We start from the raw sequence: 56,496 nt of genomic DNA, 5'->3' as shown, positions 1-56,496 counted from the left end.
CACGCCGGTCGAGAGCTTCTGGGAAGTGGTCAGGATGGTGGGGATGGTCTTTTCGTTGTCCTGGAAGTCCCGCAGGTACTGCTCGCCCAGGGCCCCATCGTTGGCCGTGACGCGGACGCAATAGAGAGGGTTGGTGCTGCGGCTCACCTGGTTGATGAGGTCGCGCACGGCCAGCGCGTGGGGCTGGCTGGCGCAGAAGGTCAGGGTCTTTTCATCCTGGTGGATCAGGTCCATGAAGAGCCGCACCCGGTAGTCTTCCCGCTCCTTGATCTCGATGATCCGGTTGAAGTCCGACTCGGTGTAGCGCTTCCCTTCTTCGGCCACCCCTTCCAGCAGAATGTCGTCCGGGGTGTAGACGTATTCATCCAGCGTGGTGGCGATCTGCTTGACCTTGAAGGGCGTCAGGAAGCCATCGTTGATGCCCTCTTTCAGGGAATACACGAACACCGGATCGCCGAAATAGGCGTAGGTGTCCACGTTGTCCGTGCGCTTGGGCGTGGCCGTGAGGCCCAGTTTCACCGCAGGTTCGAAGTAGTCGAGGATGCTCCGCCAGGTGCTCTCATCCTTGGCCCCGCCCCGGTGGCATTCGTCGATCACGATGAAATCGAAAAAGTCGGGCGGATACTCGCCGAAATAGGGCGTGTCGCCGGGGCCGCTCATGAAGGTCTGGAAGATGGTGAAGAAGATGCTGCCGTTCTTCGGGACCTTGCCCTTCTTGCGGATCTCATCGGTGGCGATGCGGATCAGCGCGTCCTCCGGGAAGGCGGAAAAGGCGTTGTAGGCCTGGTTCGCCAGGATGTTCCGGTCGGCCAGGAAAAGGATGCGGGGCCGCCGTGTGGGTTCGCCACTGAGGCTCCACCGGCTGTGGAACAGCTTCCAAGCGATCTGGAAGGCGATGAAGGTCTTGCCGGTGCCGGTGGCCAGGGTGAGCAGGATGCGATTCTGCCCCATGGCCATGGCCTCCAGCACCCGCTGGACGGCGATGTCCTGGTAGTAGCGGCCCGGATGAGAGCCGCCCTTGTCCTCGAAGGGCACGGCGGCGAAGCGGTCCCGCCAGGCATTCGCTTCGGCATAGGTCCGGTTCCAGAGTTCATCGGGGCTGGGGAACGCTGAAACATCGCCTTCCTGGCCCAGGGCCATGTCCATGCCGTAGATGGCCTGGCCGTTGGTGGCATAGGTGAACCGGACGGCCAGCTTGGCGGCGTAGCTCTTGGCCTGGCCCACGCCCTCGGTGTAGGGCTTGTCCCAGGCCTTGGCTTCCACCACGGCCAGCTTGGTGTTGCGGTAGACCAGCACATAATCCGCGATCTCAGCCTTGGCTCGCTGGCCGCCACCCTGAAGCCGCCCCTGGGTGATGCCGCATTCCCGCAGGATGCGGCTGCCCTCGACCACACCCCACCCCGCCGCCTTCAGGGCAGGGTCGATGTGTTCGGCGCGGGTTTCAGCTTCGTTCATGGCTTCTTCCGGCGGAGAGTCTTCGCGGGTGGAAGGGCGTTTTCGGCTGTGACCACCTTCTGGCCCGTGCGGCTCTCCAGTTCCAGCCGCGCCTTGCGGGCGATGCCGCCGCCGATCTTGGCGGCCACCTCGTTCGGCTTCATCCCCCGCGCGTCCGCCTGCTCGGCGATCTGCCGGGTGGAGAGTTCCGCCAGGGCCGTGAAGATGAGTTCGGCCTCGCTCATGTGATCGCGCAGGTTCTGCGTCTTCAGGCCCTTCAGATCCTTGTGGGCCTTGATGCTGACTTCGGCCCATTCCTGGTGGATCAGGTTGGTCAGGATGGCGAATTCCTGCCCTTCCTTGATGTCGTGGGTGGCCCAGTAATCCGTCAGCTTGGCGCGGGTTTCCTGGCCCATCATCCGTTGCTGGATCCACTTCTCACTTCGCCCATGCTGCTGCCATAGCTCACGGGCGCGTTCCAGCGAAAGGGCCGGATCCGCCAGCTCCTGCATGCGCTCGTAGCCCACCTTGGCCAGCCAGAGCTTGAAGGGCTCCGCCTTGGGGCTGGGAATGGATTGGATCAGACGCAGCAGGGTCTCCGCCGTGGCCACATCCGTCAGTCGCAGCTTCCCGTCCGCCGCGAGCAGTTTCAACCGGTGACATGTTGTCACCGATTCACTGCCTTCAGCATTTAGACGCGTCTTGAGCTTGTTCCAGTACTTCCGGGCCGTCTGAAAATCCGGTTGCTGGGTGAGTACCTGCACGATGTCCACCACCGAGAACCACCAGGTCTCCGAGGCCTCGTCATAGACCCGCCGGATGGCCTGGTCCTCGAATTGGGCTGGGACCTGCTGCACGGGCATCTCCCTTACAGGTCGCCGTTGAAGGCACGGTGAAGGAGGGACTGGTTCAGTTCATCAAGCGCGGTGAGCTTTTGCTGGTAGATCGATTCTAGGTTCTGAACTTCTTTGGAAAGGGCATCGAGTTGGTTCGTGATAAATGATTGGATAGTGAGGTCAGGAAATGGGAATAGGTGGTTTTCGAAGGTGCCGAGGTTGATGTTGTCTTGAGCGCTACCTTTACCCTTAGCCTTCAGGTCCGATTTGACGCTTTGAAGTAAGTATTCAAGGAATTTGGTACTGGTCTGCCGTTCGTCAACAACTACACCGATAACACTATCGGGAAAGCAAGAGTCAAAGTTCAGAATGCCTGTTTCTGCAATATTCGCAGCAATCGTGATACAGAGCGTTCCCTTTGGCCACAGTTTGCTTTGGGATAATCCAAGTTCACTGTATGTCTGGGTGTATTCCGTAATCAGATGGTCAGCATTTCGGATGTCACCAGTTTGGATAAATGGGTATGGACCTCCATACAACCCAGGTTCATTCCGAGGGCGATGCCGAGATCTGCCGCGTCCAAAATCCATGGCAATCTGCTTCAGGGTCTTACCCACCCAGCCTTCTCCAGGATTTGAAAATATGGAGAGCAATTGGTTCTCAAACACCTCACGGGCGTTCTGAAGGTTTTTCTCGGCGTTGGCCTTGGCGGTGGCGATGCCATCGAAAGCTTCATCGAGGATGGTGACGATGCGCTTCTGCTCTTGTAGGGGGGGAAGGACAATCTCTATGCTGTTGAATTTTGATTTGTTGACTATCGATACCGTTGTTCCTGATGACAGGGATTTCAGTTGGTCTCGGAATGCATCGGAGAGGGCCTGATAGAACATGAAGTAGGGGTATACCTGAGCCTCGTTTGTAATGATGGCGTTGATTTGCTGGTTAAAGGCAACAGGAATGGTATTGAATCCGACCTTCCCTAGATTCCCGATGCAGGAGACCAGGATTGAGTTTGGAGGTGCGATACGCGCAACCTCGGCGCCAGATCTCGAAAGACCGTCTTCAGCAGAATCAATTGGACAGTCGCGTAACTCTGGTGGCTTAACAAGTGGAATGTCATGCCCGTAATAATGGGCACTTCCCTTTGGCGGAGTGTTCCCAGTTACAGTCGTGAAAGCATCGCCCAAGGCTACTTTTCGCCACCCAGTCTTCACAACAACTCCCGGATGGTCGCCAGCACTTCGGCGCTCTCCGCATCCAAGGCCGCGATCTCGTCCAAAATCACTTCGGGACTTCGTAGAACCACTTCCTCCCCACCGTTGGGATTCTTCACGGACAAGTCAAAGGTGGCCTGGTCGATTGCCTTCATGTCCACGGACCAGGACTTGGGCGAGTCGACGTGGGTCTTCTGCAAGGCCAGGAACTCGGTTAGATCCTCATCATTCAGGGGATTGGTCTTCCCCAAGTTCCGGCCTGGCTGGAGCTGGTAGTACCAGACCTTCTGGGTGGGCGCGCCCTTCTCGAAGAACAGCACCACGGTCTTCACGCCCGCACCCTGGAAGGTGCCGCCGGGGCAGTCCAGCACGGTGTGGAGGTTGCACTCCTCCAGCAGCTTCTTCCGCAGGGACACGGAGGCCTGATCCGTGTTGCTGAGGAAGGTGTTCTTGATGACGATGCCCGCCCGGCCCCCGGCCTTCAGGCTCTTGATGAAGTGCTGGAGGAACAGGTAGGCCGTCTCGCCAGTGCGGATGGGGAAGTTCTGCTGAACCTCGACCCGTTCCTTGCCACCGAAGGGCGGATTGGCCATCACGATGTCGTAGCGGTCCTTCTCCTGGATGTCCGACAGGTTCTCGGCCAGGGTGTTCGTATGGACGAGGTTGGGGGCCTCGATGCCGTGCAGGATCATGTTCATGATCCCGATGACATAGGCCAGGCTCTTCTTCTCTTTGCCGTAGAAGGTGCGCTTCTGGAGGGTGGTCAGATCCGCCGTGGTCAGGCCGTGCTTCTTCTTCAGGAACTCGAAGGATTCGCACAGGAATCCTGCTGATCCGACTGCCGGATCGTAGATGCGCTCGCCGATTCTGGGCTGGACCACATGGATGATGGCCCGGATGAGGGGCCGGGGCGTGTAGTACTCGCCGCCGTTGCGACCGGCGTTGCCCATGTTCTTGATCTTGGCTTCGTACAAGTGGGAGAGTTCGTGCTTCTCCTTCTGCGAGTGGAACCGCAGCTCGTCCACCAGGTCGATGACCTCGCGCAGGTTGTAGCCGCTCTGGATGCGGTTCTTGAGCTCCCCGAAGATCTCTCCGATCTTGTACTCCGTGGTATCCGGCCCACTGGCCTTCTGCTTGAAGCCGTGCAGGTAGGGGAAGAGTTTCTGGTTCACGAAGTCGCGGAGATCGTCACCCGTCAACGCGGCATTGTGGTCCAGCTTCCCGTCCTTGCCCTTCGGCGCCGCCCAGGTCCCCCAGCGGTAAGGCTGGTCGAGGATGAAGGCATAGGTCTTCCCCTTCAGGGCCTCCTCGGTGGTCCTATCCTGCTCCAGGGCATCCAGGTATTTCAGGAACAGCAGCCAGGAGGACTGCTCGGTGTAGTCCAATTCACTGGTGCATCCCGCGTCCTTGCGCAGGATGTCGTCGATGTTCTTGAAAGTCTGCTCGAACATGGATCGGTTCACTCCAGGGGCGGAAGCGAGATGTAGCAATGCGCTGTGCGCATCCGGCGGTAAGAAGAAGCTACCAGGGGCGGATTGGATTAGGCGCTTGGTCAGGGTATCGATTGTGGCTGATCCCCTTGGTCACATCGTGTCCATTGAGCCGCCCGGCCTTAGCCGGATCGGGCTGGCATGCGATCATGCCGGAATGGACACCCCTCTCTCCGTCAAGCGCCTGCTGGAACAGGTCAAGGCCCGGCTGGAGCCGCCGTTTGCGGCGGTGTGCGTGGTGGGCGAGGTGTCGAACTTCCGGGGTTCGGGGAAGCACTGGTACTTCACGCTGAAGGAGGAGGGCGCGGCGCTCTCCTGCGCGGTGTGGGCCAGCCAGCAGCGCTTTCTCCAGCACAAGCCGGCGGACGGTCAGCGGGTGGTGCTGAAGGGCAGCCTCAACCTCTACGTGGCGGGCGGAACGATCACGCTGGCGGTCACGCACTGCGAGCCCGCGGGCGTGGGCGATCTGCAGGCGCGGCTGCGGGCGTTGGAGGCGGACCTGCGCGCCCAGGGCCTCTTCGACCGGCCCAAGCGCCCCCTGCCCCGCTTCCCCGAGAAGCTCGGCATCGTGGCGGCCCTGGGCGGCGCGGCCCTGCGCGATGTGCTGGAGGTGACGAGCCGCCGCGCCCCGGGCATCCACCTGCTCATCGCCCCGGCGGCGGCCCAGGGTGAGCGCTGCGTGCCGGAGACGCTCCTCGCCATCCAGGAGCTCCAGGATCCCTACTGGGGCTGCGAGGCCCTGCTGCTGGTGCGGGGCGGCGGCAGCCTGGAGGATCTCTGGGCCTTCAACGATCCGGAGCTGGTGCGGGCCGTGGCCGAGTGCCGCATCCCTGTGATCACCGGCGTGGGCCACGAGATCGACACCACGCTGGTGGACCTGGCAGCGGATCGCCGTGCCGCCACGCCCAGCCAGGCCGCCGAGCTGGCCACGCCGGACCGGGCGGCCCTGGGCGCGGAACTGCGCCGGCGCGTGGAGGCCCTGGCCGCCAGGACCGCCTGGCGCCTCCGGGGCCTGGAGACCACGCTGAACCTGCTGGTGGACCACGGCCTGCAGCGGGCGGAACCGCTGGCCCCGGGCGGGACGCGCCTGGCCGCCCTGGGCCAGCGGCTGGCCCTGGCCCACCCCAGCCGCGGGCTGGACGCCGCCGGCGCAAGGCTGGCCCTCCTGCGGCACCGCCTGGGCCAGGCGGCAGGCCGCGCCGCCGGCGACCTGGACCTGCCCCGGGTGCACGAGGCCCGGCGCCGCCTGGTGCCGGCCGTCCTGGGCGCCTGCCAGCGCCGCGACCAGCGCCTGGCCGTGCTGGCGGAGCGGCTGCGGGGCCTGGATCCCGCCGGGCCCCTCCAGCGGGGCTTCGTCCTGGCCCTGGACGCCGAGGGGCGCCCCGTGACCGCGGCCCAGACCCTGCCCGCGGGCGCGGCCCTCCGCCTGCGCTGGCAGGACGGCGAGCGGAAGGCGCGGCTGGAGTAGGCCGACTTCGGCGGAGTTCAGACCGATAAAGGTCTCCACGAAGGCCACGAAGGCAGCCACCAGCCCTGCGGCACAGGGCATCCGGGCCTTCGGCCCGAGGTCGGTCGAGGTCCATCCGTGCGATTCCCGCGCTCAAGGAGCGTCCTTCGTGTCCTTCGTGGAGGCTTTTGAAGCCGTTCGTCAGGCTGAGGCGCCGATAGGCCGGTAAATGGAGGCCACGTTTATGCGCCCTGGACCGCGTCGCGTGATAACGTAAAAAAAATTAGCCGGTGCTCAAATGTCCAATGAAATCGATGCCGAGTCCGCACCCTCTTCCAAGAGGCGGATCCTCGACGCCGGGACTCAGGTGGGCCGCTTCCGGGTGGAGGCCCTGCTGGGCACGGGTGGCATGGGCGAGGTCTACCAGGCCTGGGACCCCACCCTGGAGCGCAGCGTGGCGCTCAAGGCCCTCCGCTCGGGGCAGGAACGCGAAGCCACGGCGCCGGAGCGCTTCCGTCGCGAAGCCCTGGCGCTGGCGCAGCTCAACCACCCCAACGTCTGCCAGGTGCATGACTGGGTGGAGAACCCCAGCGGCACGTACATCGCCATGGAGCTCATCGAAGGGCGGACGCTGGACCAGGCCGGGCCGGAGCTGACCACCCGCGAGAAGCTGCAGGTGATCAGCGCCGTGGCCCACGCCCTGGAGGCCGCCCACGCGAAGGGGCTGATCCACCGGGACCTGACGCCCAGGAACATCATGGTGGCCCAGGCCCCCGGCAGCCGGAAGCTCCAGGTGAAGGTGCTCGACTTCGGCCTGGCCAGGTTGGCCGACCCCGCCGGTTCGGGAGAGGCTCGCACCACGCCCCAGGGCGTGCCCTCGCTGGTGACGCTCAAAGCCGCAGAAAGGGCCGCAGAAAGGGCCGCGGAGGACGCGCGCCGGGCGAAGGACGGGCCGGGCGGCGACGAGGCCGGGAGCCCCTCCTGGGACCGGCTCACTCAGGCGGGCGCGTTCATGGGCAGCCCGAGCTATGCCTCCCCGGAGCAGATCCAGGGCCAGGCGGCGGGCTCTTCCAGCGATTTGTTCTCCCTCGGCATCCTCGCCTGGGAGCTGCTGGCCGGCGAGCATCCCTTCCCCGGCGAAGGCCGGGCGCGGATGGTGGCCATCGTGCGGGGCAACCACAAGGAGTTGAAGGTCCGGGGCCTGCCCTCGGGAACCTCGGTGCTGCTGCTGTCCATGCTCGACGCGCACCCCTTCAAGCGCCCCACCGCGGCCCAGGTCGGCCGGCGCCTCGACGACCTGCTCCGCCCCCGCAGCGCTCTGCGTTGGGCCGGCGCCTCGGCCCTCGGCGCTCTGGCGCTGGCGGCGGGCGCCAACTGGTTCACCTCCCGCGGGATCATCGCGGACCTGACCCGGGAACGCCCGGCCCGCCTCGCGGTCCTGCCCTTCGCCAACGCCACCGGAGATCCCCGGCTGGATTCCATGACCCAGCTCGTGCTGCCCCAGATGATCGAGACCTCCCTGGGGGTCCGCACCAAGCTGGCCCCCGTGGACGCGGACACGCTGGCCCGGGGCCGGGCCGCTCTGCGCTTGCCGGCGCACGGGCCCCTCGCGCCGGAGGCCCAGGCCTCCCTGATCTCCGCGCTGGGCGCCCAGCTGGTGCTCCAGGGCACCCTCTCGCCGGGCGGCGGAGGCTCGGTGGTGCTGGCCTATGAACTCCGGGACGCCGCCGGCCAAGTCCGCCACGCCGGGGAAATCCGCGAGGCCAGCGATCGCTCGGCCGTGTCCCAGCCCCTGGCCCGCAAGGTGGCGGCGGCGCTGGTCAAGGCCGTGGATCCCCTGGCCTCCGAACCGAAGGCGATGCTGACCGTGGCGCCGGAAGCCATGGATGCCTACGTTCGCGGCGCAGAGCTCATGGACCGCGGCGACTTCAAGGAAGCCGCCCCCGCCTTCCAAATCGCCGCGCTGAAGGCCCCCGACTTCGCCCCGGCCATCCTCGGCTACGCCCGCTGCCTCAGCCGCCTGGCGGACGCGCCCCCCGAGCCTGTCTTCCACTGGGCGCGGTGGTCCGCCCATGCGCAGGGCGACCGGATCAGCGAGATGAAGGCCCTCCACTACTTGTCCGTGCGGCACGGGGACCGGGGCCAGTGGGAAGCCTCGGACCGCGTTGGCCGGGAGGCCCTGGAGCTGGCCCAGGCCCTCGGCGAGGCGGCCTTCGAGGCGGGGATCCACGCCACCCTCGGCGTGAACTTCCAGCGCCAGCACAAGGCCGCCGAGGCGGAGGCGGAATACCAGCAGGCCCTGGCCACGTACCAGCGTCTGGGCGACAAGCTGAACGCCACCCGGTCGCTCAACAACCTGGCGGTGATCGAGAAGGAGCGCGGCCACCTGAAGGAGGCGGAGGCTCGCTACCAGAGCGCCCTCCAGACCGTGCAGGCCTACGGCGACCGCTGGGGCGAGTCCTTCATCACCAACAACCTGGGCGACCTGGCCCTCGCCCAGGAGGGCGGCCTGGACCGTGCGGAGGCCTTCTTCCGCAAGGCGCAGGCGCTGCGCCAATCCATCGGCGACGACAACGGCCTGGTTTACTCCCTCATGGGCCTGGCCAGCGTGGCCCAGGCGCGGGGCGACCTGGACCATGCGGAGATCCTGGAGCGCCAGTGCCTCGAGCAGGCCCGGAAGACCCAGCTCAAGCCGATGGAGGCCACCGCCCTCTACAACCTGGGCGAGATCAACCGCGATGCCGGGCGCTACGACGCAGCGCGCACGTTCTACCGGCAGTCCCTGGCCCTCCATGAGGAGCTGGCGGACACGCTGATGGAGACGCACTGCCTGGCGGCGGAGGCGGAATGCATGGCCCGCGAGGGCCGGCGCGGCATGGCCCGGGCCCTGCTGGACCGGAGCCGCGGCCTTTCCACCGAGGAGACGCCCTACATCCTCCGGGCCCAGGCCTGGCTGGCCCGCGCCGAGGGCCGGCTGGACGAGGCGAAGCTGCTGTTCGCGAAGGCCCTCAGCGGGGCCCGCATCCAGGCCCCGGAGATCGTGCGGGAGCTGAAGGCGGCGGCCCAGGGCTGAATCGTTCTGATCCGTATTTGAGGCTGATCAGCGCTTGAGGATCAGCAGCGTCAGGTCGTCCGCCAGGGGCCGGCCCTGGGTGAAGGCCATCACGTCCGCCAGGATGGTGGCTTGCAGGTCTTCGGATGGGCCGGCCAGCAGGGCTTCCAGGCGGTCCTCGCCGTAGAAGGAGGCGTCCAGGGCCTGGGCCTCCGACAGGCCGTCCGTGTAGAAGATCAGGCTGTCGCCGGGCTCCAGGATGCCTTCGCACAGTTCCAGCGAGGCCTTGAACCGGGTGGCGCTGAGGCCCACGCCCAGGCCCCGGGGGTGGAGGCGCGCCACGCGGCCGTCCGCGCCGCGCAGGAAAGCCGGGGGATGGCCCGCCCGCACGAATCGGTACTGGCCCGTGCGGGGGTGGAAGGTGCCGTAGGCCAGGGTGAGGAAGAGGCGGCGGTCGTGGCCCTGGCACCAGATGGCGTTCAGGCGGTCGGCCACCTCCAGCGGCCCCAGGGCCTGCTTGTCCAGGGCGGACAGCACACCCTTCGTCTCGGCCGCGTAGAAGGCGGCGCTGGTGCCCTTGCCGCTCACGTCCAGGATGAGGAAGGCCAGGCTGCCGTCCGGCAGGGGAAACAGGTCGTAGTAGTCCCCGGCCACCTCGAGGGCGGGCAGGATGGCGGCCCGCACCGACGGCATCCGCAGGGCTTCCAGGTCCGGCAGCAGCCGCATCTGGACCTCGCGGGCCACGCGCAGCTCCTCCTCCATGCGCAGGCGCTCGTCCCGCTCGGTGGCGGCGGCCTGGAGACGGCCCGCCATCTCGTTGAAGGCCGAGGAGAGCTGGGCCACCTGGTCGCGGCCCCGGGGGCGGATGCGGGTGGAGAAGTCCCCGAGGCTGAGGCGCTTCACGCCGCCATGCAGGTCGTTCACCGCCCGGCCCAGGGACCAGGCCAGCACCAGCCCGAGGATCGCCGCCACCGCCTGGGCCATGAGCAGGGCCAGCAGCACCAGGGAGACCACGACGATGGCCTTCACGGTGCCCTCGGACAGCGCCTGGCGGTCGCCGGAGCGGAAGCCGGCGAACAGGGCGTAGAGGTTGGTCTCCGGCGTGGCCGTCAACACCATGGACCGGCCCGAGGTCCAGTCCACGATGGGGAAGGCCAGGGGCGGCAGGTTGAACGGGGCGAACAGCCCGGAACCCTGGAGCGCTTGGCCCTTGACCCAGCTCGCAAGGGCCTCCCGCTGGCCCACGAGGATGGGCGCCTCCGCATCCCTCCGCCGCCCGCCGGCCTTGATCTGCAGCTTCTCGTCGCGCGCCCGGCCTTCCTTCCGGGGCGTGAGCTGGAACACCACCTGGCCCCCGGCCAGGGCCTGGGCCCGGTCGCCCAGCACGCCCAGGTTGAGCGACAGGATGCGGTAGCCGCCGGCCTCCTTGCGCACCGCCCGGAGGTAGGTGTCCTTCCGGCCCGCCTCGGCACTCACGCCATCTCGCACATCATGGCTGTCCGCCCAGACCATGCCCACGAAGGACGCATCCACACCCTCGGGCAGCTGGCGTGCGTGCTCCACCCAGGCTCCGCCGTAGGTGCGGAGCGCCTGGAGAGCCGCCGCGTCGGAGGCCTCGCCGTTGGCGGTCCGCAGGGCCTCCTCCCAGGCCGCCAGGGTCTGCTGGGTGGAGCGGCTCACCTGCGCGCCGAGCCCCAGCCAGCCGAGGGCCATGAGCATCACGGCCATGGCCACCACGGGGAGCACGGACATGAGGGCGAGGATCACCCAGAGCCGCCGGGACACCCGGAACAGCAGCCGGTCCCAGATCCAGCGCAGGGCCCGGCCCAGCAGGACCAGGCCTCCGATCCAGGCCAGGAAGGCCGCGCAGCCCGAGTCCACGGGCTTCAGGGCCAGGGGCAGGCCGAGGACCACCAGCACCCAGGGCCAGTGGCGGCGGAATCGGAAGGCGGCCCAGCCGCGGCGGATCAGGTCCTTCGCGCGTTGGAGCATGGTCGGCTCAGGCCATCAGCATGCCGCCGTTGACGCTGAGCACCTGGCCCGTGATGTAGCCCGCCTCGTCGCTGGCGAGGAAGGCCACGGAAGCGGCGATGTCGTCGGCGGTGCCCATGCGTCCCAGGGGGATCTGCTTGGTGAACTCGGCCTTCACCTCGTCGGGCAGGCCCGCGGTCATGGCGGTCTCGATGTAGCCGGGCGTCACGGCGTTGGCCGTCACGTTGCGGCTGGCCAGCTCCCGCGCCACGGACTTGGTGAGGCCGATGAGGCCCGCCTTGGCGGCCACGTAGTTCGCCTGGCCGGGGTTGCCCATTTGGCCCACCACGGAGGCGATGTTGATGATGCGGCCCCAGCGCTGCTTCATCATGGGCTTGGTGGCGGCCTGGATGGCCGTCCACGCGCCCTTGAGGTTGGTGTCGATCACCGCGTCCCAGTCCTCCTCCTTCATCTGGATGAGCAGCTTGTCGCGGGTGATGCCGGCGTTGTTCACCAGGATGTGGATGGCGCCGTGGCGCTCCACCGTCGTGGCAACCGCCGCGCGCACGGAGGCGCCGTCCGAGAGGTCCGCCACCACCACATCGGCCTTGCCGCCCGCGGCGGTGATGGCATCCGCCACTTCCTGGAGCTTCCTCAGCGTGCGCGCCGCGCACACCACCGTGGCGCCCTGGGCGGCGAGGCGCTTCGCGATGGCTTCGCCGATGCCCTGGCTGGCACCGGTGACGAGGGCGACCTTGCCCTGAAGGCTGAACATGGGACCTCCGAACGGATGAAGGTCCAGTCTAGCCGCGCGGCATCCCGGACGTTCAGGCCTCCGGGCTGGCCCCAGTGTTGGCCCCGGTGTTGGCCTCGGGGCTGGCCGCCACGAGCACCACCCCCACCTCGCTCTGGCCCGTCTCCGGGAGCCTCAGCATGATCTTGGGGTTGAAGTCGGAGCCATGGAGGCGCACCTCCAGGCGGGTGGTACCGGGCTCGATCCGCGCGGTGCCCTCGAGCGTCTCGCCGGCCCGGCCCTCCATCTGGCACAGGCGGTGGCCCGGCCGGCCCCCCGCGCCCTGGAGGCTGGCGCGCATGAACCGGGGCCAGAGGGTCTTGAGGCGGACGCGCACCGTCTGGGCATCCAGCCGCTCGACCTGCACCACGGCGCCCTGGCCCTGCCGGGCGTCCACATGGGCCTGGAGGCGCGATGCGGCGGCGTCCCACGACTCGGTGGCATAGGCGGCCCGGGCTGCGGACAGGACGATCACCAGCGGAAGGAGCCGGATAGGAAACATGGTGAACCTCGAAGATCTTTTCCTATGATGAGGCGACTTCCGGCTCCGTTCCAAGACTATTTCAGCCCTTCCAGCCAGCGGGCCACCGGCCCCAGGTCCGCCAGGGGCGTACCGTCGCCGTAGGCGGACGCAGCCGACCGGCCATCGAGCGAGACGCGGGGGCGGGTCTCACGCTTCAGCAGGTGGTTCGCCTCGGGCAGCTCGATGACTGTGCCCTTGAAGCCCGGCGGCACCGCATCGGGCCGCCAGGTCTGCACGTCGCGGTCACCCCAGGCCACGGCGCAGGGCACGGGCAGGCGCTGGGCCAGCGCCCAGGGATCCAGGTCAAGGGTGTCGCGGACGAAGCCCCTGCTTTCCGGCTGGGCCAGCACCCGGGCCAGGCGCAGGACGCCGGGCGCGACCTGGGGACCCGCCTCGGGCAGGGGCTTGTCCTGGCGGATCGAGGCCTCCGCCGCCTCCAGGAAGCCAAGGTTGGCGAGGGTCACCTCCGCGGGTGCCCCGGCGGCGTCCAGCTGCGCTTTCACCTGGGCCAGGATCACGCGGCCCATGCTGAAGCCGGGCATGGCCAGCAGCAGGGCGGCGTCCGCCTCCCCGCCCGTCAGCAGGGCCAGCAGCGCCCCTTCGCTGTGGCCCACCAGCAGCAGCTTCTTCCCCCTCGCTTCCGGGAGCGCGCGGGCGGCCTGCAGGGCGGCCCTGAGGTCCCCCACCTGGGCGTCCAGGGAGATGTCGAGCTTCGGATCCTTCGAGCCGATGAACCGCTTGTCGTAGCGCAGGGAGCCGATGCCCTGCCCCTGCAGCCAGGCCGCGAGGTCGCGTCCGCCGTGGCTGGGCACGGGAATCAGGGGATTGGACCAGTCGCGGTCCGTGGGCCCGGAGCCGGCCACCATCACCGCGAAGTAGCGGTGCGCTCCACCGGCCCTGACGCTGCCTTTCAAGGGGAAGGCGTTGAAGCCGGGGAAGGTGATCTCGCGATCCGCCGTGGCCTGGACGGGCGCTGGGACGGGCGCTGGAACGGACTTCGGCGCGGGAGCCGGGACCGCCTGGGAGAACGCCGCGAGCGCCGTGAGGGGAAGGCAGGGCCAGGCAGGGTTCATGAGGTCTCCAGGGTCGCGGGCGTCCCTTCGTCCAGGGTAGACGAAGCGTGGATCTTTCCCTTCAGTGGGCCGGCGCGGTCGAAGGTTCGCCGCGGATCACTTCCCCTTCGGGCGCCCCACCGGCAGCAGGACGAGCACCTTCTCCTCCGGGTCCAGGCCCAGGGCCGCGCCCACCGAGGCCAGGTCCACCCCGGAAGCCACGCCGGCCCCGAGGCCGAGGGCCGCGGCCTGCAGCAGCAGGGCCTGGGACGCCGCGCCCGCCTCCCAGAAGGTGTAGTCCATCCTGGGCGCCGGCTCGCGCGAGGAGATCTTCAGGGGCCTTCCGGTGACCACGAAGACCGCGGGCGCCTTGACGATCCAGGGCTGCATCGCGCGGATGGGGCCGAGCAGGGCGGCCACGCCCCTGGGCCCTGAGCTCTTGAGCCCATGCGCGCCCGGCTGATAGCGGTAGGTGCCGGCTCCCAGGGTGGGGCTTCCCTCAGTCACGAGGTAGAGGCCCAGCGGATAGCTCGCATGGGCGCTCGGCACCGTGCGCCGGCCCGGGCGGTTTTCGCCCTGGGCGCTCCAGGCCAGCTGGGAGGCCTCCACCAGGGAGAGGGCCGGGCCCGCCAGCGCGCGCGTAGTGCGTCGTTCCCGCAGGGCGGCGTCCAGCGGGACGGTGCCGGCCGCGGGCGGGGGCAGCGCCAGGAGCCCACCGGGACTCGGCGAAGGTGGGGCCTGAGGGATGAGGGGGCCGCCGCCGAGCAGGGGGCCAACCAGGGCGCCGGCCAAGGCGGCAGGCAGGGCGGCAGGCAGGATCCGTTTGAGCAAGGGTGCGCGAACCATGGCGACCTCCTGCGGAGGCCCCCATTGTCCTCTCCTCTGCGTTCCTCTTTTTGGCTGAGTTCGGCCGATAATCAGGTTTCGTTATTTTTTTGAGCCTGTTTTCAACCATCACACAATTGATAACAAGACACAAAGACATAGGTTTCCAAACCGTACCGCCATCTTTGAGAGGCCCATGGGCGGCCTCGGCAGTTGACGGAAGCCCTTGAGGTTCCCAAGATTGCTGCTCTGGCAGTAATTGCTTAGGCACTCAATCAGGATGTCGCCATGCCTGTCGAACCCGAAAAGACCGAGCCGCTGTACACCCCCGAGAACTACCAGCCCGAAGAAAGCCTGGGGCGCCTGATCGCGGACGTCTCCCGGCGCATCCTGGCCGGCTTCGACGAGGAGATGGCCAGCCAGGGCATGGGCATCACCGGGGCCCAGTGGGTCATCCTCATGCGCATCGCCCGGGGCTGCGCGTCCACGGCCGCCGAGCTCTGCCGCTTCGGCCACTGCGACACCGGCTCCATGACCCGCATGCTGGACCGCCTGGAGGAGAAGGGCCTCATCCGCCGGGTTCCCAGCAGCAAGGACCGGCGCATCACCCTCCTTGAGCTGACGGAAGCGGGCCGGGACCTGCTGCCCCACCTCCCGCCCGTGGCCATCAAGGTGCTGAACGCGCACCTGAAGGGCTTCTCCCGGGACGAGCTGGACCAGCTCAAGGGTTTCCTGAACCGGATCCGGGCCAACAGCGAGCTGCCTTCATGACCGACCCACGTGATGTTTCGAGACAGATGGAGGTTTGCATGTCCCCCACCAGCTCCCGGGCCCTCGGCCGGGGCCAAGCGCTCTCGCTCGCCCTGCTGACCGCAGGAACCGCCTGGGCCCAGGTTCCCCCTCCCCCCGTCGCCGCCACCCCCTACCCCACTGTGCAGCTCACGCTGGCCCAGGCCCTCAAGACCGCCCTCGAGCAGAACCCGCGGCTGCAGCAGTCACTCCTGGCCATCGCCGAGAGCGGAGATGACCGCCGGGCGGCCGCCGCGGCCCTCATGCCCCAGGTGAGCGCCCAGGCCTTCGGCCAGCGCAACAAGTACAACCTGGACGCCCTGATGGGCATTCCGCAGCCCGGCGGGCCCGAAGTGGTGGGCCCCTTCAACTGGGGTCAGGTGGGCGTGGAGGCCCAGGTCTCCCTGTTCGACCTCAGCCTCTGGAAGAAGTGGCGGGCTTCCCGCCACGCGGAGGACGCAGCCCGCGCCCAGGGCCGCGCCGTGCGTGAGGAGATCGCCGCGCTGGTGGTGGGCCAGTACCTGCACGCGCTCCGCGCCGCCGCCTCGGTGAAGGCGGGGGAATCCCGCGTGGAGCTGGCGGAAGCCCTGGCCAAGCTGGCCGAGAACCAGCAGAAGCAGGGGGTGGGCACCAAGCTCGACACGCTGCGGTCCCAGGTGCAATTGCAAACCGAGCGCCAGCGCCTCATCCAGGCCCAGACCCAGCGCACCACCGCCCTGGCCGGCCTGGGCCGGCTGCTGGACCTGAAACCCGGAACCCGCATCGAGCTGGCCGACACCCTCTCGGCGCCCGCCCTGCCCGCGGGCGGCTTCGAGGCGGCCTACCAGGCCGGCCTGGCCCAGCGCCCGGAGCTCGCGGCCCTCGATGCCCGCGAGAAAGCCGCCGAGAACCTGCGCCAGGCCGCCCAGGGCCTGCGCCTGCCCACCCTCGTCGCCAGCGGGACCTACGGGACCACGGGCCTCCAGTCGGAGTCCTGGGCCCGCACCTACCAGATCTCGCTGGGGCTCCGAGTGCCGCTCTTCACGGGCGGCCTGGTGTCCTCCCATGTGTCCCGCGCCAAGTCCGAGCAGGCCCGCGTGCAGGAGGCCCGCCGCGAGGTGCGCGCCCAGGTGGGCTACGAGGTCCAGGTGGCGCAGGCCGAGCTGGAGGCCGCGACCCACGAGGTGGAGGTCGCCAACCTCGCCGTGAGCCTGTCCACCGAGGTCCTCACCCAGGCCCGGCACCGGTTCGAAGCCGGCGTGAGCAACAACATCGAAGTGATCAACGCCCAGGACGAGCTGGCCCGCGCGAACGACAACCAGATCAACGCCCTCTACCGCCTCAACCAGTCCCGCGTGGACCTGGCCCGCGCCACCGGCCAGCTTGAGCAGACCTTCGCCCGCTGATGGAGACACCCATGAACCAAGATGCTACCCCCGTGACGGACACCCCCAGCGGCGCCGCAGCCGCCGGCATCTCCAGGGCCATGCGGGCCCTCCTCATCGGCACCCCCATCGCCCTCCTCCTCGGCGGCGGCTTGTGGCTCTACTCCCGCAACCGTGTGAGCACCGACGACGCCCAGGTGGACGGCCATCTCGTGCCCGTCTCCTGCCGGGTCTACGGCACCGTGGACAAGGTGCTGGTGGAGGACAACCAGGCCGTGAAGGCCGGCGACCCCCTGGTGGCCGTGGACCCCCGTGACATCCAGGCCCGGCTCGACCAGGCCAAGGCGGCCCTGGCCCAGGCCAAGGCCCAGGTCGAAGGCGCCAGGGCCGATCTGGAGCGAGCCCAGGTGGCCTTCCAGCAGGCCAAGGGCTCGGACCTGGAGACGGCCAAGGCCAACCTGGATTCCAAGAAGGCCAGCCTCGACAAGGCGAAGATGGACGTCCAGCGCATGAAGCCCCTGGCGGAACGCGAGGAGATCTCCGCCCAGCAGTTCGACGGCATCCGCACCCAGGCCGAGGTGGCCGACGGCGACTGGCGCGCCGCCCAGCAGAAGCTGGGCTCCCTGCAGCGCGAGGCGGACATCCGCCGCGTGGCCGTGGGCGCCGCCGAGGCCCGCCTGGCGTCGGCCCAGGCCCAGGTGGAGCAGGCCCGCGCCAGCCAGGAGGGACTGGAACTGCAGCTCGGGTACACGAAGATCCTGGCGCCAGTGGACGGCGTCGTGACCCGCAAGTTCGTGGAGGCCGGGCAGACCATCCAGCCGGGCCAGGGCCTGATGACCCTGATCCCCCTGCACCAGACCTGGGTGACGGCCAACTTCAAGGAGACCCAGCTCGCGAAGATGAAGCCCGGCCAGGAGGCCGAGATCAAGGTGGACATGAACGGCGCGGTGCTCAAGGGCCACGTGGATTCCATCGCCGGCTCCACCGGCTCGCGCATGAGCCTGCTGCCCCCCGAGAACGCCGTGGGCAACTTCGTGAAGGTGGTCCAGCGCATCCCCGTGAAGATCCACATCGACGAGTCCGAAGCCCAGAAGGTCGTCCTCCGCCCCGGCATGAACGTCGAGGCGACGGTGATCGTGAAGTGACATGTCAGCCCACCGCAGAGAGCGCAGGGGAATGCCCTGATGTCTCCGCGTTCTCGGCATTCTCAGCGTTCTCCGCGGTTGGCGTTTTCTTCCTCCCTTTGACTTGATGCTTCACCCTCGTTGAGTAGATCCGAATGACCGGACACCGCCGCATCAACCCCTGGATCATCGCCCTCACGGTGATGATCGCGACCTTCATGGAGGTCCTCGATACCAGCGTGGCGAACGTGGCGCTCCCGCACATCGCGGGGAACCTGTCCGCCACGGTGGAGGAGACCACCTGGGTGCTGACCTCGTACCTGGTGGCCAACGCCGTAGTGCTGCCCCTGGGGGGCTACTTCTCCAGCCTCATGGGCCGCAAGCGGTTCTACCTCACGTGCGTGAGCATCTTCACGGTGGCCTCCCTGCTCTGCGGCATCGCGCCCTCACTGGGCTGGCTGATCTTCTTCCGGGTGCTCCAGGGGCTGGGTGGCGGCGGCCTGCAGCCCATCTCCCAGGCCATCCTCGTCGAGACCTTCCCCCACGAGAAGCGCGGCGCCGCCATGGCCGTCTACGGCATGGGCGTGGTGCTGGCGCCCATCATCGGGCCGGTGCTGGGCGGCTGGATCACCGACAACTTCAGCTGGCACTGGATCTTCCTCATCAACATCCCCGTGGGGTTCCTGTCCTTCACGCTCACCAGCGCCCTGGTGCAGGACCCCCCGACCTTCCACCGCATCTCGCTCAAGGAGGGCGCGAAGTTCGACTACTTCGGCATCGGCGTCCTCACCCTGGGCCTGGCTTCGCTGGAGATCGTGCTGGACGAGGGCCAGCGCAAGGACTGGTTCTCCTCGAACTTCATCGTCTTCTTCGCCATCATCGCCGCGGTGGCCCTGGTGTTCGCCGTCCTCTACGAGCTGCGCAAGACGCGGCCCATCGTGGATTTCCGACTGATGAAGGACCGCACCTTCGCTGTGTCCATCCTCATGCTCTTCGTGCTGGGCTTCGTGCTCTACGGCAGCCTGGCCCTGCTGCCCATCTTCCTCCAGACCCTGCTGGGCTACACGGCCCTGCTGAGCGGCTGGGTGCTGAGCCCCGGCGGCCTGGCCATCATGCTGATGATGCCGGTGGTGGCCATGCTGCTGAAGAAGGTGGACACCCGCTGGCTCATCGGCATCGGGTTCTTCACCTGCGGTCTGGGCCTCATCCAGATGGCGGGCTTCAACCTCCAGGTGGACTTCCGCACGGCCATGTGGTCACGCGTGGTGCAGAGCCTTGGCTTCGCCTTCCTCTTCATCCCCATCAACGTCTCGGCCTTCCAGCACATCCCGCACGAGAAGACGGCCTACGCCACGGGCCTCATGAACCTGGTGCGCAACATCGGCGGCAGCACGGGCATCGCCCTGGCCACCACCATGCTGGCCCGCCGATCCCAGGTGCATCAGGCGAACCTCATCGGCCACCTGTCGCCCGGGAATCCGGCCTACCAGGGCTTCCTGGACCGCACGACCCAGCTGGGCGTCCTGCGCGGGGGGCTGTCGCCGGCCGACGCCGCCCACATGGCCCAGGGCGCCGCCTACGGCACCGTGGTGAAGCAGTCCACCATGATGGCCTTCGCGGACACCTTCTGGTTCATGGGCATCCTTTGCTTCTGCCTCTTCCCCCTGCTCTTCCTCATGCGGCGGAGCCTCGCCACTGGCGACATGCCGCTGGAGTAGGATCAGCCCTTCCTTCCCAGCGCCAGGAACACCGGGAACCGGCGGGGGCCCGAGGCCGTCTCCCGGGGAATCTCGAAGACCGTGCTGAAACGGATCTCCCGGAACCCCGCGGCCTCCAGCTGCCTCCCCAGGGCCGTGCGGTCGAACCCGGGGTGCACATCCGTCACGTCTTTTCCGTGGAAGGATCCATCCTCCGCATCCAGGTCCGACAGGGCCACCCACCCGCCCGGCGCCAGCACCTGATGGAACTTCTCCAGGATGCCCGGGGTATCGGGGATGTGGTGGAGGGTCATCAGGCTGCACACCAGGTCGAAGCGCCCGGCAGGCAGGGGATCCGCCAGCAGGTCCAGCCGGAGGGGCGTCATGTTCGCGGCTCCCGTGGCGGCGACCTTCCCCCGGAGAACCTCGAGCATTCCCGCGGAAGTGTCTGCCAGGGTCACATGGCCGGCGAGGGGCTGAAGGACGAAGCCGAGCAGTCCTGTGCCGCAGCCGTACTCAAGGATGGTGCGGCCCTCCACGGCCACGCTGCCGGCGATGGCCCGTCCCACGGTAGTGGCGCGCTCCACCTTGATGGGGTCCTGGTCCCAGGTCGCTGCCTTGACATCGAAGTCGCTCACGGGACCTCCTCTTCGACCAGTATCCGCCCTACCATGGGCCCATGTCCCTGCGAACCCTGCCCTCCTCTGAACGCGCCTTCGCCACCTTCGTGATCCTGGCCCTGGGGGCCTTCTTCGCGGGCGGCCTGGCCTTCGCCGCGCGGCAGGAGCGCCCGGCGGCGGCGGCCCCGCCGGCCCGGCCCCGCCTGATCACGGTGCTGGAGGGCGTCATGGCGCCCAACACCAACCCCGCGCAGATCGCAGTCTTCCGGACCTGGGTGCAGGAGGGCGCCACCCGTGAAGGCTTTGCGCCCGTGGAGGCCATCGTCGCCAACAACTGCGCCAGCTGCCACAGCGACGGCGGCCAGTACCCACGCCTCACGACCTACGAGGACCTGCGGCCCCTGGCCCTGGAAGAAACCTCCGAGAGCCTCTACGCCACGATCGGCGCCCGGGGCCTCCATCTCACCGCCTTCCCGCTGGTGTTCCTGGCCATGGCCATCCTGTACCTTCGGCGCCTGACCTGGCCGGGCCGCCACCTCCTCATGGGGGGCTGCGCGGTGGCCGTGCTGTTCGACGCCACCCTCTGGTGGATGCGCCAGGGCCACCCCGGCACCGCCTGGGCGCCCTGGGCGGCCCTGGGGCTGCTGGCGGCGGCGTACCTGGCCGCGGCGGGCTTCGTGCTTACAGAGCTCTGGCGCCGCCCTGCCGAAGGCCTGGAATAAGGACCACCACCAAGACACCAAGAAGAGCCGTTCTTGGTGACTTGGTGGTGAAGAGGTCTCTCTCTGGCTTGAACGAAGGGGGCTACTGAGCCGTAGGCTCGTCCACGAAGTCGTCGTCGGAGAGGCCGCTGTCCGGGGGCAGCTTGGCCAGCTCGGCCTTGACGAGGGCCTGGTGCTGAACCTCCTCGTCGCGGAGCTCCTCGAAGAGGGCGCGGACCTTCGCATCCTTCAGGGCGGGGAGGGCCGCCACGAAGAAAGCGTGGGCCTTGACCTCGGAGGCCAGGGCCGCCTTCATGGCCTGGCGCGGGCTCATGAAGGCGCGGGCTTGGTCGTAGTCAGGGGCTTCCACCTCGAAGACCATGGCCCGGGTGACCGTGGGCGTCACGCCGCCGAACAGCTGGCTCCGGCGATCAGCCAGCTCCTGCCCGTGCTTGGCCTCGTTCACCGCCATGAGGCGGAAGAACCTGGCGGCCTCCGGCGTCCGGTGCTGGTCCATCTGCGCCGCGAATTCCTCGTAGCGCTCCTTGGCCTCGTCCTCGATCAGGACGGCCAGATCGAGGGCATCCATCAGGCTCAGACTGGCGAAATCGATCCGTGCGGCCATGGGGCCTCCCGTCACTTCTTGATGAAGAGATCCAGGATGCGCTCCTTGGGGAGGGCGCCCTGGGACAGCTGGGCCTGACGCTCGCGGATCAGGGCGTCGTAGGTGGGCGGCGGCTCGGGGTTCTTGTAGAACACGCCCAGATGCAGCTTCTCGCCATAGTGCTGGGCGAGGTCCATGGCCGCGAGCCGGTCCGCCGGGTTGTGGCCGATGGCGGAGAGATTCTCGCTGATGGCCTTGAGGCCCTTGATCTGCTGGGCCTCCTCGCCGTAAGTGACGCAGGGGGACTGGACGTTCACGAAGGCGAAGCCCGGGTAGCGGATGGCCTCCTCAAGGGTGGCGGCCATGCCAGCCAGGTCGGTGGGCGAGGCCTGGGCCACGAAGCCGGCGCCGTAGGCCAGCACGTAGAGGAGCGGGTTCACGGGGTTCTCGAGACTCCCGTAGGGCGAGGTGCAGGTGGTGCGGCCCTTCTGGGAGGTGGGCGAGAGCTGGCCCTTGGTGAGGCCGTAGATCTGGTTGTCCATCACGATGTAGGTGATGTCGATGTTGCGGCGGATCAGGTGGGCGATGTGGCCGCCGCCGATGGAGAAGCCGTCGCCGTCGCCGCCGGCCGCCAGCACCAGCAGGTCGGGGTTGGCCAGCTTGATGCCCTGGGCGATGGGGAGGGCGCGGCCGTGCACGGTGTTGAAGCCGTAGGCCGTGGTGTAGCCGGGGATGCGGCTTGAGCAGCCGATGCCCGAGATGAAGGCGACCTCATGGGGCGGACGGCCGACGGCGGCCAGGGCCCGGTAGATGCCCTGCACCACGGAGTAGTCGCCGCATCCGGGGCACCAGATGGGCTTCAGGTCGCTCTTGTAGTCCTTCGCTTGGAATTCGCAGGTGGCGCTCATGATCGACCTCACTCCTGGGGCTGAAGCTTGCCCTCGTGGCTGCGCTGCAGCTCCGAGAGGAGATGGTGGAGGGCCGCGACGATCTCGCCGGGCAGGAAGGGGTTCGCGCCGCTGCGGGCCAGGGACTGCAAGCCCTTGGGCAGGTCGAGGTGCATGCGCAGCACCTTGAACGTCTGGGCCAGGTGGGACTGCTCGACCACGAGCCCCTTCTGCACCGAGGCGAAGAAGTCGCGGTAGGTCTGCTCGGCCACGGGGTAGAGCAGGTAGGGCACCATGAGCTTCACGTCCAGGCCCTCGGCCTGGGCCATCTGCAGCGCCTCGCGGCAGACGCCGGCCACGCTGCCCCAGGCCACCAGGGCCAGCGGGGCGTCGGGGTTGCCCGTGATCTCGAAGAGATCCTTGCGCTCCTTCAGGGGGTCCAGCTTCTTGATGCGCTTGTCGTTCATGCGCTGGTGGACGGAGCCGCTGTTCGTGGGGGCGCCGGATTCCACATGCTCGATGCCGGAGGCCAGGTAGGTACCGCCCAGCATGCCCGGATGGCTGATGGGGCTGATGTGGTTCTCGGTCTGCTTGAACCGCTTGTAGTCCTGCAGGTCCGCGCCGGCGGGGACCAGGCGGTTGATGATCTTGAACGTGCTGGTGTCGATGGGATCCAGCGTCTCCTTGCGGGAGGCGATCTCCTGGTCGGAGAGGATGATCACCGGCGTCTGGTAGTGCTCGGCGATGTTGAAGGCCTCCACGGTGGTGCGGAACATGTCCGCCACGGAGGTGGGGGCCAGCACGGGGCGGATCACGTCGCCGTGGGCGGAGAAGGCCGCCGCGAAGAGGTCGGACTGCTCGGTCTTGGTGGGCAGGCCCGTGGAGGGGCCGCCGCGCTGCACATCGACGATCACCAGGGGCAGCTCGGCGATGCTGGCAAGGCCCATCATCTCGGACTTCAGGGAGAGGCCGGGGCCGCTGGTGGCGGTCATGGACTTCTTGCCGGCGAAGGAGGCGCCCACGGCCGCGCCGATGCCCGCGATCTCGTCCTCGGCCTGCAGCACGGCGCCGCCGTACTTCCAGACGTGGTTGGTGAAGAACTGCATGATCTCGGTGGAGGGCGTGATCGGGTAGCCGCCGAAGAACTGGCAGCCGGCGAAGAGGGCGGCGGCGGCGCACATGTCGTTGCCGTCCGTCAGGAGCTTCACGGCGCCCTTGGTCGAGGAAGGCACGACGGTCATGTCGGCCTTGAGCGGATGGGACTTCGCGAAGGCCACGCCCGCGTCGAAGGCCTTCTGGTTGGCTTCGACGAGCTCCATGCTCTTCTTGGCCAGCTTCTTCGAGATGCCCTTCATCACCGCTTCGCCGCCGATGCCGAACCAGCCGGCGATGAGGCCCAGCACCACCGTGTTCTTCGCGCGCTCCGTGCCCGCGGTCTCCTTGGCCATGGCCGCGATGGGCACCGCGATCACCTGCAGAGGCGTCACGCCCACCAGAGGAATCTGGTTCTCGGGCACGCCCGTGGCGGCCTCGTAGATCACCACGGTGGAGCCCGCCACGGGGAGTTCGGCGCCGAACTTGAGGAAGTCCTCCCAGTTCAGGGCCACGGCCACGTCCAGGTTGCCGCCGGGGTTCAGGACCGGGTCCGTGCTGATGCGGACGCGGCAGGAGGACTCGCCGCCGCGGATCTGGGAGCCGAAGCTCTTGGTCATCACGCCGTGATAACCCTCCGCCGAAGCAGCCTGGAGAAGGGAGTCGCCGGCGGAGACGATGCCATCGCCTCCTGAACCGGCCATTCCGAAGACAAGATCCTTGCGCATGGGCACCTCGGACTGAGGGTGATGTGCGCGGCACCGGGCCACTTTCCGCCGCCCGCCGCCGCCCACTGGAAGACGCAGTGTCGTTCCATCCACCCTACCCCCGGGGGGCATTGCTTTTCATCACACCTTCCCGGCGGAAAGGCCCTGCCATTGCAGTGTCAGCCCAGCTGGGCGAGGTCTTCGGGAGCGCCGAGGCTCAGCGCCGTCACCTCCATGCCCCGCTCCTTGGCCTGCCGCTTCACCAGGCCCGCCAGGACCTTGCCCGGGCCCAGTTCGACGTAGGAGGTGACGCCCTGGTCCAGCAGCAGGTCCAGCGTGGCCTGCCATCGCACGGCGCCGGGGATCTGGCGCACCAGCCCGGTCCGCAGCGCCTCAGGTTCTGAGACCGCGGCTGCGTCCACGTTGTTCACCAGGGGGCAGATGGGGGCCTTGAAAGCCAGGCCCTCCAGGATGGGTTCCATGCGAGCCTGGGCGGGCTCCATCAGGGGCGAATGGAAAGGCGCGCTCACGGGCAGCTTCATGGCCTTGCGCCCGCCCCGGGCCTTGGCGGCCTCCAGGGCCGCGTCCACGGCCTCGGCGTGGCCGGCGATGACGATCTGGCCGGGGCCGTTGAAGTTGGCGGGCACCACGATCTTCCCGGTCGCGGCGGCGGCCTCGGCGCAGCTGGCCTCCACATCCGCCTGGCTCATCCCAAGGATGGCCGCCATGGCGCCCATGCCCACGGGCACGGCCTCCTGCATGGCACGGCCACGCTCCCGCACGGTTCGGACCGCATCCTGGAAGCCCAGGGCGCCCAGCGCCACCAGAGCGCTGTATTCGCCCAGGGAATGCCCCGCGGCGAAATCGGGCTTCGGCAGGCGATGGGCCCAGGCGCGCACCACCATGGTGCTGTGGGTCAGGATGGCGGGCTGGGTGTGCTCCGTCAGCTTCAGCGTGTCCTCGGGCCCCTCGGCCATGAGCTTCGAGAGCGGGAAGCCCAGGGCCGCGTCCGCGTCCTGGAGGACGGCCCGCGCCGCCGGCTCGGCCTCCGCCAGCGCCACGCCCATGCCCACCGCCTGCGACCCCTGCCCCGGAAACAGCCAAGCCACTTTGCTCATGACAACCTCAAGAAATGTCCGCCACAGATGAACACGGATGAACTCAGATGACGATACATCCGTGTTTATCCGTGTTCATCCGTGGCAGATAGGATCAGTCCTGCGGGAGAAGCAGCGCCACGCGCTCCTGGATGCGCTCGTGGAGGCGGTGCTCGGCGGCGCGCAGGGCGGCGCGGATGGCGTTGCGCACGGCCTTGTGGTCGCTGCGGCCGTGGCCGATGATGCTCACGCCCTTCACGCCCAGCAGCGGTGCGCCGCCGTACTCCGCATAGTCGAGCTTCTGCTTGAACCGCTTCATGGCGGGCTTCGCGAGAAGGCCCGCCAGCTTGGTGATGGGCGACTCCATGAAGCTGTCCCGCAGGCCGCCGATGATGCCTTCGGCCAGGGCCTCGCTGGACTTCAGGACCACATTGCCCACGAAGCCGTCACAGGCGATGACGTCGAAATTGCCGTTCCAGATGTCCCGCCCTTCGGCGTTGCCCTCGAAGCGGATCTCCATCTCGCGGAGCATGGCGGAGGCGTCCTTGGTCACGTCCGTGCCCTTGCCGTCCTCCTCGCCCACGCTGAGGATGCCCACGCGGGGCCGCTCGAGGCCGAGCACTTCCTCGGCATAGACCGAGCCCATCACGGCGAACTGGGCGATGTGCTCCGCCCGGCAGTCCACGTTGGCGCCCACGTCCAGGAGCACCGTGGGCGCTCCCTTCATGTTGGGCAGGACGCTGGCCAGGGCCGGCCGGTCCACGCCCTCGAGCTTGCCGATGACGAGGCTGGAGGCCACCATGGCGGCGCCGGTGTGGCCCATGGACACCACGCCGTGGGCCTGCCCCTCGCGGACGAGCTGGGCGGCGACACGGATGGAGCTGTCCTTCTTCTCCTTGAGGATGCTGGTGGCCTTGTCCTCCATGACCACGGTCTGGGAGGCATGGACCACTTCCGCGCGGGTCAGCAGCTCCGGCGTGAAGCCGTGGCGGGCCAGCTGCGGACGGAGCACCGCCTCATCCCCGACGAGGAGAAGGAAGAGTCCCGGCCAGGCCTGGAGGGCCTCCCGGGCGCCCAGCAGCGTCGCATGGGGAGCGTGGTCGCCCCCCATGACGTCCAATGCGATGCGATGACCGTCCACTGGACGGCTCTTAGGCGTTCTCGGCGACGCGGACGGCCAGCTTGCCGCGATAGAAGCCGCAGCTGGGGCACACGCGGTGGGGCAGCTTGGGGGTCTGGCAGTTGGGGCAGGTGCTGGCGCTCATGGCCTCCAGCGCGTCGTGGGTGCGCCGGCGGTCGCGGCGGGCCTTGGAATGGCGGCGCTTGGGATTCGGCATGGCTTGCTCCTAGGGGGAAAACGCAAAGTTCCAGGTTAAGGGTTTCAGGATTCCGGGTCCAGCTTGATTCCCGCCAGCGCCTTCGTGAGGGCCCGGTTGAGGGCGGAGGGGGCCTGCGCGGATCCGGTCGGGCACTGGCAGGGGCCCTTGTTCCAGTTCTTGCCGCAGGTGGGACAGAGCCCCTTGCAGTCCTCGGCGCAGAGGGGATGCATGGGGGCCTGGAGCTCGAACTGCTCCCGCACCAGCTCAGTCTCGTCCAGCGTGTCCTCCGGCAGGAAGACCACGTCCAGATCTTGCGAGCCCAGGGTATGGGAGCCGCGGCCCACCAAGTCGGGATCCTTGCTGCCCAGGAACTGGCTCTCCACGGAGATGGGCCGGTCCAGGGGCACAAGGCAGCGGCTGCAGGCCCCCTGCCACACCGCCTGGCCCTTCACCTCCAGGAAGACATCGCCGTCCGAGGCCAGCGCGAACACCGACCAGGCCAGATCCCGCAAGGACACGCCCCCCTCCAGGGCCACCTCGTCGGTGGTGCCGTTCAGGCGGAGGCCCTCCAGGGGCAGCTTGTGGAGATCGATCACTTGGGGGCTCCAGCGTCCGCGGCAGGAGCGTCCGCCTTGGGCGCCGCCGTGCTGCCCGCCCCGCTGACGGGTGAGGAACCGGTCACCTGGCCGGGGGTCCGGACGATGGGGCCGGCGTCCTCCTGGTTGCCGGGGTCGCCGGCGCACTTCAGCTCGTACGTGCCCCGGCTCGACTTGCCCTCGTAGGGCTGGCCAAAGGGATCCTGGGCGGCCATGCCCACCTTGATGAGGCTCTCCTTCACCAGCGAGGAGTTGCCGTCCACCATGGCGTCGAAGCTGCCGAAATCCGGGAAGCGGCCATGCTTGAGGTAGTACTGGTCGAGCCCCTCGGCCACGATCTTGAGATCGTCCTGGGCCTTGAGGTAGCGGGCCTGGGCGGAGTGCTTCTTGTACTGGGAGAAGCCGAGGGTGCCCAGGACGGCGATGATCATCATCGCCACCAGGAGCTCCAGCAGGGAAAATCCCTGGTCTCGTCGGCGGGCGTGGGTCGGGGTCATGGGAGGGTCCGCGGTGAGGGCTCGTCTGCAGTGCATCCGAGCGTTACAGTGTGCCAGAAATGGCTGAAAAAACAAGGATCCATCAGCATCATGCGTCCTTGCCGCCCTCGGTTCCGCCGCCTTCCTCCACGGGGACGGGGGGGAAGTCCTCGGGCCAGGGGAAGTCCTGGGGCAGGGCCTCCAGGCCCCCGAGTTCGGCCAACCAGTAGCGGTAGGCCCGGAAACTCATGCCCAGCCGCTTGCCCGCCTTGGTCTTCACCCCGCCGACTTCTTCCAGGGCGCGCTTGAGGAAGTGGCCCTTGAGGGCGTTGATCCAGGCCTCCAGGTCGAAGCCCTCCGGGGGGATGGTCAGGGGAGCCGGGCGCCCCGCGCCTTCGCTGACGCCAGCCTGGCCGAAGCCGTCGGGCAGCAGGTCCCGGGTGATCGGTCCGCCAGCGTTGAGGGCCACGCAGCGCTCCATGAGGTTCTCCAGCTCCCGCACGTTGCCCGGGAACCGGTAGGCCAGGAGCTGGGCCATGGTGTCCGCGTGGAGCTGCATGGGCGGCTTGCCCAGCTTCTGGCAGAACCGGCGGATGAAATGCTCCGCGAGGATGGGCAGATCATCCAGGCGCTCCCGCAGGGGCGGCAGCTCGATCTGGAGGATGTTCAGCCGGTAGAAGAGATCCTCACGGAAGGCGCCGGATTCGGCCCGGGCCCGCAGGTCCCGGTTGGTGGCGGCGATGACGCGCACATCCACGGGCCGCTCCTCCGTGGCCCCCAGCCGGCGGACCCGCCGTTCCTGCAGGGCCCGCAGCAGCTTCACCTGCAAGGGCAGCGGCATCTCGCCGATCTCGTCCAAGAAAAGGATCCCGCCGCCGGCCTCCTCGAAGAGCCCACGCTTCATGGCCCCGGCCCCGGTGAAGGCCCCCTTCTCGAAGCCGAACAGCTCGCTTTCCAGCAGAGCCTCGGGCAGGGCCCCGCAGTTCACGGGGATGAAGGGGCCCTTGGCCCGGTCGGAATAGCGGTGGATGAGCCGGGCCACCACTTCCTTGCCGGTGCCGCTCTCACCGGTGAGCAGCACCGTCGTGTCGGCGCGCGAGACCTTGCCGATGAGGGCGTTGATCTTCCGCATGGTCGGGCCCACGCCCACCAGCTCGCCCAGGTCCTGCGGCAGCGGGGCCTCGGGTTCCGCCGCAGCCAGCAGGCCCTTCAGCATTCCGATGAGCTCCTCGTGCTTGAAGGGCTTGGTGATGAAGTCCACGGCGCCTTGGTTGAGGGCCTGCACGGTGGTCTCCGTGGTGGCGTAGGCGGTCATGATCACCACCGGCGTCTCCAGGCCCTGCTCCTTCATCCAGGTGAGCAGCTCGATGCCGGAGCCGTCCTTCAGCTTCAGGTCCGAGAGCACGCCGTCGAAGGTGGTCTCCCGGAGGGCCTGCCGCCCCTCCTCGATGCCTGAAGCGGCCTCGCACTTGAAGCCGGCCCCCTCCAGGGCCAGGGTCAGCACCTCCCGAAGGCCGGGTTCGTCCTCCACCAGCAGGATCCGTTGGGTCGAGACGAGGGACATGGCAACCTGGAGAAGTGACGCGTTAGGTCAGTTACCCTATCTTGAACCCTTTCGTGGAGTCCCGTGAAGCACGTCGTGTTCGCGCACCGGAAACTGTCCTTCGGAGGAGGCGAGCGGGTGCTCCTGGAGCAGGTGGCGGCCCTGGCGGGGCTGCCCGTGAAGGTCAGCGTGATCTTCCGGAAAGAGCCCGGGAAGCGCGACATCGAGCCCGAGCTGCGGCAGCGGAACCCGAACGTGGCCGAGGTGCTCCACCTCCCCGGCGCCCTGGGCGCCTTCCGCTGGCTTCGCCGGACGCGCCCGGACCTCCTGGTGCTCTGCAACCACAAGGGTGTGCAGCGGGCCCTGCCCTGGCTGGCGCGCTTCGGCCTGCGGATTCCGACGGTCCTCACCCTGCATGAGCACTACGAGCGCCACCTGCGGAAGTACCGCGGCGTGCGAAGCCTCGTGGACCGCTGGATCTGCACCTACGACTTCACCACCGCGGTGCGGCAGCACCTCAGCGCCGCCCCATGCAGCATCATCCACCCCCTGTATCCGCGGGCGGCGGTGGAACCTGTGGACGCGGAGGCGAGGCGCGCGGCGCGCATCGCGCTGCGCGTACCAGAAAACGCGGTGGTGGTGGGCTACGCAGGGCAGATGGACGCCCGGAAGGCGACCGCGGACGTGATCCGCTTCGCCGCCCGGCTGGGAGAGCAGGTGCCGGGCCCCCTGCACCTGCTGCTGGCGGGCCGGGAAGACCAAGCCTACGCCCAGGAGATCCAGGATGCGCTGGTGGGCGAGAGGTTGCTGGACCACTGCACCCGCACGGGCCCGCTCAAGGACCTCTCCCCCGCCTTCGCCGCCCTGGATCTCTACGTCATGACCAGCCGCAACGAGGGCTTCTTTCCCCTGGCGCTCATCGAGGCCCTGGAGCGGGGCGTGCCCGTCCTGGCGCCCACCGTGGGCGGCATCGGGACCATGCTGAAGGACGGCGAGGGCGGCTTCCTCATCCCCAAGCCCGACGACCGCAAGACCATCGAGGATGGCCTGTTGCGCGCCGCCGCCGCCCGGATCGCCCCCCTGCTGGCGGATCCCGCGGCCTGGGAGGCCCAGCGCGCGAAGGCCCACGCCTTCGGCACGGCCCTCACCCGGGACTACGACGCCGCGGCGAGGTTCCGCGAGGCGGTGGCGCCGTGGCTGTGATCCCCGAGCACGCCACCTGGGTACGATTCCCGCGATTCGTCGGCGACGACGGGGCGCCCTCTGCGATCGCAAGCCAGAGGCGCAGCGGGAGCAGGAGCACCGCGCGGGGCGCGGTGCGATCGGGGGGTAGTCCCAAGCGGCGAGCCCCGCTGGAGCTTTCGAAATGACCGCCGTGATCCCACACCACGCCACCTGGGTGCGCTTCCCGCGGTTCGTGGGCGACGCCGCCATGCAGCTTCCCGTGCTGCGCCTGCTCCGGGAGATCGACGCCGGCCCGCTGGTCGTCTGGGGACCGAAGACCACCGTGGGCCTGGTGGCGGAGACGTGGTTCTGCGACGTGGCGCTGCCGGACGAGGGCAAGCCCGGTCCCATCGCCATGGCGCGGATCCTCCGTGAGCACCGCGCCGCCCGCAGCATCCACTTCCCGAAGTCCCTGCGGCCCGCCCTGGCGGCCTGGCTGGCGCGGGTGCCCGAGCGCATCGGGGTGGACGAGAGCCTGGCGGGCCCCTTCAATACCCACAGCGGCCCGTTCTGGGACGCGGAAGGCCCCTTCCTGCTCCGCTACCACGCGGTGCTGAAGCGGCGCTGGCCGGACCTGCCGCCCATGCCCTACGCGGACTTCGATCCGCGGGTGGCCATCGACAAGCCCGCGGGGCGCTACCTCTGCCTGATGCCAGGCTCCACCTGGCCCTCCAAGGCCTGGCCCGTGGAACACTACCGGGCCCTGCTGCTGAAGGCCAGGTCCGAAGGCTTCGCCGTGGCGGTGCTGGGCTCGCCGGACGAGGCCGTCACCTGCGCGGCGGTGGCCGGGACCGAGGGCCTGGATCTCTGCGGGAAAACCACCCTCAAGGAGGCCGCCGCCTGGATGCGCGGCGCCGCGGCGGTGCTGGGCAACGACTCGGGGCTCAGCCATCTGGCCGCCGCCACCGGCGCGCCCGTGCTGGCCCTCTACGGCGCCACGGACCCCGGCGGGTCCACCCCCTGGGGACCGAAGAGCCGCGGCCTGCGCAAGGATGACGTCCCCTGCGCCCCCTGCTTCAAGCGGGACTGCTTCATTCCCGGCCACCCCTGTCTCGCGGGGATCGGACCGGATCAGGTCTGGGGCGCCCTCCGCGACCTGATCTGCGGATAGAATCACACTTCTTCCCGACGAGGTCCCGATGCTCCGCCGCCTCTTCTTCGCCTGCGCCGCCGTCACGCTCATGGCCCAGGCCCCCGCCATCCACTTCGACAAGACCCACCACGATTTCGGCCGCATCACGCCGGACCGGAAGGTGGCCGCGAAGTACCGCGTGACCAACACCGGCAACGCCATCCTGAGCATCACCCAGGTGCGGCCCAGCTGCGGCTGCACGGCCACGGTCATCGGCAAGTGGTCCATCGCGCCGGGCGAGAGCACCGACCTGGAGGCCACCTTCGATCCGCGGGGCCTCAAGGGCGGCGTGCGCAAGTCCATTGAGGTGGTCTGCAACGATCCGAAGGCTCCGGCCACCAGCCTGACCCTCGAGGCCGAGGTGGTGCAGGAGATCATGCCCTCGGTTGAATCCGTCTACTTCCACAACGCCCCCAAGTCCGCCACCTCGCGCAGCACAGTCCGTTACGCCAGCGGCAACGGCGAGCCGGTCCAGATCGTGGACGTGAAGGCTCCTGGGGCCCCCTTCCTCGCCTTCGCCTACCGGCAGGAGGGCAAGGACCTGGTCCTGGAAGTCGCCTTCGACGGCCGCAAAGTGCCCGCCGGCCGGTTCCGCGGCGTGGAACAGGCCACGGTGCACTTCACGAACCCCCGCATGAGCCAGATGGGCCTGAACATCCAGTGGGAGCTGAAGCCCTCGATCCAGGCCACGCCGGTCGAGCTGGTCTTCCAGGACGCGGCCGGCAAAGAGCTGCGGCAGAAGCTCGCCCTCAAGCAGGCGGACGGCCATGCCTTCCGCGTCACCGGAACCCGGTGTTCCCTCACGGGCGTCCGAGTGGAGGGCCTGGGCCAGCGTTCCGCCAGCCAGGAGCTGTCCGTGGTGCTGCCCGCCTCCTTGAAGGCCGGGCGGTACAGCGAAGTCCTGTCCCTGACCACCGACGACCCGAACCAGCCGGAATTGACGATCCGCCTGGCTGCGATCTTAAAATAACAGCAGAACGTCAAAGACTTCGCGATTCCTCCTTCGCCCATCCCGGGTGGGGCGATAGCCTGGAAGGATGCCGGAATCCCGCAGGTCGCACCTCATCGCCGTCTTCGCCATGGCCTCCATCGCGGCCGTATGGGGCGGCGGCTTCCCCGCCACCAAGTACTGCCTCCAGGCGGGCCTTTCGGTGGGGACCCTGCTGACCCTGCGCTTCGCCATCGGGACCGCGGGGCTGGGCCTGATGCTGCTGGTGCTGCGGGTGCCCATCCGGCGCCGGGACGCCCTGGACGGCCTCTGGCTGGGGCTCGTGCTGGCCGCCATCTTCTGGGTGCAGACCGACGGCCTCCGGTTCACCTCGCCGTCCAAGTCCGGCTTCATCACGGGACTCTACGTCATCTTCACCCCGCTGGTGGCGCTGCTGGCCGGCGACCGCCTGCGGGCGTCGCACGGGCTGGCCGCCCTGGTGGCCGTCACGGGCCTGGTGCTGCTCGTCCGGGTTCCCGGCGCGGCCTGGGGGGGCTGGACCCGGGGCGATTCCGAGACGCTCCTGGCGGCGGTGCTGTGCGGCTTCCACATCGTGATGACAGCCCACTTCTCACGCCGGTCCTCCGGGTGGGTGCTGGCCTTCATCCAGGTGGCCGTCACGGGGGCGATCTCCCTGGCCATCACGCTGGCCCTCCCGGCGCCGCACAGCTTCCAGGGGTCCGGCGCCGCCCTCGCCCACGCAGGCACCTGGGTCTCCCTGGGCTTCATGGGACTGCTGGCCACCACCCTCGCCTTCTACGTGCAGAGCACCATGCAGGCCCGTCTGGGGGCGACGGAGAGCGCCATCCTGTTCAGCCTCGAACCGGTCTGGACGCTGGCCATCTCCGTCAGCGGCTTCGTCCCGGGCATCCGGGAGCACCTCAGCCCAACGCAGCTCGCCGGCGGCCTGTTGATCTTCGCCGCCACCTTCGTGGCCGAGCTGGGACCGAGACTGCTGAAGCGGTTCCAGCGGCCGGAGGCCGAAGAGGCCATCGGTTAGGGGCCGTTGCGGAGCGCCTGGCCAGGCCGGGGCACTCCGTTACGGCCCCTGATGCCGTCGGCCAGTGAATTTGGGCGACGACGAAGCCGGTATCCTGTTGGAGAAGAGGAGTCGGGCATGTTCATCGTCACGGGCGGCGCGGGATTCGTGGGCAGCAACCTGGTGCGGGAGCTGAACCGCCGGGGACACACGGACATCCTCGTGGTGGACAACCTGGCCCGGGCGGAGAAGGCCCGGAACCTGGCGGACCTGACCCTCTCGGACTACATGGACAAGCGGGAGTTCCGGGCCCGGCTGGATGCGGGCACCCTGGACCTGCGGCCCGAGGCCGTGTTCCACAACGGCGCCTGCTCCGACACCATGGAGACCGACGGCCGCTACATGATGGAGAACAACTACGGGGACTCGAAGGCCCTGCTCCACTGGTGCCTGGCTCGGAAGACGCCCCTGGTCTACGCCAGCAGCGCGGCCACCTACGGCGCCAGTACGGATTTCGAGCCGGTGCCGGCGAACGAGGGCCCCCTCAACGTCTACGGATACTCCAAGCTGGCCTTCGACCAGCACGTGCGGAGCCTGATGGCCGCCATCCAGAGCCCCGTGGTGGGCCTGCGCTACTTCAACGTGTTCGGCCCCCGGGAGGGCCACAAGGGCCGCATGATGTCCGTGCTGCACCAGCTCCTGCGCCAGCTGAAGGAGGAGGGCGTCTGCCGCCTCTTCGAGGGCACGGAGGGCTACGGCGACGGCGAGCAGCGGCGCGATTTCATCTTCGTGGGCGACATCGTGGCCATCAACCTGCACTTCGGCGGCGGAGCCATGGCCAAGGGCATCGTCAATGCGGGCACCGGGAAGGCCCGCAGCTTCAACGACATCGCGAAGACCCTCATCGCCCACCTGGGGCAGGGCCGCATCGAGTACATCCCCTTCCCCGACGCCCTGCGAGGGAAGTACCAGAGCTTCACCCAGGCGGACGTGCGCAGCCTGCGCGCCACGGGCTACACCGCCCCCTTCACGGAGCTGGAGGCCGGCATCGCCGCCACCCTCGCGGAGATCTAGGCGGAAATCTAGCCCCTGCGGTCCAGCACCACGAGCGTCACGTCGTCCACGAAGGGCGCCGGGGCGTTGAAGCTCCGGGTCTGGGCGATGATCGCGGCCGCGGCGTCCTCCGCCCCGGCGGGCAGCTCGGCGCAGATGCGGCGCAGTCCGGCCTCCTCGAGCATGGTGCGGTCCTCCCGCTCCACCTCCACCAGGCCGTCCGTGTACAGCACCAGGCGGTCCCCGGGGAGGAACTCCGCGTCGTGCTCCATGAAGGGCAGCTGGACGTCCAGCCCCAGCATGAACCCCTTGCCCCGCAACACCTCGGAGCGCTGGAGCCCCCCCTGGGACCCCCGCACGATGCGCAGCGGCGCGCAGTGGCCGGCCGCCACGTAGCGGATGCGGTTCGTGGCCGGGTCCAGGCGACCCAGCCAGGCCGTGGCGAACTGCTCGGCCAGGGTGGAGCGGCACAGGTCCTCGTTCATGCCCGTGGCCCAGGCCAGGGGCTCACCGCCCAGCCGCACCTGGTTCTCGAAGGAGGTCTTCACCATGGCGGAGATGAGCGCGGCGGTGACGCCGTGGCCGCTCACGTCGGCGATCATCATGGCCGTGCTGCCGTCCGGCAGCGGCAGGACCGCGTAGATGTCCCCGCCGATGCCGGCGGCCGGCAGGTAGCAGTGGGTGTAGCGCACCCCGGGCCCCTCGCCGGGAAGCTTGGGCAGCAGGCCCATCTGGAGCGCGGCGGCGAGCTCCATCTCCTCCTGCACCCGCTCCTGGAAGGCGGTCAGCTCCTTGTTCTGGCGCCTGATCTCCTTCTGCATCCCGATGAGGCGGAAGGTGGAATCCACCTTGGCCAGCACCTCCTGGGCGTGGAAGGGCTTGGGAATCATGTCGTCGGCGCCGATGCTGAGGCTGCCGATGCGCGAGGCCGTCCCGTCCAGGGCCGAGAGGATGATGAAGTAGACGTCCTGGGTGGCGGGATCGCTCTTCACCCGCTTGCACAGCTCGTCCCCGGACATCTCGGGCATGCGAAGGTCCGAGATGATGAGGTCCGGCTTCAGGCGGGTCATCTCTGCGATCGCCTCCACGCCGTGGCCCGCGGTCAGGACCTGGTAGCCCGCCCGCTTGAGGTAGAAGCTGAGGATGTCCCGGATGGGCGCTTCATCATCCACCACCAGGACCACGCCCTTGGCCATGCAGACCCTTCAGGAAGGCCCCTGCGGGGCCGTCACGCCCCGCGGAGGGCGTCCTGCTCCGTGGCGAAGATGGAGAAGTAGTTGGTGAGGTTCGTCTGGTCGAAGGTCTTCTTCACCGGCGCCGGAAGGCAGGACAGGTGGAGCTTGCCGCCGGACTTGTCCACGCTGTTCCGGGCCGCGACGAGCAGGCCCAGGCCCGAGGAATCAATGAAGCTGACGCCCTCCAGGTTGATCACCAGGAGCTTGGGCTGGGCCGTGGCCACCGTTTCCCGGATCACATCCCGCAGCTGGGCGGTCACTTCGAAGTTGACCTTGCCCTGGATCGACACCACGGAAGCGGTGCCTTCTTGGCGGGTCTGGATGTTCAACATGGCTCCTCCTGAAGAATTCCCTGAAGCACTCTCCGGCGCGCAGCGTCACGCTGGCGTTGCTTGTATTCCGAATGGGATGCTGGACCTGAACGTGAGCTTTGAAACCCTGATTGTTCCATCACTTGGACTTCGTGTGCGAAGAAGAAAGTAAACTCCTCCTGTTCCTGGATCAACTCTGGAATCCGGGCGAGTTCCGCCAGGTCCTCGTGTCCCAGGCCCCGGAGGCGGTCCTGGAGGGTTTCAAGCACGGAGGCGCCGGGGCCCGGGAGGCGGATCAGGGTGCGCGCCGTGAACTGGATGGCTGAATAATCCTTGCTGGAAAACGGGTTCTGTTCAATGCCGCCGGTCTTGAGGGCCAGCGTGCCGCTGAGAGTCTGCCGTTCTTCGGGGCTCAGATCCTGGATCTGGAACAGGGGCGGCAGGGTCTCCGTCCAGGCGGCCAGGGCGTTCAGGTCGATCATCAGGTTCCGGCTGCGGCTGGGCTTGATGTGGGTGGGCATCAGCACGTGGTGGTCCAGCAGGAAGCGGATGGCCATGAGCACGCCCAGGCGGTCCTCGGCCACGAACCGGATGCCGATCTGGTCGTAGATGGTCTCGGCGACGTTCTCGGGCTTGTGGAGCATCTTCAGGAGCATGGAGACGCGGTCCTTGTTCTCCTTTCGCTCCACGGCCACGAGCGGCACCTCGTAGGCGCCCCGCAGCAGCCAGCGCCCCTCCTCGCACACCAGGAACTGGTCGTAGCGGCTGAACACCTGGCGCTGGATCTCCGGGAGATACCGGAGGTTCACGTTGTGGTCCACATGGAAGAGGGTGTGCATCACCCGCAGGATCGCGCAGGCCCAGCGGCCACTGAGCGTACGCGGACGTTCCGAAGCCCAGACCAGAAGGTCGAGGGGGTCCCCGACGGCCCGCAGCTCGTTCGGAACATGCAGATTCGTGCCTTCCAGCACCACCCCTTCGAGGAAGTCGATGGCGTCCTCGTAGATCTTCACGACCTTGGCCCGTTGAGCGGGGACGCTCATGTCGTAGCCGTAGTTGAGGGCGAAGGTCCAGGCCTCGTCGGAGGACTGGATGCGCAGACCCTCGAGGTCGATGGGCGACCCCCCGCCAAGGATCACCTGGGTGACCTCCGGCGGCATGGGAAATAGGGCATGGTGGCGCATGACGTCCAGCATCTTTACCGACTTTCCTCAGTATGAATCATAAAAAAACGGGGCGCCCCGGAAAAGGAACGCCCCGTTTCTGAAACCGCTTCGATCCTACTTGATGGCGAACGCGGCCACGAGCACGTAGATCACGAGGGCCTCGATGAGGGCCAGGCCGATGATCATGGTGGTGCGGATGTTGCCGGCGGCCTGGGGGTTGCGGGCCACGCCCTCGCAGGCGGCGACCACGGCCTTGCCCTGGGCCAGACCGCAGCCGGCGGCGGCGATGGCGAGGGCGATGTGGGCGGTGAACTGGCCCTCGAAGAGGCTCTTCGTGGCAGCGGCGGGGGCACCCTGCGCGAAGGCGACGGCGGCCAGGGTGAACAGGAAGGCGGTGGTGAGGAACTTCTTCATGGTGGTGCTCCTAAGTGGTGCCCGAAGGGTTCGGAATCCCGCGGACGGTGAAGGGGAAACGGCGGATGGCCTTGCCCGGAAGGGCGGATGCGGGGATCAGGGTTTGCCGGAGACTCGCATCGGGGGGTTCCGGGGGGCCGTCGCCCGCCAAGCGGGCGCCCCCCGGACGACGCTAATGCTCGTGGGAGACGGCACCACTCAAGTAGATGGTGGCCAGCATGGTGAACACGAAGGTCTGGATGAGCCCGAAGAACAGGCCCAGGAACATCATGGGCACCGGCAGGAGGATGGGCATCAGGCCGAAGAAGATGCCGGCCACCACGTGCTCGCCGGCGATGTTGCCGAAGAGACGGAGGGAGTGGCTGAGGATGCGGCTGAGCAGGCCCAGGATCTCCAGCGGGAACATCAGGATCGACAGCCACCAGATGGGGCCGGCGAAGTGGGCCCAGTACTTCAGGAAGCCCTGTTCCTTCATCCCATGGAAGTTGTAGTAGCCGAACACCACGAGGGCCGCGCCCAGCGTCACGTTCCAGTTGCTGGTGCCAGGGCTGAGGCCGGGCAGGAGGCCGAAGAGATTGTTGAAGAAGACGAAGAGCGCCATCGTCCCGATGAAGGGCAGGTACTTCTCCCCGTGGTGGGCGATGTTGTCGTTTATCATGCCCTTGAGCCACTCGACCACGCCCTCGAACATCTGCTGGAGGGGGCCGGGGATCCGGGAGAGGTTCTTCCGGACCACGGCCGTGAAGAGCATGGTCACCAGAGCCGCCAGGGCCGCGTTCAGCAGATGGTCGTAGCGCTCGAGAATGGACAGGGCCGCCCCGTGGGCGAACCCGGGCCAGGGGTGCTGCGACAGGTGCAGGACCTGGGTAAGCCACTGGGCGAGCAATGATGCGTGGTGTTCCATCTCGGTCGGACCTCAATCAGGCGGCGTGGCTTCAGGTTTCTGGAAGGCCAGGCGGAGGGCTTCCAGCAGGATACCGGCCACAAAGAGAAGCACTCCCATGGCCAGCGGCAGGGCTTCCGCCGGGTATCTCCCCATCATCCCACGCAGCACCAGCGCGATCAACGCCAGTTTGCCGATGGACAGGAAGCCGTAGAGCCATCTCCGGCGCACCGACGGCGTCAACATGCGGGCCGTCAGGTAGCGGTGGAGCGCCCAGAAGCCCAGGCTGGCCAGGGCCCCCACGCCGAAGGCCAGGGCCGCGGTCCAGGAGCGCAGAAACCCCCAGAGGAGAACGCCCAGGAGGCCCAGGGCCACCATGGCCCAGGTCACCCGGCGGAGATGGTCCTCGCCCTCGTCCATGACCTGGCCCCTGCCCCCGCCCTCACTCATGGCGGTCCTTCCCATGCTTGAGGCGCTTCAGCTCCTCGGCATCCCGCTTCGCCATGCGCTGGTTCACCTTGTAGAGCTCCCAGAAGGCCGTGACGATGCCCCAGACCAGGCCCACCCACTGCCCCGCCGCCGCGTGGCCGAACCGCCCGCCGATCCAGCGCCCGAGGAAGAACCCCAGGGCGATGCAGATGGGAAAGGTGAGGCCCAGGGACATGAGGTCGCCCCACAGGGCCCGTTCCCCGGGATCCGATCCCTCATTCCGCTTGAAGATCACCTGAACCCCAACGAAAAGGCGCGGGTTTCCCCGCGCCTCCCAGTGTACGGCCGAGGCCTACACCCACGTAACTTTAGAAGCCCAGTCCACCAGCCAGGGACCGAACGCCGTGGCCACCAGGACCAGGGCACAGGCCAGGGTCACCACGAAGACCGAGGTGGCGCCCATGGGGACGGCCTCGCCCTCGGGCTCCCGGAAGTACATCTCCTTCACCACGCCCAGGTAGTAGTAGGCGCCCACGGCGCTGGTGAGCAGCGCGATCACGGTGAGGGTGACGAAGCCCTGCTCGATGGCCAGCTTGAAGAGGTAGAACTTGCCGAAGAAGCCGGCCAGGGGCGGAATGCCGGCCAGGCTGAGCATGAAGACCATCATGGCGAAGGCCAGCACGGGATGCTTGCGTCCCAGGCCCTTGAAGTCCTCGATGCGCTCGCCCTCGCCCTTGCCCTGGAGGTAGATCACCACGGCGAAGGCGCCGGTGTTCATCACGATGTAGATGAGCATGTAGAGCCACACGGCCTGGGCCCCGGCCCTGGGATCGCCCGACAGGACGCCCAGCAGCATGTAGCCCACATGGGCGATGCTCGAGTAGGCCAGCAGGCGCTTCATGCTCTCCTGCCGCACGGCGGTGACATTGCCCAGGATCATGCTGGCCCCGGCGATGTAGCTGAGGGGCAGGACCCACTCGCTGGACACCCCGTGGAGGCCGGCGCCGAAGACTCGCAGGAAGGCGGCCAGCGCGGCGGCCTTCGGAGCGGTGGCCATGAACATGGTGATGGGCGTCGGGGCGCCCTCGTAGGCGTCCGGCGACCACATGTGGAAGGGGACCGCCGCCACCTTGAAGGCCATGCCCATCAGCACCATGAGTACGCCGGAGAACACCAGGAGGTTGCTGGTGGTGGGCGTCAGGGCCAGCGCCTGGTTCAGGTCCGCCAGGTTGGTGGTGGTGCCGCCGGCCGCGCCGTAGAGCAGGCTGATGCCGTAGACGAGGATGCCGCTGGAGAAGGCGCCGAGCAGGAAGTACTTCATGCCCGCTTCCACGCTGGTGGCGCGGTCCCGGAGGTACGCCACCAGAATGTAGATGCAGATGGCCATCAGCTCGAGGCTGAAGTACACGGAAATCAGGTCAGAGGCGCCACAGAGGAAGAGCATGCCCGCCAGGGAGAACAGGATCAGGGCGTAGTACTCGACCGTCTGCTGCTTGAGCCCGTTGAGCAGCTTCACGCTGAGGGCCACGGTGGCCGCGGCGCCCAGCACGCACAGCATCTCGAAGCCCCGGGTGAGGCCGTCCATGCGGAACATGCGGGAGAAGCCTTCGCCATCCGGCGTGCGGCCGATCAGGGCCGCCGTGATGGCGAGGACCACCAGGGTGATGGGCGCCCACCGGTGCTTCTCGTTCCGGTTGAAGAAGAGGTCGCCGGGCCACAGCATGAGCGTGGCCACGACCATCAGGAAGAGTTGGGGCGTGATGAGGTGCGTGTCCCGAAGGAGCGCGTCCAGAAGCCCCTGTGCGAAGCCGGTCATCAGTGGCCTCCGCCGTGGCCATGAGTTTCGGGGGCAGCAGCTTCATGGACGGGAGCCTCGTGACCGGCGGTGGCGGCTTCATGGCCGGCAGGCGCCGTCTCCTCGTGGTGGGCCGGGGCGGTCATCCCCTGCATGCCGAGCTTGGCGGCGACGGCCTGCTGGGCGGCCAGGGACTGGGCGGCGTGGTAGCCGGGGGTGATCTGCTCGACGAGCTTCTTCACCGGCGCGTCCATCACGTCCATGATCGGCTTGGGATACATCCCGATCCAGAAGGCAGTCACCACCAGGGGAGCGAAGTAGAGCACCTCGCGGAGGTTGAGGTCGTCCATCTTCTCGTTGACGGCGGTGATGGGTCCGAACATCACGCGCTGGTACATCCACAGCAGGTAGGCGGCGCCGAGGATGATGCCCAGGGTGGCGACTACGGCGGCCCAGGGGAAGGCCTGGAAGGCGCCCATGAGGACCACGCCCTCGCCGATGAACCCGTTCAGCAGGGGCAGGCCCAGGCTGCTCATGGTCATGATCATGAAGATGGTGGCGTAGACGGGCATGCTCTTCGAGAGCCCGCCGAAGTCCGCGATCATGCGGGTATGCCGGCGCTCGTAGACGATGCCCACCGCGAGGAAGAGCCCGCTGGTGCTGATGCCGTGGTTGATCATCTGGAACAGGCCGCCCTTGATGCCGTAGGGGTTCAGGGCGAAGAGGCCCAGCATGCAGATGCCCAGGTGGCTGACGGAGGAGTAGGCCACCAGCTTCTTCATGTCCTTCTGGATCATGGCCACCAGGGCGCCGTAGATGATGCCGATGAGGGACAGGCCGATGAACCAGGGTAGCAATTCCTTGGTGGCGGTCGGCAGGATGGGCAGCAGGAACCGGACAAAGCCGTAGGTGCCCATCTTCAGGAGGATGGCGGCGAGGATGACCGAACCGGCCGTGGGTGCCTGCACGTGGGCGTCCGGCAGCCAGGTATGGAAGGGGAACATCGGAACCTTGATGGCGAAGCCGATGAAGAAGGCCAGGGCCAGGAGTACCTGATAGGTCTTGGTCTGCTGGGCGATCACGGGGGCCATGGCCTGGAAGCTGGCCAGGGAGAAGTCGTAGACGCCCGTCGTCTTGTGCTGCAGGAAGTAGATGGCGAGGATGGCCACCAGCATCAACACGCCGCCGGCCAGGGTGTAGAGGAAGAGCTTGATGGCCGCGTAGAGCTTCTGCGGGCCGCCCCAGATGGCGATCAGGAAGTACATCGGCACCAGCATGACTTCCCAGAACAGGTAGAAGAGGAACATGTCCTGGGTGATGAACACGCCGAGCATGGCCGTCTGGAGGACCAGCATCCAGATGTAGTACTCCTTGTGGCGCTCCGTGATGGAGCTGAAGGAGCAGGCGATGGCGATGGGGCCGATGAAGGTGGTCAGCAGCCAGAGCAGGAGGCTGATGCCGTCCATGCCCACGCTGAACTTCACCCCGATGGCGGGGATCCAGTTCCAGGCCTGGGCCCACTGGACCGCGTCGCTGGCCCGGTCATAGCCGAACCAGAAGACGACGCTCATCAGGAAGCTGACGATCATCACCAGCAGGGAGCCGATCTCGAAGACCCGGCGCTGGTCCTTGGGCACGAGAAGCAGGACCAGCGCCCCCAGAAGGGGCAGAAAGGTCGCCACCAGCATCAGTGTCGTGTTTGCGGTGAACATGGGGACTCCGACCAATGAGGGCTAGACGAGGAATTTCCAGAAGGCGATGACGAGGAAGCCGAGGAACATCACGAAGGCGTAGTGCTGCACCCGGCCGCTCTGGACGCTGCGGAAGACCTGGCTGGTCTCCTGCACCATGTACTCGACGAGGTCGACGGTGCCGTCCACCAGGTATTCGTCCACCCAGTGCGAGAGCTCGGCCCAGAGGACCGTCATGCGGGCCGCGCCGTTCACCATGCCGTCCACCACCCAGGTGTCGAAGCTCCAGAGCTGGGCGGAGAAGCGCTTGATGGGCTCGATGAGGGCCGCCTCGTAGAACTCGTCCACATAGTACTTGGCGTTCACCCAGCGGTAGAGGTTCGGGAAGCGGGCCACGAAGGCCTTGGCCCGGCCCCAACTGGGATCCACCTTGTAGATCCACCAGGCGAGGATCATGGCGCCGGGGGCCCAGATGAAGGTCGCCCAGGCCATGAGGCCGTACTCGATGGCGGGCGGTACGTGCTCGCCGTGGTGGACGGGCGCCGCCTGGTAGAGGATCGGCTCGATCCACTTGCTGAACAGTTCGGCCGGCACGATGGGCAGGATTCGGTGGAGGCTCTCGGGGTAGTTCAGGAAGCCGCCGACCACCGCCAGGCCCGCGAGAATGGCCACCGGCAACCACATGCGCCAGGAGACCTCGTGGGGATGGTGGCCGGGAACGAAGTCATGGTCCTCCGGGTCATCCACGTGATGGTCGTGCGCCTTGCCCAGCTCATGGGCGTGGTTCTCGGGGTGGCCGGGGACCTCCGGGGCGTGCGCCACATGAGCGTGGTCGCCGTGGCCGTGGTCATCGTGGCCATGGTGGGCCTCCGACTGCACCGACAGGCCCCAGGGATCGTCGCCCGCGCCGCGGTAGTTGCCGTAGAAGGTCATGGCGATGAGACGGGTCATGTAGAAGGCGGTGCAGAAGGCGCCGAGCATCCCCAGGATCCAGGCCACCAGGTTCAGCGTGGGGCCCGTGTAGTGGCCGTGCTGGTACCAACCCTCGAACACCTTCCAGAGGATCTCGTCCTTGGAGAAGAAGCCCGAGAAGGGGAAGATGCCCGCGATGGCGAAGGTCGCCGCGATCATCGAGAGCGAAGTGATCGGCATGAGCTTGCGGAGCCCGCCCATGTTCCTCATGTCCTGCTCGTGGTGGCAGGCGGCGATCACGGCGCCCGACCCGAGGAAGAGGCTGGCCTTGAAGAAGGCGTGGGTGAAGACGTGGAACATGCCGGCGCTGAAGGCCCCGGCGCCCATGCCCATGAACATGAAGCCCAGCTGGGACACGGTGGAGTAGGCCAGCACCTTCTTGATGTCGTACTGGGCCAGGCCCATGGTGGCGGCGACGAAGGCCGTCAGGGAGCCGAAGGCCAGCACCACGGCGAGCGCCACCGGGGCGTTCACGTAGATGAAGTTCAGCCGGGTGATCATGTAGAGGCCGCTGGTGACCATGGTGGCGGCGTGGATCAGGGCGCTCACCGGCGTCGGGCCGGCCATGGCGTCCGGCAGCCAGACGTACAGGGGGATCTGCGCGGACTTGCCCATGGCGCCCACGAAGAGGCAGCAGCCGATGAGGTTGAACCACCAGGTGGGGCTCGCGGTGTGGCCGTAGAGCGTGATGGCCGGCATGGTCGCGATGCCGCGGACCGAGCCCATCAGCGTGTCGTAGTCGAGGGTGCCGAAGACCTGGAAGATCAGGAAGAAGCCGATCATGAAGCCGAAGTCGCCGATGCGGTTCGTGACGAAGGCCTTCTTCCCGGCGACGGCGGCGAACTCCTTGTCGAAGTAGAAACCGATGAGCAGGTAGGAGCAGAGGCCCACCCCTTCCCAGCCCAGGAACATCATCAGGATGTTGGCGCCCAGCACCAGGTTCAGCATGCTGAACACGAAGAGGTTCAGGTAGGCCATGAACCGGTAGTAGCGTCCGTCGTTGCGCTCCTCCGCCATGTAGCCGGTGCTGAACAGGTGGATCAGGAAGCCGGCGCCCGAGACCAGGAGGGCCATGCAGCCGCTCAGCACATCGAACTTGTAGGCCCACTCGAACTTGGCGGTGGTGAGTCCCCCCAGCACGTGGGCACCACCGATGCTGAACCAGGTCCAGAGGCTCTGGTGGATGGAGCGGCCCTCGGCCGGCAGGCCGGCCAGCTGGATGAAATGCCAGATCGTGAGCAGGAAGGCCAGGCCCACGCTGCCGAGGGCGAGGGTATCCACGATGGCGGTGTTCCGCAGCTTGCGGCCGCTCAGACCGTTGATGAGGAACCCGAAGAAGGGCAGGAAGGGAATCAGCCAGAGGTAGCTGCCGGCCTGGGAGGCGGCGGTGGCGGCGTGCGTCAGGGTCATTTCGGCACTCATGGTCGTCGTCATCCCTTCAGCAGGTTGATGTCGTCCACCTGGACGGTGTCGCGCCGCCGGTAGAGGGCCACCACCAGCGCGAGGCCCACGGCGACCTCGGCGGCCGCGAAGCCCATCACGAGAAGGGCGAAGGCTTGGCCGGAGGCGGACCCGCTGTGGCGGGCGAAGGCGATGAAGTTCAGGTTGGCGGCGTTGAGCATGAGCTCCACGCACATGAGGATGATCAGGGCGTTGCGGCGGATGAGCACCCCCGCGATGCCGATGGAGAACAGCAGGAAGGAGATCACGAGGACTGCGTTCAGGCTGACCATCACACCCGCTCCGTCTTTGCCAGCACCACGGCGCCCACCAGGGCGACCAGCAGGATCACGCTGAGGATCTCGAAGGGCAGGAGGTAGTCCGCGAAAAGGCCGCGGCTCACCGCCTGGGCGTTCTGGTGGGCCACGTCGAGCCCCTTGGCCAGCTCAGGCCGGAGCACCAGGGACTCCGGCGAGGGAGCGCCGAAGATGGCTTTGCGGAACACCCCCAGGAACAGCGCCACGCCGCCCGCGACGGCCAGCACCGCGTAGCGGGACTGCAGCTGGAAGACCTCGCCCTCGTGCTTCTTGCTCATCTCCACGAGCATGACCACGAAGAGGAAGAGCACCACGATGCCGCCCGCGTAGACCAGGATCTGGGCCACGCCCAGGAACTCGGCCTCCAGCGCGAGGAAGCAACCGGCGATGTTCAGCATCGCGAAGAGGAAGCCCAGCACGCTGTGGATCGCGCTCCTGGCGCCGATCATGATCAGGGCGCCGACAAGGGCCAGGACGCCGAAAATGGCGAACATGTTCCGGCCGATCGTTTCGATGAAATGTTCCATGGGACGTCCTCTGGATAGGCGCGAAGGGATGGAGTCAGTCGTCAGCCACGCTGAACTTGCCCACGTGCGAGGGCTCGAACATGTTCTGGCCCAGGCCCTCCGTGCCGAGGGAGAAGTCCTCGCGGTTGTAGGCGGCCAGCTCGAACTGGTGGTTGAGGATGATGGCGTCGAATCCGCAGCTCTCCACGCAGAATTCGCAGAAGATGCAGCGCTCCATCTCGAAGTCGTACCGCACGGGATAGGGCATCTTGCGCCCTTCCTGCTTGCCCTTCTCGATGGTGATCACCTGGGTGGGGCAGATCTTTTCGCAGGCCAGGCAGCAGACGCACTTGATCACGCCCTGCTCGTCCTTCAGCATCGTCAGGCGCCCGCGGAAACGCGGCTGGACCTTGGCGGGAACCTCGGGGTACTCGGAGACGATGTGGAAGGGCACCTTGCGTCGGTTGGCCGTGAAGAAGACCTGGCGGAAGTGCTTGCCGGTGACGGACAGGCCCTTGGCGATGTCGGCGGGGAGAAGGGTCCTGAGGAACTTGTTCATGGTCGGCCCCTTAGACGACGAAGCAGCGGATGGCGGCCGCCAGCAGGAGGTTGACCAGCGCCAGGGGGATCAGGTACTTCCAGCCCACGGCCATGATCTGGTCGTACCGGTAGCGGGGGATGGTGCCGCGCACCCAGATGAAGGTGAAGAGCAGGAAGACGATCTTGGCCACGAAGAAGATGGCGTGGGGCTCCGTGAACCAGGACAGGAACCCGGGCAGGTAGGGGTTCAGCAGGCCCTGCAGGCCGAAGGGCAGCAGCCAGGGGCCGCCCAGGAAGAAGGCGGAGGCTAGGGCCGACACGACGGTCATGTTGATGTACTCGGCCAGGTAGAAGAGGCCGAACTTCATGCCGGAGTACTCGGTGTGGAAGCCCGCCACCAGCTCGTTCTCGGCCTCGGGCATGTCGAAGGGCAGGCGGTTGGTCTCCGCGAAGCCGCAGGTGAGATACAGCAGGAAGCCGATGACCTGGGGGATCAGGGCCCAGACGGGCATGCCGACCGCCATGCGCGTGGCCATCTCGCTGAAGTTCAGGCTGGAGGACAGGACCACCGGCGCGAGGAGGCTGAGGGTCAGAGGGACTTCATAGCTCACCATCTGGGCCGCGCTGCGCAGGCCGCCCAGGAGGGGGTATTTGGAGTTCGAGGACCAGCCGGCCAGGACGATGCCGTACACACCCACCGTCGCCACGCCCAGGATCCAGAGCAGGCCCACGTTGATGTCGGAGATGCCCCCGGAGACCGGGAGGCCGCCCAGGTAGGGGAACCAGGTGGGGAACGTGAAGAAGGTGCCGGGCACGAAGGAGATCGCGGCGAACACCACGATCGCGGCCACCATGCTGATGGACGGCGCGAGGAAGAAGACGAACTTGTCGGCCTTGGCCGGGATGACGTCTTCCTTGAGGATCAGCTTCAGGACGTCGCCCACGAGGCCGGGAATGCCGCGCCAGTAGGAGATGACAGGCACCTTGCCCATCTTCCACATTCTGCGGTTCATCCAGCCACTGAAGCCGACATGGCCACTGGCGACGCGGGTGGAACCGAGGCGCTGCTGGAGGTGGCCGAGCACCTTGCGCTCGGCGAACACGGTGAGGGGGACGACGACGAAGACGAAGATCACCACCATCAGGCACTGGATGAGGGTGATCACGATGGACTGGGTGAGGGTCGGGGTCGGCATGTCTTGGGATCCTCGTCGGCTAGCGGTCGATCTCGCCGAGCACGATGTCCAGGGATCCGATGGCCGCGACAACGTCGGCGATCAGTCCTCCCTCGGCCATCTTGGGCAGGGATTGGAGGTTGATGAACCCGGGAGCCCGCACGTGGAAGCGGTAGGGGTTCAGGGAACCCTTCTCGCCCACGAGGTAGTACCCGATCTCGCCCTTGGGCGACTCGGTGGCGTGGTAGACCTCGTTGACCTCGGAGCGCAGGATCTTGGGCAGCTTGGCCATGACGGGGCCTTCCGGCATGCCGTCCATGCACTGCTGGATGATGCGGGCGCTCTGGCGCATTTCGGCCATGCGCACCTGATACCGGGCGTAGGTGTCGGCCTCGGTGCGGGTGGGGACCTCGAAGTCCATCTCCTCATAGGCCGCGTAGGGGAAGGCCTTGCGGATGTCGTAGGCCACGCCGGCCGCGCGCAGCATGGGGCCGGTGACACCCAGGGCGATGGCGTCCTCGGCGCTGAGGCGGGCCACGCCGATGGTGCGCTTCTTCCAGATGCGGTTCTCCGTGAGCAGAGCCTCGTACTCCTCGAGGCAATCGGAGAACTTCGCCAGGAACTTCCGCACCATCTTCTCGAAGCCGGGAGGCAGGTCCTCGCGCAGGCCGCCGATGCGGAAGGCGGTGGTGGTCAGCCGGGAGCCGCAGAAGGCCTCGTTGATGTCGAGGACATCCTCGCGCTCGCGGAAGGCGTAGAGGAACACCGTCAAGGCGCCGATGTCCATGGCGTGGGTGCCCAGCCAGATCAGGTGCGAGGCGATGCGGTTGAACTCGTTCAGCAGGGTGCGGATGTACTGGGCGCGGCGCGGCACGGTGATGCCGAGCAGCTTCTCATTGGCTTCCGCCCACCCCAGGTTGTTGGCCACGGCGGAGCAGTAGTCCATGCGGTCCGTCCAGACCTGACCCTGGAAGAAGGACTGGTTCTCGCAGATCTTCTCCACGCCGCGGTGCAGGTACCCGATCATCGGCCGGCAGTGGGTGACAGTCTCGCCATCCAGCCGCAGCTTGACCCGGAGCACGCCGTGGGTGGACGGGTGCTGCGGGCCCAGGTTGATTTCCATTTCCTCGTTCTTGAACACCGTCCGCTCCTAGTCCGCCTTGGGTTGCTTCAGGTTGATGCCCAGCTGGCCGGCCTTCTGGAGGGCGATGCGTTCGAGCATGCCGCCGCGATCCTCGCGGAAGGCGATGTCGCGCTGGCCCCAGCCCACGGTCGGGTAGTCCTTCCGGAGCGGATAGCCTTCCCAGTCCTCGGGGCAGAGGATGCGGGTCATGTCGGGATGGTTCTGGAAGCGGATCCCGAGCATGTCGTAGATCTCCCGCTCCATCCAGTTCGCGCTGGGATAGAGCGAGCAGGCGCTCTCCGGCGCGAAGCCCTCGGGCACGAGGATGCGCAGCCGGAGCCGCTTGCGGCGGCTGATGCTCGTCAGGTGGTAGACCACGCTGCAGGCATAGTCCTTGGCCGCCGGGTAGTGGGTGGCGGACTGGTCGGCGAGCATCTCGTACTTCAGCGCCGCCTCGTCGCGGCAGAACGCCAGCGCCTCGTGGATGGCTTCCTTCTTCACCTGGCAGACCAGCTCACCGGCCTGTTCGAAGATCTCCTCGACCTTGTCCCCCAGGAGCTCCTTCAGCTTCAGGAGGTCGGCGTCCGTCGCCTCCTGCGGAACCGGGGGCTTCATGTCGTTGTCGTCCTTGCGGGGGACGGGCCGGACCGGCGGCTTGGGGGCATCCTTCCCCTCGGCTTCGGCCTTGGCCTTGGCGGTCTCGTAGTCGGCCAGGGTCTTCTGCCACTTGGCCTCGTCCGCCTCGGCGGCCGCCTTCTGCTCGGCCACGTAGGCGCGGTGGCTCGGCAGGGGCACCGTCTTCGGCATGGCGATCTGCCGGTACGGCGCCGCCTTGTAGTCGTACACGTAGGGGCCCGCGGGCACCTCCGCGGCTTCCGGAGCCTGGGGGACGTTCGGTTCCGACATCAGCCGACCTCCTCGAAGATGTCCTTGTACCGGTCGGCCAGGCTGCTGGTCATGATCTTGTCCTGCAGCTTCAGGAACCCGTAGATGAAGGCCTCGGGACGGGGCGGGCAACCCGGGATGTAGACGTCCACCGGGATGACCTTGTCCACGCCCTGGATCGTGTGGTACGAGTCGAAGGGACCGCCGGCGGTGGCGCAGGAACCCATGGCCATCACCCACTTCGGCTCAGGCATCTGGTCGTAGAGGGTCTTGATGACCGGCGCCATCTTGTAGGTCACCGTGCCCGCGATGATCATCAGGTCGGCCTGGCGCGGGCTGGCGCGGAAGATCCCGGCGCCGAAGCGGTCGAAGTCGAAGCGGCTGGCGCCCGCGGCCATCATCTCGATGGCGCAGCAGGCCAGGCCGAACGTCACCGGCCACACGCTGGTGGCGCGGGACCAGTTCATGACCTTCTCGACCTTGGTGGTGATCAGGATGTGCTCAAGGGCGGTGGGTTGGTTCATTCCCATGTCAGGGCTCCCTTGGACCAGATGTAGCCGTAGCCGAACAGCAGCAGGAACAGGAACAGGCCCAGTTCGATGAAGCCGAAGACGGCCAGTTCCTTCATCTGAATGGCCCACGGCATCAGAAAGACGGTTTCCACGTCGAACACCAGGAACATCACCGCCACCAGGTAGTAGCGGACCGAGAACTTCTCCCGCGCTCCGCTGGTGGTGACGATGCCGCATTCATAAGTTGAATACTTCGCGGCACTTGGCCAACTCGGGCGCAAGAGCCGTGACAGATTCAGGATGATGATCGGCAGGGCCACTGCTACCAGGATCAGCAGCAGGATGGACGCGTACCCACGCATGGAGCCTCCAGGACCAGTCATTGTGCGGCGCAGGTACGGCGCAGGTCAACGATCGAAGCCAACCGGGGCGTCCTTTGTGATCCAGGTCCGATTCCGCGCATCCGGGCGGGCGCGCCTTCCAGTAGGATGATTCCATGACTTTTCCCAATCCTCCGGAGCCCGCGGATAGTGTCGAGACCGGCGATCCTGGCCTGACTGGCTTCCGGCCGGCCCGGGAGCTCTACCCCACCCTGGACCTGACCCGGGAACTGGTGGAGTTCGCCCTGTTCCAGGCCATCCCGCTCGACCTGATGCTCAAGCACCACTTCGTGCCGGTGCAGGAGCGGGAGGGCGTGCTGTGGCTGGCCATGGCCGACCCCCTGGACATCCCCACCCAGGACCTCCTGCGCCAGCAGCTCAAGCGCCCCCTGCGCTTCGCTGGCGCGCCCCTGGCGCAGATCCAGGAGGTGCTGAAGAAGTCCGAGAGCGGGCAGAAGGTCATGGACGAGGCCGGCGAGGCCCTCAAGATCCAGGTGCTCCACGAGGAGGACCTGGACGAGGAGGTGCTCGACCTCGAGCGCCTGACCGACAAGGACGAGGCCCCCATCGTCCGCCTCGTCGACACCACCGTCTTCAACGCCCTCCAGCGCCGCGCCTCCGACATCCACCTCGAGACCACGGCCTCGGGCTTCCAGATCAAGTACCGCATCGACGGAAGCCTGTATCCCGCCGCCGAGCCCATCGACCGGCGCTTCGCCTCGCCCATCATCAGTCGCATCAAGGTCATGTCCGAGCTGGACATCGCCGAGAAGCGCAAGCCGCAGGACGGCCGCTTCAAGCTCAAGGTCCGCGGCCGGGCCATCGACTTCCGCGTGAGCATCATGCCCACCATCCACGGCGAGGACGCGGTGATCCGCATCCTCGACAAGGAGAACCTCACCGAGGAGTTTCAGGCCCTCAGCCTCGAGATCCTGGGTTTCTCCGAGCACGAGCTGAAGCGCCTGCGCCGCTTCTCCCGCGAACCCTACGGCATGTTCCTGGTGACGGGCCCCACGGGATCGGGCAAGACCACCACCCTCTACGCCGTGCTGAGCGAGATCAAGGCCCCCGAGGACAAGATCATCACCATCGAGGACCCCGTCGAATACCAGCTCGAGGGCGTCACCCAGATCCCCGTGAACGAGAAGAAGGGCCTCACCTTCGCCCTGGGCCTGCGCTCCATCCTCCGCCACGACCCCGACAAGATCCTCGTCGGCGAGATCCGCGACCCCGAGACGGCCCAGATCGCCATCCAGTCCGCCCTCACGGGCCACCTGGTCTTCACCACCGTCCACGCCAACAACGTGCTGGACGTCATCGGCCGCTTCCAGCACATGGGCGTCGAGGTCTACAACTTCGTGTCGTCCCTGAACTGCATCCTCGCCCAGCGCCTCATCCGCGTGCTCTGCCCCAAGTGCAAGCGCCCCGCTCCGCTCCCCGCCCCCCAGGAGCTGGAGGAGAACGGCGTGGACGAGGCCTGGCTGCGGAGCGCCACCCTCTTCGACCGCGTGGGCTGCGTGGACTGCCACGGCACGGGCTTCCGGGGCCGACAGGCCATCATCGAGTTCATGGGCCTCAACGACGAGATCCGCGAGCTGCTCATCCAGCGCGCCCCGACGCGCGAAGTGAAGGCCGCGGCCCGCCGGGGCGGCATGCAGTTCCTCCGGGAGAGCGCCATCGAGAAGGTGAGACTTGGGATTACCACCTTCGCCGAGATCAACAAGGTGACCTTCCGCGACGGGGCCTGATCACCTCTGTTCAGTGCGCATTTGGTGGGGCCTTGGTGCGTTCCACCAGCTCCCGGAGCTCCGCCAGGGCCGGTTCGAGCGACCTGGGGAACTCGCCCCGGGCCCTCGCCGCCTCGGCTTCCGCCAGGAAGGTGGCGGCGGAGTCCCGGGCTGCGGAAACGGCCCTGGCGTACCGCGGATCGCCCCGGAGCTTCTGCATGTCCGGATCCACGAGCAGCCAGTCCAGGTAGGGCAGAAAGCCTGAGTTCGTGCACTGGTCCAGCAGCCAGAGGGCCTCCTCCCGCATGTCCAGACGGACCAGCAGGGGGCCGTAGAACCCGGCGCGGTTCACCCAGTCCATAGCGCCCAGGTCCGCCCTGCGCCAGTCCTGGTGGACCTGCCGCGCCAGCCGCCTTCCGCCCTCCAGATCCCCGTCCATCAGGAACCGCATGAGCCGGGAGACTGCCTCCCATTGGATCTCGGTGTAGGCCTTCCGGGCCTCGTCATAGCGACCGGCATGGAACAGGGAGAAATACAGGATCCAGGTATGGAACCCAGGCCGACTCTCCACCCGCGCGGCCCGCTCCGCCATCGCGACCCCTTCAGCTGTGCGCCCCCGCATCGTCAGGCACATGGCCGCCCACGAGTACCCCAGCGGGTTCAGGGGATCGAGCTCCATGCTCCTCAGACCGGCGGCCTGCTGGAATCCGGCCGTGGGGGCCACGGAGCCCAGCGTGATGAAGCCCCGGGCCTCGGTCGGCGCATAGTGCGTCGCCTTGATGGCGAAGGCCGTCACGGCCATGGGGTCGACCTTGGGCCGGTTGACCTCGATTTGGCTCCGGACGGCCCAGGCGCGGCCGCAGCGGGGATCCAGAGCCAGAGCCCGCGCCACCCACTGCTCTGCCTCCGCGCCGGCCCGCGCATCTCTCGTGATGAAGTGCTGGAATTCGAAGAGCCCGGCGATCTCGGCGACCAGGCGCGCATTGGCGGGGTCCAGGCGGTGGGCGCGCTGGAACGCCATCAGCCCCTGGTCAAAGTCCCGCGGATCCTTGCTGCGGGCATAGCGCTGCTGGAAAAACACCCCCTCCCGAAGGCCGAGTTCCACCTCCACCTCCGTCGGGCCCCGCCCGATCCGACGCGGATCATAAGGGGCACTGGATGGTTTCAGGAAACCGATGAGCGAATCCGTCGCCTGTTCCAGAAGGTGCTGGTAGGCCCCGCGGGACCCCTCGAACCGGCCCGCCCACTTGACCTTCAAGGTGGCCGTCTCCACCAGCTGCGTAATCAGGATGAGTCTCTCCCCCTCGGCAGTCACCGAGGTCACCACCAGGTTCTCCACCCCGTAAGCCTCCGCGATCTTCCCCAGGTCCCCATGCACCTTTTCCACCTGGTAGCTGGTAGGAGGCACCTTCGTATCCAGCCCCTCCACACCCGCCAGCAGGGTCGAGAGCGTGTCGGGAATGGCGTCCGCCAGAAAGGCCGATTCGGCGGGCCCCACTACCTTGGCGGGCAACACTACCAGGTTCGGGTTCCCGGGCGGCTTCTGGGATCTCAACCTCCAGACGGGCCAGCCCAGCGCCATGACCGCCCCCGCCAGGGCGGCTCCAATCAGGACCGGCTTGGCCCGGCGCCTCCACCCCAGCGGAGAGCCCTTCACCGATGGATCCCCGCCGGAAGCCGCTTGACGGTGCAGGGAACCCAACTGTCGCGCCAGTTCCTTCGTCGAGCCATATCGCCTCTCCGGCGCTTTCTCCAGGCATCGCGCCACCACCTCCGCCAGCGCGCCGGGCGGCAACAGGGGAGACGGATCCTCGCGCATGATCGCCACGAGCGTTTCAGCGGCCGAATGCCCGATGAAGGGCTGGCACCCGCTCAACATCTCGTACAGCACCACCCCTAGGCTGAATTGATCCGTACGGAAGTCCACCGGGCGGCCGCAAGCCTGTTCGGGGCTCATGTACGAGGTGGTGCCCAGCACCGCTCCCGCCGCGGTCTCCTCGGTCGAATCCGCCCTTCCCAGCGACTCCTGCTTCGCCAAGCCGAAGTCCAGGATCTTCACCACCCGATCCCGCGTAAGGAACAGGTTCTCCGGCTTCAAGTCCCGGTGGACAATCCCCCGTTCATGGGCCGCGGCAAGCCCTGCCGCGATCTGCTCGGCCAGATCCACCACCCGCTCCACGGGAAAGGCCCCATGGTCCATCAGGGTTCGGAGCGTCTGCCCTTCCAGAAGCTCCATTACCAGGTACGGCCTTCCGTCGCTGAGCTCCAGTTCGTAGATGGTCAGGATATTCGGGTGGTTCAGGGCGCTCGCCGCCCGCGCCTCCCGCTCGAAGCGCCGCAGGCGTTCCGGATCCTCCGCGAAGGCCCCAGGCAGCACCTTGATGGCCACCTCCCGTCGGAGCTTGGGATCCTCCGCCCGGTACACCTCCCCCATGCCGCCCTTCCCCAGTAGGCTGAGGATCCGGTAGGGGCCGAGATTCGTTCCAGGGGCGAGGCTCATGGAGCACGACCGTAGGTACAGTCCCAGCAGACTAGCAGAATTCCGGCTACAGGAATCGACCGGAGCTCAACAGTTCCGCCGATCCCTCGAGGCTTTCGGCCAGATCGAGCATCGGGTCCCGCAGGGATGGCTCCGGGGCGGCCTCAGCCAGGGCCCGCATGATCCGAGCCGTCCCGTGGGGATCCCCGACCAGGCCCCGCAAGGCGTCGAAAGCTTCCCGCTTGACGCTTCCGCCCAAAGTGTCGGGAACCTCGTGCAGCTGCTCGATGGCGTGCCCCAGACTCAGCACCGCCAGCATCCCCTTGGGCCAGCGCCGGCCCAGTTCCTTGGCGCGGCCCAGGTGGAGCGAGAGCCGCAGGATCTGCCGCGCGCCGCGGGCCCGCCAGTCGCCGATGGCGTCCCCTGGGCCGGGCTCCACCATCCGGAGCAGGTCCCGACGGATGACGCCGACGGCTTCCTCCGCCTGCTTCACAGAGCTGCGTGGCACCAGGATGTAGGCGCCGGCCACCAGGCCAGCCGCGGCGGCCAGCGCGGCCGATCCGCCGACAATGGCCAGAGGGCTGACAACCGCCGTGGCGCCGGCCTGACTGGCCAGCATGAAGCACATGTTGAAGTCCACGCCCGCGATGGCCGTGCGGGGGTGGGCCCTCAGGAGGCCGCCGACCAGCAGGAAGGGCGCCAGGGTCCACCACAGCGCCGGGGGTGCGGGAAAGACCGGCTGCACCAGCAGGCGGTACAGGACCGCCACGGTGGCCCCGGCCACCACGCCGGTCAGCAGCTTGGGCGCCACGCGCTGGGGCAGCGCCATGGATCCCAGCACCAGGGGGAAGATGCAGAGGCCCATCGCGGCCTGGACCACCAGGGGCGAGGCGGTCCCGTGGGCCAGGGCCGCGGCCAGGAAGGCGGCGGCTCCGGAGGCCAGGGCCGTGCGCCCAGCCTGGGGCCATTCCCGGTGCGGCGCGAGGACGGCCAATTCGCGCCGGAAGGGGAGCGCCCGGGAGGGCCCCAGGGGCCGGGCCAGCGCCGCGTTGGCCTCAAAAAGACGGGCCAGGGCACGGGAGAGGCGCTCGCCTGCCCCCGCGTCGATGGGAGAGGTCTCCTCCAGCGGCAGATCCGATGCCGAGCGCAGGCGCTCCGCCAGGGAGGTCAGCCTGGAGACCAGCTCCTCCATCCAGCCGGCCGGCGCCGCGACCTGAGGCCGGAGCGCCACCGCGGCGCTCATGACGCCCAGCGCGCCCACCACCAGCGAATCCACATCGTGCAGCCGCCGGTACCCCTCGAAGGATCCCGCCAGGGTCAGGCGGGCGGAGGCCTCCACCTCGCTGATCTCCGCGAGGATGCGGCGCTTCTCTGCGCCCATGGCCGGGGCGCCATGGCGCAGCACCTCCGCGGCGTAGGCCACCGCGTCCGCCGACAGGCCCCGGATCTGGAGGAAGAAGGCCTGGGCCGGCGACTTGGGGGTCGCCAGGCCCGTGATGACCGTGGTCACCAGCACGCCGATGAGGGTGCACTCCACCCGCGCCGTGGCGAGTTCCAGGGAGGCCCCCGGCGCCAGCACGGAGGGGACGACGACGATGGCGGCGGTGATCCCCGCCAACAGCGCCCCGTAGCCATGCACGCCCCGCAGAACGTGCGTGAGGCCGCCGTTAAGGGCCACCCACAGGCCCAGCAGGAGGAACTGGACGTAGGGGGGTGCGGGCACGTGGAGCAGCGCGAAGCCCACGGCCGCCCCCAGCAGGGTGCCCACCACGCGGAAGAGGGCCCGCTCCAGGAGCACCCCGCGGGAGGCCTGGGCCACCACCCACACCGGCATGGCCGCCCAGTAGGCGTTCTGCACATGCACCAGCGTGGCGATGGTGAAGGCGA

General features: G+C 67.7%; 52 protein-coding genes (2 of these 52 only partly in view). 13 read left to right on the top strand and 39 right to left on the bottom strand.

All coding sequences use genetic code 11. The annotated features are described in order from the left end of the window. The 4 genes in view from ML539_RS02285 to ML539_RS02270 are tightly spaced (at most 11 nt apart) and all read right to left on the bottom strand, a layout consistent with a single transcriptional unit that may run on beyond the window. A protein-coding gene (locus tag ML539_RS02285; protein WP_243320274.1) for a type I restriction endonuclease subunit R crosses the window boundary here: on the bottom strand, window positions 1-1,455 show its 5' portion. Its footprint begins 852 nt before the window's first position; only the first 1,455 of its 2,307 coding nucleotides appear in the window; it begins with the start codon at window positions 1,453-1,455; its stop codon lies off the left edge, out of view. Next, window positions 1,452-2,291, bottom strand: a complete 840-nt coding sequence (locus tag ML539_RS02280; protein ID WP_243320272.1) for a Bro-N domain-containing protein — start codon at window positions 2,289-2,291, stop codon at window positions 1,452-1,454. The genes ML539_RS02285 and ML539_RS02280 overlap by 4 nt, the downstream gene beginning before the upstream one ends. Before the next feature lie 11 nt (window positions 2,292-2,302). Continuing rightward, window positions 2,303-3,484, bottom strand: coding sequence for a restriction endonuclease subunit S (locus ML539_RS15630; RefSeq protein WP_243320270.1), 1,182 nt, complete (start codon window positions 3,482-3,484; stop codon window positions 2,303-2,305). Next, window positions 3,481-4,935, bottom strand: a complete 1,455-nt coding sequence (locus ML539_RS02270) for an N-6 DNA methylase (protein WP_243320268.1) — start codon at window positions 4,933-4,935, stop codon at window positions 3,481-3,483. Before ML539_RS02270 ends, ML539_RS15630 begins: the two co-directional genes overlap by 4 nt. Before the next feature lie 196 nt (window positions 4,936-5,131). Here ML539_RS02270 and xseA point away from each other — a divergent pair, with 196 nt between their 5' ends. After that, complete coding sequence (xseA, locus tag ML539_RS02265) at window positions 5,132-6,442, top strand: exodeoxyribonuclease VII large subunit (RefSeq protein WP_243320266.1); 1,311 nt, start codon at window positions 5,132-5,134, stop codon at window positions 6,440-6,442. Window positions 6,443-6,719: 277 nt separating this feature from the next. Continuing rightward, window positions 6,720-9,494: a serine/threonine-protein kinase gene (locus ML539_RS02260; protein WP_243320264.1), complete on the top strand. Its 2,775-nt coding sequence runs from the start codon at window positions 6,720-6,722 to the stop codon at window positions 9,492-9,494. Window positions 9,495-9,521: 27 nt separating this feature from the next. On the opposite strand, the gene ML539_RS15360 is transcribed toward ML539_RS02260, so the two are convergent. The 5 genes from ML539_RS15360 to ML539_RS02235 form a co-directional block, all read right to left on the bottom strand. Next, a complete protein-coding gene (locus tag ML539_RS15360) occupies window positions 9,522-11,465 on the bottom strand; it encodes a SpoIIE family protein phosphatase (RefSeq protein ID WP_279341424.1) in 1,944 nt (647 codons plus the stop codon). Between the two features lie 7 nt (window positions 11,466-11,472). Next, complete coding sequence (fabG, locus tag ML539_RS02250; RefSeq protein ID WP_243320262.1) at window positions 11,473-12,219, bottom strand: 3-oxoacyl-[acyl-carrier-protein] reductase; 747 nt, start codon at window positions 12,217-12,219, stop codon at window positions 11,473-11,475. Between the two features lie 52 nt (window positions 12,220-12,271). Further along, window positions 12,272-12,739, bottom strand: coding sequence for a hypothetical protein (locus ML539_RS02245; RefSeq protein WP_243320261.1), 468 nt, complete (start codon window positions 12,737-12,739; stop codon window positions 12,272-12,274). Window positions 12,740-12,795: 56 nt separating this feature from the next. After that, on the bottom strand, window positions 12,796-13,833 hold the full coding sequence (locus ML539_RS02240) for an alpha/beta fold hydrolase (RefSeq protein WP_243320259.1): 1,038 nt from the start codon (window positions 13,831-13,833) through the stop codon (window positions 12,796-12,798). Between the two features lie 96 nt (window positions 13,834-13,929). Next, entirely contained in the window at window positions 13,930-14,658 is a 729-nt protein-coding gene (locus tag ML539_RS02235) for a nitroreductase family protein (protein WP_243320257.1), read from the bottom strand. Window positions 14,659-14,925: 267 nt separating this feature from the next. Here ML539_RS02235 and ML539_RS02230 point away from each other — a divergent pair, with 267 nt between their 5' ends. The 4 genes from ML539_RS02230 to ML539_RS02215 all read left to right on the top strand — a co-directional run bounded on the left by ML539_RS02230 (window position 14,926) and on the right by ML539_RS02215 (window position 19,632). Then, a complete protein-coding gene (locus ML539_RS02230; protein ID WP_243320255.1) occupies window positions 14,926-15,408 on the top strand; it encodes a MarR family transcriptional regulator in 483 nt (160 codons plus the stop codon). Window positions 15,409-15,446: 38 nt separating this feature from the next. Beyond that, entirely contained in the window at window positions 15,447-16,811 is a 1,365-nt protein-coding gene (locus tag ML539_RS02225) for a TolC family protein (RefSeq protein ID WP_243320253.1), read from the top strand. Window positions 16,812-16,822: 11 nt separating this feature from the next. Continuing rightward, the gene (locus tag ML539_RS02220) at window positions 16,823-17,935 is read left to right on the top strand and encodes an HlyD family secretion protein (RefSeq protein ID WP_243320251.1); all 1,113 of its coding nucleotides are present in this window, start codon (window positions 16,823-16,825) and stop codon (window positions 17,933-17,935) included. A 134-nt stretch (window positions 17,936-18,069) separates the two neighbouring features. Beyond that, window positions 18,070-19,632 (top strand): DHA2 family efflux MFS transporter permease subunit, encoded by a 1,563-nt coding sequence (locus ML539_RS02215; protein WP_243320249.1) that lies wholly within the window; start codon window positions 18,070-18,072, stop codon window positions 19,630-19,632. 2 nt (window positions 19,633-19,634) lie between these two features. Here ML539_RS02215 and ML539_RS02210 read toward each other — a convergent pair whose 3' ends face one another. After that, window positions 19,635-20,249, bottom strand: coding sequence for a class I SAM-dependent methyltransferase (locus ML539_RS02210; protein ID WP_243320247.1), 615 nt, complete (start codon window positions 20,247-20,249; stop codon window positions 19,635-19,637). Between the two features lie 41 nt (window positions 20,250-20,290). On the opposite strand from ML539_RS02210, the gene ML539_RS02205 reads away from it, so the two are divergent. Beyond that, complete coding sequence (locus ML539_RS02205; protein WP_243320245.1) at window positions 20,291-20,953, top strand: hypothetical protein; 663 nt, start codon at window positions 20,291-20,293, stop codon at window positions 20,951-20,953. A gap of 82 nt (window positions 20,954-21,035) precedes the next feature. Here the strand turns inward: ML539_RS02205 and ML539_RS02200 are convergent, their stop codons facing one another. The 9 genes from ML539_RS02200 to ML539_RS02160 form a co-directional block, all read right to left on the bottom strand. Next, window positions 21,036-21,557: a ferritin family protein gene (locus ML539_RS02200; RefSeq protein WP_243320244.1), complete on the bottom strand. Its 522-nt coding sequence runs from the start codon at window positions 21,555-21,557 to the stop codon at window positions 21,036-21,038. An 11-nt stretch (window positions 21,558-21,568) separates the two neighbouring features. After that, window positions 21,569-22,444 carry a 2-oxoacid:ferredoxin oxidoreductase subunit beta gene (locus tag ML539_RS02195; RefSeq protein WP_243320241.1) on the bottom strand — a complete coding sequence of 292 codons (876 nt, stop codon included), beginning with the start codon at window positions 22,442-22,444 and terminating at the stop codon, window positions 21,569-21,571. A gap of 8 nt (window positions 22,445-22,452) precedes the next feature. After that, on the bottom strand, window positions 22,453-24,243 hold the full coding sequence (locus ML539_RS02190; protein ID WP_243320239.1) for a 2-oxoacid:acceptor oxidoreductase subunit alpha: 1,791 nt from the start codon (window positions 24,241-24,243) through the stop codon (window positions 22,453-22,455). Between the two features lie 158 nt (window positions 24,244-24,401). Further along, complete coding sequence (fabD, locus tag ML539_RS02185; RefSeq protein WP_243320237.1) at window positions 24,402-25,340, bottom strand: ACP S-malonyltransferase; 939 nt, start codon at window positions 25,338-25,340, stop codon at window positions 24,402-24,404. Between the two features lie 94 nt (window positions 25,341-25,434). Continuing rightward, window positions 25,435-26,460, bottom strand: a complete 1,026-nt coding sequence (plsX, locus tag ML539_RS02180) for a phosphate acyltransferase PlsX (RefSeq protein WP_243382674.1) — start codon at window positions 26,458-26,460, stop codon at window positions 25,435-25,437. A gap of 10 nt (window positions 26,461-26,470) precedes the next feature. Next, complete coding sequence (gene rpmF / locus ML539_RS02175) at window positions 26,471-26,656, bottom strand: 50S ribosomal protein L32 (RefSeq protein ID WP_243286464.1); 186 nt, start codon at window positions 26,654-26,656, stop codon at window positions 26,471-26,473. Between the two features lie 44 nt (window positions 26,657-26,700). Next, entirely contained in the window at window positions 26,701-27,234 is a 534-nt protein-coding gene (locus ML539_RS02170; protein ID WP_243320233.1) for a YceD family protein, read from the bottom strand. Next, window positions 27,231-27,731, bottom strand: coding sequence for a type II secretion system protein (locus tag ML539_RS02165; RefSeq protein WP_243320231.1), 501 nt, complete (start codon window positions 27,729-27,731; stop codon window positions 27,231-27,233). Before ML539_RS02165 ends, ML539_RS02170 begins: the two co-directional genes overlap by 4 nt. A gap of 88 nt (window positions 27,732-27,819) precedes the next feature. Next, on the bottom strand, window positions 27,820-29,274 hold the full coding sequence (locus ML539_RS02160; RefSeq protein ID WP_243320229.1) for a sigma-54 dependent transcriptional regulator: 1,455 nt from the start codon (window positions 29,272-29,274) through the stop codon (window positions 27,820-27,822). A gap of 63 nt (window positions 29,275-29,337) precedes the next feature. Here ML539_RS02160 and ML539_RS02155 point away from each other — a divergent pair, with 63 nt between their 5' ends. The 5 genes from ML539_RS02155 to rfaD all read left to right on the top strand — a co-directional run bounded on the left by ML539_RS02155 (window position 29,338) and on the right by rfaD (window position 34,650). Further along, window positions 29,338-30,456 (top strand): glycosyltransferase family 4 protein, encoded by a 1,119-nt coding sequence (locus tag ML539_RS02155; protein ID WP_243320227.1) that lies wholly within the window; start codon window positions 29,338-29,340, stop codon window positions 30,454-30,456. A 163-nt stretch (window positions 30,457-30,619) separates the two neighbouring features. Further along, window positions 30,620-31,588: a glycosyltransferase family 9 protein gene (locus tag ML539_RS02150; protein ID WP_243320224.1), complete on the top strand. Its 969-nt coding sequence runs from the start codon at window positions 30,620-30,622 to the stop codon at window positions 31,586-31,588. 28 nt (window positions 31,589-31,616) lie between these two features. Next, the gene (locus ML539_RS02145; RefSeq protein WP_243320222.1) at window positions 31,617-32,579 is read left to right on the top strand and encodes a DUF1573 domain-containing protein; all 963 of its coding nucleotides are present in this window, start codon (window positions 31,617-31,619) and stop codon (window positions 32,577-32,579) included. A gap of 67 nt (window positions 32,580-32,646) precedes the next feature. Next, complete coding sequence (locus ML539_RS02140) at window positions 32,647-33,597, top strand: DMT family transporter (protein ID WP_243320220.1); 951 nt, start codon at window positions 32,647-32,649, stop codon at window positions 33,595-33,597. Window positions 33,598-33,714: 117 nt separating this feature from the next. Further along, window positions 33,715-34,650, top strand: a complete 936-nt coding sequence (gene rfaD, locus ML539_RS02135) for an ADP-glyceromanno-heptose 6-epimerase (protein WP_243320218.1) — start codon at window positions 33,715-33,717, stop codon at window positions 34,648-34,650. 8 nt (window positions 34,651-34,658) lie between these two features. On the opposite strand, the gene ML539_RS02130 is transcribed toward rfaD, so the two are convergent. The 18 genes from ML539_RS02130 to ML539_RS02045 form a co-directional block, all read right to left on the bottom strand. Then, complete coding sequence (locus tag ML539_RS02130; RefSeq protein WP_243320215.1) at window positions 34,659-35,825, bottom strand: fused response regulator/phosphatase; 1,167 nt, start codon at window positions 35,823-35,825, stop codon at window positions 34,659-34,661. Between the two features lie 32 nt (window positions 35,826-35,857). After that, a complete protein-coding gene (locus ML539_RS02125) occupies window positions 35,858-36,196 on the bottom strand; it encodes an anti-sigma factor antagonist (protein WP_243286474.1) in 339 nt (112 codons plus the stop codon). Further along, the gene (locus ML539_RS02120; protein ID WP_243320213.1) at window positions 36,190-37,359 is read right to left on the bottom strand and encodes a TIGR04552 family protein; all 1,170 of its coding nucleotides are present in this window, start codon (window positions 37,357-37,359) and stop codon (window positions 36,190-36,192) included. The genes ML539_RS02125 and ML539_RS02120 overlap by 7 nt, the downstream gene beginning before the upstream one ends. A gap of 96 nt (window positions 37,360-37,455) precedes the next feature. Beyond that, a complete protein-coding gene (locus tag ML539_RS02115) occupies window positions 37,456-37,755 on the bottom strand; it encodes an ATP synthase F0 subunit C (RefSeq protein WP_243286476.1) in 300 nt (99 codons plus the stop codon). Window positions 37,756-37,927: 172 nt separating this feature from the next. Next, complete coding sequence (atpB, locus tag ML539_RS02110; RefSeq protein WP_243320211.1) at window positions 37,928-38,659, bottom strand: F0F1 ATP synthase subunit A; 732 nt, start codon at window positions 38,657-38,659, stop codon at window positions 37,928-37,930. 12 nt (window positions 38,660-38,671) lie between these two features. Next, a complete protein-coding gene (locus tag ML539_RS02105) occupies window positions 38,672-39,088 on the bottom strand; it encodes a hypothetical protein (RefSeq protein ID WP_243320209.1) in 417 nt (138 codons plus the stop codon). Next, window positions 39,081-39,362 (bottom strand): AtpZ/AtpI family protein, encoded by a 282-nt coding sequence (locus ML539_RS02100; protein WP_243320207.1) that lies wholly within the window; start codon window positions 39,360-39,362, stop codon window positions 39,081-39,083. Before ML539_RS02100 ends, ML539_RS02105 begins: the two co-directional genes overlap by 8 nt. Before the next feature lie 57 nt (window positions 39,363-39,419). After that, on the bottom strand, window positions 39,420-40,883 hold the full coding sequence (locus tag ML539_RS02095) for an NADH-quinone oxidoreductase subunit N (RefSeq protein WP_243320205.1): 1,464 nt from the start codon (window positions 40,881-40,883) through the stop codon (window positions 39,420-39,422). Beyond that, window positions 40,883-42,574 carry an NADH-quinone oxidoreductase subunit M gene (locus tag ML539_RS02090; protein WP_243320203.1) on the bottom strand — a complete coding sequence of 564 codons (1,692 nt, stop codon included), beginning with the start codon at window positions 42,572-42,574 and terminating at the stop codon, window positions 40,883-40,885. The genes ML539_RS02095 and ML539_RS02090 overlap by 1 nt, the downstream gene beginning before the upstream one ends. A gap of 21 nt (window positions 42,575-42,595) precedes the next feature. Next, window positions 42,596-44,935 carry an NADH-quinone oxidoreductase subunit L gene (nuoL, locus tag ML539_RS02085; RefSeq protein ID WP_243320201.1) on the bottom strand — a complete coding sequence of 780 codons (2,340 nt, stop codon included), beginning with the start codon at window positions 44,933-44,935 and terminating at the stop codon, window positions 42,596-42,598. Between the two features lie 20 nt (window positions 44,936-44,955). Continuing rightward, window positions 44,956-45,258 (bottom strand): NADH-quinone oxidoreductase subunit NuoK, encoded by a 303-nt coding sequence (gene nuoK / locus ML539_RS02080; RefSeq protein ID WP_243294227.1) that lies wholly within the window; start codon window positions 45,256-45,258, stop codon window positions 44,956-44,958. Further along, window positions 45,258-45,809, bottom strand: a complete 552-nt coding sequence (locus ML539_RS02075) for an NADH-quinone oxidoreductase subunit J (RefSeq protein WP_243320199.1) — start codon at window positions 45,807-45,809, stop codon at window positions 45,258-45,260. Before ML539_RS02075 ends, nuoK begins: the two co-directional genes overlap by 1 nt. 34 nt (window positions 45,810-45,843) lie before the next feature. After that, window positions 45,844-46,347: an NADH-quinone oxidoreductase subunit I gene (locus ML539_RS02070; protein WP_243286485.1), complete on the bottom strand. Its 504-nt coding sequence runs from the start codon at window positions 46,345-46,347 to the stop codon at window positions 45,844-45,846. A 10-nt stretch (window positions 46,348-46,357) separates the two neighbouring features. After that, a complete protein-coding gene (locus ML539_RS02065; RefSeq protein ID WP_243320197.1) occupies window positions 46,358-47,524 on the bottom strand; it encodes an NADH-quinone oxidoreductase subunit H in 1,167 nt (388 codons plus the stop codon). Between the two features lie 19 nt (window positions 47,525-47,543). Next, window positions 47,544-48,644: an NADH-quinone oxidoreductase subunit D gene (locus tag ML539_RS02060; RefSeq protein ID WP_243320196.1), complete on the bottom strand. Its 1,101-nt coding sequence runs from the start codon at window positions 48,642-48,644 to the stop codon at window positions 47,544-47,546. A gap of 9 nt (window positions 48,645-48,653) precedes the next feature. After that, complete coding sequence (locus ML539_RS02055; protein WP_243320194.1) at window positions 48,654-49,532, bottom strand: NADH-quinone oxidoreductase subunit C; 879 nt, start codon at window positions 49,530-49,532, stop codon at window positions 48,654-48,656. After that, complete coding sequence (gene nuoB, locus ML539_RS02050) at window positions 49,532-50,041, bottom strand: NADH-quinone oxidoreductase subunit NuoB (protein WP_275975692.1); 510 nt, start codon at window positions 50,039-50,041, stop codon at window positions 49,532-49,534. Before nuoB ends, ML539_RS02055 begins: the two co-directional genes overlap by 1 nt. Beyond that, window positions 50,032-50,385, bottom strand: coding sequence for an NADH-quinone oxidoreductase subunit A (locus tag ML539_RS02045; RefSeq protein WP_243286489.1), 354 nt, complete (start codon window positions 50,383-50,385; stop codon window positions 50,032-50,034). Before ML539_RS02045 ends, nuoB begins: the two co-directional genes overlap by 10 nt. Before the next feature lie 134 nt (window positions 50,386-50,519). Between ML539_RS02045 and ML539_RS02040 the strand changes: the two genes are divergently transcribed. Next, window positions 50,520-52,151 carry a GspE/PulE family protein gene (locus ML539_RS02040; protein WP_243320192.1) on the top strand — a complete coding sequence of 544 codons (1,632 nt, stop codon included), beginning with the start codon at window positions 50,520-50,522 and terminating at the stop codon, window positions 52,149-52,151. 10 nt (window positions 52,152-52,161) lie between these two features. Here the strand turns inward: ML539_RS02040 and ML539_RS02035 are convergent, their stop codons facing one another. Both ML539_RS02035 and ML539_RS02030 read right to left on the bottom strand, forming a co-directional pair. Beyond that, complete coding sequence (locus ML539_RS02035) at window positions 52,162-54,630, bottom strand: serine/threonine-protein kinase (protein WP_243320189.1); 2,469 nt, start codon at window positions 54,628-54,630, stop codon at window positions 52,162-52,164. 46 nt (window positions 54,631-54,676) lie between these two features. After that, window positions 54,677-56,496: the 3' portion of an FUSC family protein gene (locus tag ML539_RS02030; protein ID WP_243320188.1), read on the bottom strand. The gene runs 67 nt beyond the window's last position; the window shows 1,820 of its 1,887 coding nt (coding positions 68-1,887); its start codon lies off the right edge, out of view; it ends in the stop codon at window positions 54,677-54,679.

The sequence above is a fragment of the Geothrix sp. SG200 genome, assembly GCF_022808935.1.
Lineage (GTDB): Bacteria > Acidobacteriota > Holophagae > Holophagales > Holophagaceae > Geothrix > Geothrix alkalitolerans.
Note: the sequence above shows the minus strand (reverse complement) of the source record. Positions and strands in the feature narration are given on the sequence as shown.

Bases quoted from the DNA above. Each gene is read 5' to 3' on its own strand.
- ML539_RS02270 (WP_243320268.1), bottom strand. From the start codon at position 4,935: ATGTTCGAGCAGACTTTCAAGAACATCGACGACATCCTGCGCAAGGAC.
- xseA (WP_243320266.1), top strand. From the start codon at position 5,132: ATGGACACCCCTCTCTCCGTCAAGCGCCTGCTGGAACAGGTCAAGGCC.
- ML539_RS02260 (WP_243320264.1), top strand. From the start codon at position 6,720: ATGTCCAATGAAATCGATGCCGAGTCCGCACCCTCTTCCAAGAGGCGG.
- ML539_RS15360 (WP_279341424.1), bottom strand. From the start codon at position 11,465: ATGCTCCAACGCGCGAAGGACCTGATCCGCCGCGGCTGGGCCGCCTTC.
- fabG (WP_243320262.1), bottom strand. From the start codon at position 12,219: ATGTTCAGCCTTCAGGGCAAGGTCGCCCTCGTCACCGGTGCCAGCCAG.
- ML539_RS02245 (WP_243320261.1), bottom strand. From the start codon at position 12,739: ATGTTTCCTATCCGGCTCCTTCCGCTGGTGATCGTCCTGTCCGCAGCC.
- ML539_RS02240 (WP_243320259.1), bottom strand. From the start codon at position 13,833: ATGAACCCTGCCTGGCCCTGCCTTCCCCTCACGGCGCTCGCGGCGTTC.
- ML539_RS02235 (WP_243320257.1), bottom strand. From the start codon at position 14,658: ATGGTTCGCGCACCCTTGCTCAAACGGATCCTGCCTGCCGCCCTGCCT.
- ML539_RS02230 (WP_243320255.1), top strand. From the start codon at position 14,926: ATGCCTGTCGAACCCGAAAAGACCGAGCCGCTGTACACCCCCGAGAAC.
- ML539_RS02225 (WP_243320253.1), top strand. From the start codon at position 15,447: ATGTCCCCCACCAGCTCCCGGGCCCTCGGCCGGGGCCAAGCGCTCTCG.
- ML539_RS02220 (WP_243320251.1), top strand. From the start codon at position 16,823: ATGAACCAAGATGCTACCCCCGTGACGGACACCCCCAGCGGCGCCGCA.
- ML539_RS02215 (WP_243320249.1), top strand. From the start codon at position 18,070: ATGACCGGACACCGCCGCATCAACCCCTGGATCATCGCCCTCACGGTG.
- ML539_RS02205 (WP_243320245.1), top strand. From the start codon at position 20,291: ATGTCCCTGCGAACCCTGCCCTCCTCTGAACGCGCCTTCGCCACCTTC.
- ML539_RS02200 (WP_243320244.1), bottom strand. From the start codon at position 21,557: ATGGCCGCACGGATCGATTTCGCCAGTCTGAGCCTGATGGATGCCCTC.
- ML539_RS02195 (WP_243320241.1), bottom strand. From the start codon at position 22,444: ATGAGCGCCACCTGCGAATTCCAAGCGAAGGACTACAAGAGCGACCTG.
- ML539_RS02190 (WP_243320239.1), bottom strand. From the start codon at position 24,243: ATGCGCAAGGATCTTGTCTTCGGAATGGCCGGTTCAGGAGGCGATGGC.
- fabD (WP_243320237.1), bottom strand. From the start codon at position 25,340: ATGAGCAAAGTGGCTTGGCTGTTTCCGGGGCAGGGGTCGCAGGCGGTG.
- rpmF (WP_243286464.1), bottom strand. From the start codon at position 26,656: ATGCCGAATCCCAAGCGCCGCCATTCCAAGGCCCGCCGCGACCGCCGG.
- ML539_RS02165 (WP_243320231.1), bottom strand. From the start codon at position 27,731: ATGACCCCGACCCACGCCCGCCGACGAGACCAGGGATTTTCCCTGCTG.
- ML539_RS02160 (WP_243320229.1), bottom strand. From the start codon at position 29,274: ATGTCCCTCGTCTCGACCCAACGGATCCTGCTGGTGGAGGACGAACCC.
- ML539_RS02150 (WP_243320224.1), top strand. From the start codon at position 30,620: ATGACCGCCGTGATCCCACACCACGCCACCTGGGTGCGCTTCCCGCGG.
- ML539_RS02145 (WP_243320222.1), top strand. From the start codon at position 31,617: ATGCTCCGCCGCCTCTTCTTCGCCTGCGCCGCCGTCACGCTCATGGCC.
- ML539_RS02140 (WP_243320220.1), top strand. From the start codon at position 32,647: ATGCCGGAATCCCGCAGGTCGCACCTCATCGCCGTCTTCGCCATGGCC.
- rfaD (WP_243320218.1), top strand. From the start codon at position 33,715: ATGTTCATCGTCACGGGCGGCGCGGGATTCGTGGGCAGCAACCTGGTG.
- ML539_RS02130 (WP_243320215.1), bottom strand. From the start codon at position 35,825: ATGGCCAAGGGCGTGGTCCTGGTGGTGGATGATGAAGCGCCCATCCGG.
- ML539_RS02125 (WP_243286474.1), bottom strand. From the start codon at position 36,196: ATGTTGAACATCCAGACCCGCCAAGAAGGCACCGCTTCCGTGGTGTCG.
- ML539_RS02120 (WP_243320213.1), bottom strand. From the start codon at position 37,359: ATGCGCCACCATGCCCTATTTCCCATGCCGCCGGAGGTCACCCAGGTG.
- ML539_RS02115 (WP_243286476.1), bottom strand. From the start codon at position 37,755: ATGAAGAAGTTCCTCACCACCGCCTTCCTGTTCACCCTGGCCGCCGTC.
- atpB (WP_243320211.1), bottom strand. From the start codon at position 38,659: ATGGAACACCACGCATCATTGCTCGCCCAGTGGCTTACCCAGGTCCTG.
- ML539_RS02105 (WP_243320209.1), bottom strand. From the start codon at position 39,088: ATGAGTGAGGGCGGGGGCAGGGGCCAGGTCATGGACGAGGGCGAGGAC.
- ML539_RS02095 (WP_243320205.1), bottom strand. From the start codon at position 40,883: ATGACCGGCTTCGCACAGGGGCTTCTGGACGCGCTCCTTCGGGACACG.
- ML539_RS02090 (WP_243320203.1), bottom strand. From the start codon at position 42,574: ATGTTCACCGCAAACACGACACTGATGCTGGTGGCGACCTTTCTGCCC.
- nuoL (WP_243320201.1), bottom strand. From the start codon at position 44,935: ATGACCCTGACGCACGCCGCCACCGCCGCCTCCCAGGCCGGCAGCTAC.
- nuoK (WP_243294227.1), bottom strand. From the start codon at position 45,258: ATGGTCAGCCTGAACGCAGTCCTCGTGATCTCCTTCCTGCTGTTCTCC.
- ML539_RS02075 (WP_243320199.1), bottom strand. From the start codon at position 45,809: ATGGAACATTTCATCGAAACGATCGGCCGGAACATGTTCGCCATTTTC.
- ML539_RS02070 (WP_243286485.1), bottom strand. From the start codon at position 46,347: ATGAACAAGTTCCTCAGGACCCTTCTCCCCGCCGACATCGCCAAGGGC.
- ML539_RS02065 (WP_243320197.1), bottom strand. From the start codon at position 47,524: ATGCCGACCCCGACCCTCACCCAGTCCATCGTGATCACCCTCATCCAG.
- ML539_RS02055 (WP_243320194.1), bottom strand. From the start codon at position 49,532: ATGTCGGAACCGAACGTCCCCCAGGCTCCGGAAGCCGCGGAGGTGCCC.
- nuoB (WP_275975692.1), bottom strand. From the start codon at position 50,041: ATGGGAATGAACCAACCCACCGCCCTTGAGCACATCCTGATCACCACC.
- ML539_RS02045 (WP_243286489.1), bottom strand. From the start codon at position 50,385: ATGCGTGGGTACGCGTCCATCCTGCTGCTGATCCTGGTAGCAGTGGCC.
- ML539_RS02040 (WP_243320192.1), top strand. From the start codon at position 50,520: ATGACTTTTCCCAATCCTCCGGAGCCCGCGGATAGTGTCGAGACCGGC.
- ML539_RS02035 (WP_243320189.1), bottom strand. From the start codon at position 54,630: ATGAGCCTCGCCCCTGGAACGAATCTCGGCCCCTACCGGATCCTCAGC.